We start from the raw sequence: 57,671 nt of genomic DNA, 5'->3' as shown, positions 1-57,671 counted from the left end.
AGATGTACAGCAACGCTCAGATGCTCTTCTAATTATCGGTGGAGGCTCAAATATCCTCGTCTCAGACGAAGGATTCAACGGAACAGTACTCCATATCGTCTCCGAAGGCATAGAAATCCTTGACGCTGATAGCAACGAAACAGCCGTCACCGTCCGTGTACAAGCTGGACACTCTTGGGACGGATTCGTAGAACACGCAGTGAACGAAGGCTGGTCTGGGGTAGAAGCGCTCTCTGGTATCCCCGGAACCGTTGGCGCAACCCCCGTACAAAACGTTGGCGCCTACGGCTCTGAAGTAGCGCACACCATCACACAGGTACGCGTATGGGATAGAAACACCAACGAAATCATCACTTTCAGCAACGAAGAACTTTGCTTCTCCTACCGAGACTCACTCCTGAAACAACACATGTCTAACGGGCTCTCCCGCTATGTTGTGCTCAGCGTCGTCTTCACCCTCGAAAAACGAGCAGAATCTGCCCCCATCCGATACGCAGAACTAGCCCGACAACTCGGAGTTAATGCAGGAGACCGAGCAGAACTACAAGACGTACGAGAAAAAGTGCTGATGCTACGCGCATCAAAAGGAATGGTGCTGAACCCACAAGACCGAGACACCTATTCCACCGGCTCCTTCTTTACCAACCCCATTATCGACAGCACCCAGCTTGAACATCTTCCACAAGACGCACCCCAATACCCCGTCTACGATGCACAAGGAAACCTCATCGACGGCAAAACCAAACTCAGCGCGGCATGGTTGATTGAACACGCCGGATTCTCCAAAGGTTTTGGGCTAGATGCCGAACAACACGATATCTGCGGTGCTAGAGCATCACTGTCAACAAAACACACTCTGGCCATCACTAACCGCGGAAACGCGCAATGCCAAGACATCCTAGCCATTGCTCGTACCGTACGTGAGGGCGTAACCCAAAAATTTGGTGTCCATTTAGTACCAGAACCCGTCATGGTCGGCGTAACGCTAGACTAACTCACCAGCATTTATCGGAAACTCACCAGCTTTTTAGGATATAAATAGTTTTTACACTCCTAACGATGAGCGTTTGATAAAAGTGGGAAGGCCTAAAAACAATGTCTTTAGACCAAGAAATTAATGAGAGTCAAGATAGCAAAATCCACCAAAAACTAGCGAAGCTACGAAACTTTATGAGCAAACACCCGCTACTTTTGGTCATACACCGTTTCATCGTTATCACGGTAGGGCTCCTCTGCATTCTCGCCGGAATCGTCATGCTCGTAACGCCCGGCCCAGGATGGCTCTTCATCTTCCTCGGCATGGGGTTATGGGGCACCGAATTTGCGTGGGCACACCGACTCAACCTCTGGGCTAAAGCAAAAGTTCTCGGCATCTGGCGCCGTTTTAAAGCGCGAGCTGAAGAACGTCGCCAACGAAAAAACCAAATATAAAACCTACACACCATAAAAATACGCGGTATGTGACGAACTCTCTCAGAACAGTCAAATACCGCGTATTTTTATCAAGAAGCAACACCCGCCACAACAACATGAGCAAGGCGAACAAAAAACCCTCTTATAGCTTTCCCGTCACAATATTGAGCATACGACGTACCGGCTCAGCAGCACCCCACAATAATTGGTCACCTACCGTAAAAGCACTCAAATACTCTGGCCCCATCGACATCTTCCGCAAACGTCCAACCGGAATCTCCAAAGAACCAGAAGCAGCAACCGGAGTCAACTCACGCATAGAATCCTCACGAGTATTCGGAACAACCTTAGACCACGGATTATCCTCATCAATCAAACGCTCAATCTCAGCCAACGGGATATCCTCCGTAAGTTTGAGCGTCAAAGCCTGAGAATGAGAACGCATCGTCGCAATACGCACACACAAACCATCCATCAAAACACGCTCATCATCGGAAAGCCCCAGAATCTTCTGCGTCTCAACTTCAGCTTTCCACTCTTCACGAGACTGCCCCTGACCCAAATCGCTATCAATCCACGGAATCAACGAACCTGCCAACGGCACACCAAATTGTTCAGTATCTAGCTGACCAGAACGCTGCTTTGCAAGAACCTGACGGTCAATATCCAAAATGGCTGCGGCAGGGTCGTCAAGATCCGCACTGACCTCAGCAGACACATCACGGAACTGTTTGAGAACCTCACGCATATGGCGGGCACCGCCACCAGAAGCTGCCTGATAAGTCATCGAACTAGCCCACTGAACAAGACCGTTCTTGAACAAACCGCCAAGACCCATCAACAAACAGGAAACAGTACAGTTACCGCCCACAAAATCTTTAACACCCGATTCAAGGGCACGGTCAATCACATGACGGTTCACCGGATCAAGAACAATCACTGAATCATCGTTCATACGTAAAGTGGACGCTGCATCAATCCAGATACCGTCCCACCCGCGTTCGCGCAACTGGGGATGTACTCGTGACGTATAGTCGCCACCTTGAGTGGTGAGAATGACACGATGACGCGCTAAATCCTCAATATCATACGCATCATGAAGAACATCGTTGGATTCTGCCCCTTTAAACGAAGGAGCTGGTTGACCTGCCTGAGAGGTGGAATAGAAGACGGGAGTAATACCTGAAAAATCGTCTTCTTCTTCCATACGTTTCATCAGCACAGACCCAACCATGCCACGATATCCAACAAAAGCTACTGAGTCACCGGTCGTAAAATTCATAGGGACAGTCTACCGCGCCTGAAGGAACAGAACCGAACCTACGGTTCATATATTGGTCAGAACACCCCGCATTATGAACGAATAAGACGCTCAATGACACAACGAACAGGGCTGTTCTTCTCACCGGCGCGCGGGCTAATCCACCCCTGCTCACTGACGAAAGAAGTGACCCTCTCAACCGAAGCAAAAGATTGTTCATCAATGATGGGAGCGAACACATCAGCGTCTTCTACCGCAACATCAAAGGTGGTGCGAAGAATCTGCTCAACAGCACCAGAACGTACTACCGGTAAATCGGTACGGTGAAGCGCCTGCTCAAATAATTGTGCACCGCCGATAAGCCAAATATTCTGCGCTGTATCATCGTCTTCTGAAATAGCCTGACAGGGGACACCGACGTCAAACTTTTCTGGAGTAGCAGCACCTTCAAGAGCCTGCTCTAAAGAACCCACCCACAACGCACCATCACGCTCAACCGGAGCACTAATAGAACGAGAAACAACAATATTAAAACGGTTCGGCAGCGGACGGAACGCCTCGGGGAAAGACTCCCACGTCTTACGACCCATCACCACAGCTGACCCTGTTGTACATTGCCGGAAGAAACGCAAATCTTCGGACACATGCCACGGCATAGTGCCCTCACGTCCCATCGCTCGGTTTGCTGCCTGAGCCCAAATAGCGTGAAGAACAAAACTACTCATAACGGGTATTCCTTAGCCAGAATAACCTGACGCCTAAACGGCGATAGGCGCTTTAATGGTTGGATGCGGGTCATAACCTACAAGCTCAAAATCTTCGTACTCGTAGGTTTCTAACGTAGCATCACGAATCTCTAAAGTGGGGTAGGGGCGAGCCTCTCGCGAAAGTTGCTCTCTCACCTGTTCAAAGTGGTTGGAATAAATATGGCAATCTCCACCACTCCAAATAAACTCACCAGGAACCATTCCCACTTCTTTAGCAATAATATGCGTCAAAAGTGCATAGGAGGCAATATTGAACGGCACACCAAGGAACATATCAGCAGAACGCTGATACAACTGGCAGCTTAACTCATCAACACCATCTGGACGGTGAGTAACATAAAACTGAAAGAGAGCGTGACAAGGAGGCAACGCCATCTGGTCTACTTCTGCAGGGTTCCACGCCGAAACAATATGACGGCGAGAATCCGGAAAATTCTTTAACGACTCAATAACTTGCGCAATCTGATCGACACTATGCCCGTCAGGAGTTGGCCAGCTACGCCATTGCACACCATACACGGGGCCTAAATCACCGTTCTCATCTGCCCATTCATCCCAGATGGTGACACCGCGCTCTTGTAACCAACGTACGTTAGAATCTCCGCGCAAAAACCATAGAAGCTCTAAAACAATCGACTTAAAATGAACACGTTTTGTGGTGATGAGGGGAAAAGACTCCCTCAAATCAAAACGCATCTGCCGACCAAAAACTGAGCGTGTACCCGTACCGGTACGGTCTGCTTTATCTTGTCCCTGCTCCATAATCTCGGCTAATAAATCTTCATAAGGGGTAGGAACAGGCTGTGCAGATGACATATCTTCACAGGATGTAGGAATGGATGAGTTAGACGCTGGAGCAGAAGAGAACATAGGAAAATCTGGTAGACAACAATAAAACTAGATACCAGTTATCTTAGCCTACGCAAAATAAGAATAACCTCTCTCCTAGAAAAAGAGAGAGGTTAACAACACACCTAATATGGTGAGCTGATTAGTCGTCAAAAGAACGAATACGCTCCCACGATACAATACGCGTAGGACGTAACTTACTGATATGAAGCACCAACAACTCACCTAACTCTAAACGTGGGTCACGAGAAGGAAAATTTTTGGCTATAGACTGAGGAACACTCTTCGCAAAAACCTCAACAACCGTCGGCAAAACAGGACGATGAGTACACAAAGCCACCGGATATTCTTTATCAAAAAGAGATTCCACAAAACGCACAACACGTTTAGGGTGACGATGATGAGAATCCTCCGTCAAAGAAGACTTCTCTTTAATAGTGATACCCGTATTTTTAGTGTATGCAGCCACTGTTTGCATACAGCGTTTCCACGGTGAAGAATAAATTTTTTGAGGAGCCCAAGCTTGTAAAAGTCGGCATACCGATAATGCTTGACGTTTACCAGTTGCCGCTAACGGGCGTTCCCCCTCGGCAGCAGTCCACGTTGAACGTGGCTTAGCTTTTGCATGACGAATCACCACAAGAGAACGAGTTGCAAGATCTTTTTGCTCCCAAAGACGAACTAACGCTTCAAGAGGTTCTTGATCTGTTTCGTTGGTTAGCATGGTAAACGCCTGTTCTGGCGTGACCCAGCGCAATTCATCTACCTCACCCATATCGGCGTGAGGTTTTGTGGCAGCAGATACTTCCGCCGCCCAATAGTAAACATGTTTTGTTTTACGTTTAACAGGATATTCGGTGCGGGCCAGAGGCACCCCAAGCGTAACGTCTAACCCCACCTCTTCACGGACTTCACGGATAGCAGTTTCAGCAATTGTTTCGCCACTATCTTGTTTGCCTTTAGGCCACGACCAATCATCATAGCGAGGGCGGTGGATGATGAGAGTCTCTAAACGCTCATGCTTATAACGCCAGACGATACATCCTGCTGCCGTAACAGGTACTTCGTTATCGCTAACACGTGTCACCGAATAATCGTCATCACAACGATGAGCAGAATACACCGACTCTTTTGCCATAGCGGAGGGGCCTTACCTGTGTGTGAACAAAGAATGTCTTGTGGAAGAAAACCTTCCACAAGACATTCTAAAGAACCGAAGCGCACAAATGATAATCCGCTTACGACTCAAACTCTAAAAAGTTATTATTTTCTCTGTCGACGCTCTCGAGATTCCAAATAATAGGATTGAACATCTGTTAGCGGATTGCCATCCTGATCCAGATAATGACGTTTCCACGTACCTTGGCTATCAAGGTGCCAGCTTGAGGTGCTATCTGAAACATAGAGGTCAAACATATCCAATAGATATTGTTGGTGGGCCTCATTCTTGATAGGGACTAACGCTTCTACACGACGGTCAAGGTTGCGGTGCATCATATCTGCAGAACCGATAAAAATTTTCGGTTCTGAACCATTAGCAAAGGTAAACACACGAGAATGTTCTAAGAAACGTCCCAAAATGGAACGCACCTGAATGTTCTCTGATAAGCCCAGAACTCCAGGACGTAAAGAACAAATGCCACGGACAACAACATTGACCTTAACACCGGCTTGAGAGGCGCGATAGAGAGAGTCAATAATTGCTTCATCCACCATGGAATTACATTTAATCTGAATCTTTGCTTCTCGACCAGCAAGCTGATGTTCAATCTCACGGTTAATATGCTCAATCAGCCCAGAACGAATAGAATGTGGCGCCACAAGCAACGACGTATAACTCGTTTTGGGAGCATATCCTGAGAGCTGATTGAATAGACGTGAGACATCTTCTGTAATTTGTTCATCACAGGTAAGCAGACCCAAATCCTCATAGAACCGTGCAGTAGAGGGATGATAATTACCCGTACCGATATGGCAGTAACGACGGAGCTTGTCGCCTTCTTTACGAACAACCAGCGAAAGTTTACAGTGCGTCTTAAGACCCACAATGCCATACACCACATGGACACCAGCACGTTCTAGCTTACGAGCCCATTTAATATTGGCTTCTTCATCAAAACGTGCCTTAATTTCGACAAGAGCAAGTACCTGTTTACCGGCTTCAGCAGCTTCAATCAGCGCATCCACAATCGGAGAATCTCCAGAAGTGCGGTACAACGTCTGCTTAATGGCCATAACATTCGGGTCTGCAGCTGCCTGTTCCAAAAATGCTTGAACACTCGTTGCAAAAGAATCATAAGGATGGTGGAGCAGCACATCATGTGAACGTGTTGCCGCAAAAACTTTTGCAGCTTTTGAGGTTTCGTTCTCATTGAGCCATCGTGAAGTGTGAGCAACATGCTTAGGGTAATGCAAGGCTGGACGATTAGCTTTAACAATGGGGCTCATACCACGCAAATCTAAAGGCGCTGGTAGCTTATACACTTCAGATTCTTCGATGCGTAGCTCAGAGATGAGCAAAGATAGCGTATAGGGGGTGATAGTGTCTTCAACCTCTAAACGTACCGGAGGGCCGAAACGACGACGGAGCAACTCTTTTTCGAGAGCTTTGAGCAGGTTTTCTGCATCATCTTCTTCAACCTCTAAATCTTCGTTACGGGTTACACGGAACGCATGCTGTTCAACAATTTCCATACCAGGGAAGAGATAATCCAAGTTATGAGAGATAACTTCTTCAAGGGAGATAAAACGTGCTTCACGTGAAGGAGAGTTCAGTGCACGAGACCCATCTAAAGAGATCATACGATCAATTTGATCGGGAACTTTCAGGCGCGCAAAGAGGGATTTACCGCTTTGCGGACTACGTATAACCACCGCAAGATTCAACGATAGCCCCGAAATATAGGGGAAGGGGTGTGCTGGGTCTACAGCCAACGGAGTAAGAATAGGAAATACCTCAGATAAGAAGTATTGGGTGAGGCGTTTTTGCTCTTCTTTGGTGATGTCTGACCAGCGAACAAGATAAATATTCTCTTGTGCCAGCGCAGGGAGAATTTCTTGATGGAAACAACGGTGCTGACGTTCCATCAGCTGATGGGCAGAGTCTGCAATCTGTTCCATTTGCGCGTCTGCCGATAGGCCAGCAGGGGTGGGAACAGCAATACCTGTTGCAATACGTCGACGTAAGCCTGCTACGCGCACCATAAAGAATTCATCGAGGTTTGACCCAACGATGGATAAGAAGTTGAGACGCTCAAGCAAATATAAATCGGGGTCTTCTGCCAGCTCTAAAACACGAGTATTAAAATCTAGCCAGCTTGTTTCTCGATCTAAGAAACGTTCTGGGCCGAAGTTTCCTTGAACATCTGGAAGCACAAGTTTCTCTACCGCCTCAATGCGGTCTCCTTGAGTTTTTGCACGTTCGATTTTGCTAATATCTGTGACGATATGCTGAGAATTCTCCTCAACATCTATCGGGCGCTGACGCTGAACTTTTTCGGCCATGATGTTCCTTTCAACGGTAGAACAACGGGTATATGTAAGTTTTATAAAAATGAGCTCAGGTGTTTAGTGTGCTGTTATGGCATACATAATGTCGGTAGAAAGAGACTCAAAACCTATCTGACGGTAAAGATTCCACGCGGCATGGTTTTCTTCATCGACATATAAAATAATTCGGTTCAAAGACGAGCCGTCTTTGAGTCGTACTTGTGCCAGATAGTTCATCCCCTCAAATAAGAGTGCCTTACCAAGATTTTTTCCTTGATGTTCAGGGGATATCGCAAGAACATAGACTTCGCCTTCTCGAAGCTTTTGATGTTCTTGTCCTGCCGGTATTTTGGTCCAATGAAAACCTGCAAGCTGTGGTGTCTGTTTTTGGCCATCTTCTAGGGGCTGTATGGTTTCAAGAAGTAAGAAACCCTCAGCGTTAAACCAATCAGCGTGGAGCCTTTGAGCTAAGTCTTCTGCGGTAAGTGATCCTTGCTCTGGGTGTTGTGCGAAGGCCTGAGCGTTAAGCTCTAGCCACTGCTGGTTATCAGTACCTGGAATAAACGGACGCACCGTGTATTCTGCTGAAATAGGGTTGTGTTGAACTAATTCTGATAGTTGCTGACGAGAGCTTGGTGTGAGCTCAAATTCAAGCTGGTGTAGACGTCGTACCGGCTCGAGGCCATGACGTTGCGCTAAATGCGTAGAACGTTCAATGAGCTGTTGGCCCTGTTCTGCACGAACCTGATGCGCCCACGCTACGAGAGTATAGTGCGGGTAATCTGCGTCGATACGTTCAAAGAGCTTTTGTGTGAGCGCCGAACCAAGACCTTGCCCCCGATATTGTGGGTGCACACCCCCCTCTATAAGAAGTTGTGTACCTTCAATGTTTAACGCAAGAAACACCCCTATGAGGGTCGTGCCCTCATACATGCTGACCCCCACCATGGGCGATGATTCTTGCCCTGAGCTATGGCAGATTCTATCGACCAGAAGAAGAGATTGCTCTGAGAACGGGCACGTCCCTTCTACGCTGAGTAAAGATTGGGCAAAATCGTGTATTGACCGTGAGAGAGCAACAGTGCAGGTATTAAACTCTTGCACTTCGCGATAAGACATGACAACGTCACCGGATTCGTTACGTATAGATATAGAGGACAAATAACTATCCTCTTAACTCTACCGCGAGTGATGGTTTATGAAGCGAACAAGACGCCATAATGAGATGAGAAGATCCCCTAAAATCTCGTTAAACAACCAGTGAACAGGGCATAACCTACGATTCTCAACGGTTTAGGAACGTGGAGCGTTAAAACTATATCCAACATTGCGCACAGTCGAAATGAGGTGCTCATGCTCAATCCCTAATTTTGAGCGTAAACGACGGATATGCACATCTACTGTACGAGTGCCACCAAAATAATCGTATCCCCACACTTCTGATAGCAACTGACTACGAGTAAAAACTCTTCCCGTATGTTGTGCCAAGAACTTGAGCAGCTCAAACTCTTTATAGGTAAGGTTCAAAGGAGTCCCGTGCAAACGGGCAGTATACGATGCCTCATCGATAGTGACAGAACCGCTTCGTATCACGGTTGAGTCTTCGACTTCTTGCTCTATATGAGCGGTGACAAGACGCAAACGTGCTTCTAACTCTGCAGGCCCTGCAGAATCAAGAATAATATCATCGACCATCCACGTGTTAGACACTGCCGCCATACCGCCTTCGGTTAGCACCATGACAACAGGAACACTTAAACCGGCAGCCTTGAGAAGCTGAGCCGTATTGCGAGCTGTTACAAGCGCCTCTCTGGCATCAATAAACACCACATCAGTATTTTCGGTATCAATCTGCGCTACAGAAAGATTTAACGGTGCCTGTTCACATCGGTGACTCAACAAATCTAAAGCTGGTAACACCTGAACAGGAGAAGGAGAGAGATCCGAAAGTAAAAGAATATGAAGCATCTTTCGTTATCTCTCCTTGATACATCGGACGGTGTTGAGTTCGTACTCTACAAAAACAATATGTAGACCATCATATAAAACTTATATTGAACTGAACACGACGTGAACCGAATATGGATACACCTCTTAAGAAAAACACTAGGTAGAGTAGTTCCTAAGAAGACATTGCAGAAAGCACTTGAGAAGATATCGACGGTCAGCGAGAATATAGGCATATATGGCTAAAACACCCCACCGTACAAACGGTTACATCTACCGAAACTTCATCCCACAACTTAGAAAACACCGTGATCAGGTGATGTATTCAGGGCGCATCGGCGCTATCGGAAGAACAACATCTTCACGGTATCGGCTTGTAGCTCTCTGCGCATTTTTCTCTCTTCTATGCTTTATTGTCACTTCTTTTTTTAGCCCCACCTTGACTGCTGGATTCGGTTTTTTGGTAGTGGCTCTTATTGCGGGAGGATGGCCTGCGGCAACCGGCGTGGCTGAACTACGTCGAGTCAGAAGAATCTACTCTCATTCCGTAATTATTCTGCTCAGCGGGTTATGCGCGGTCACTATGACTCTCACCATCCACACGCAACAACAGCGACTCTACCTCCTACCTGCCATTGCAGCGTTAGGCGTCGTTGCAAGCTTCCTAATTGAGCTTTCTCGAGGAGAAGGCGCTCGCGGCAGATTAGAGTCGGTGATAGCGTGCTCTACCGGCGTTCTCGCTTCTGTTTCCGTTGCCGGATGGGTAGGGCTGGCTAATGTGTATCAGAGCACTCATTCTCCGTTGCCGATGATGGTGGCGGGGACTATCGTCTGCGTATTAACAGCGTTAGTTGGTGCGCGTCTTGTCTCTGCTGGGCCTCAAGAAGGGCCTCGACGAGGGGCCGTAACATTGGGTGTTACACCGGTAGCCTTTGTGGGAGTCATCAGCTATGTTATCGCGATTATGCTCACATCTATGATAGGGTGAAGCCCATGAACGTTGCACTAGAAATTTTCTTTCTTTGCCTATTAGCTTTATCGGGGGCATGCATCTTCGGAAGCATGTTTGCTGTTGTTCGAGGGCTTTTTAAAGGGCAAAAATAATATTTTCCAATCGTCGACTCTATGAGAGGTGTTGACGCTCACTGTAGAGCGTTGACACCTCTTTTTTATTGCGTTCTTCTGAACACCAGAAAATATAAGTTTTTTGTTGATGTAGCTGTAGTATCGCGCAAAATTATGATGGCTTATAGACTAGAACCATGCCTATTGAAATTCCCAGTAATTTAACCCCCGAACTTGTTCCACTCTCATGGCTTCTTGGCACGTGGGAAGGTACCGGAACCTTATGGTACGACGAAGAAAACGGAACACCATTTGGGCAAATCATGACATTTACACAAGATGGTTTACCCTTCGTTGAATACCGTGCAGAGTCCTTCCTCCTTGACGATGACGGAAATAAACTGCGCCCGCTCACAGTAGAGACTGGTTTCTGGCAGATTGACAGAACCCAATGCGATGCAGATGTTGGCCCAGGACTTAAACCTGCTGACATCGTACCTGCCTACCCTGACGCCGAATCAGTTGAAAAACTACGTAACGGTGATGACGGGTTTAACATTCTTGCTGCTATCACTCACCCCGGCGGTATTAGTGAAAACTATGTAGGGCTCATTAAAGGCCCTGTTATTCGTATGCAAACCGGAAACCTCATGCGCGATGAAATCTCTAAAGAATACGCTGGTTCAGTGCGTCTTTGGGGTCTGGTGAATGGAAACCTCATGTGGGATTGGGAAATTGCTGATCAAGAGGGAAAACTCCATAAACATGCTTCAGCAGAACTACGCAAAACAGGTTCCATGAGCGGTCTGGACCTTGGCGGACATGTCTTTAACACCGAAGCTGAAACTTCCGAAGACTCTTCGAAAGATACCGAGAACTAGAAGATGTCAGAGTACCTTAGCCCTCTTCATCAGGCATACGGCGTATTTGCTGGTTCTGGCGTAGACGCACCCGTAGCGGCACATTATGGTGACCCCATTAGAGAGCAACGACGTATCAGCTTAGGCGCTGAACGCCATGTCATTGCTGATTATTCTCATCTTGGGGTAGTTACCGTTGGTGGGTCTGACCGGCATCGTTGGCTTAGTTCTCTCTCTTCACAAGAGCTTTCGGGGTTGTCTGCTCACCATAGTACCGAGTTGCTATTACTTAGCCCACAAGGGCGTATTGAGTATGCCCCGTATGTTCTTGAAGATGGGGAGAAACTCTGGCTAATATGCGAACCACAACAGAATCAGCCATTGAGCGAGTACCTCAACTCTATGAAATTTATGCTTGATGTGACGGTTTCTGATGTCAGCGAAGACTATGCGGTGCTGTGTTCTTGGGATGACCCTCGTACGAATATTCAGGTGCCGGAGGCTCTCTCGAAAGCTCCGTGTTGGGAAGACCCTTGGCATAGTGTTTGTGCGGGGGGAGTCAGTTACACCGAAATAGATGCACAAGAGCATCCTGCCTGTGACTACCAACGTTTCATGTCTATTATCCCTCGTGAAGAACTCCTAGATATTGCTAGTGCTTGCGAGCTTGTAGGCATGTGGGCTGCTGAAGCGTTGCGTATTGAAGCGTGGAGACCTCGATATGCAACGGAAGTCGATCATAAGAGTATTCCTCATGAGCTAGATTATCTGCGAAGTGCAGTGCATCTTTCTAAAGGCTGTTACAAAGGTCAAGAAACGGTTGCTCGTGTACATAACCTCGGGCACCCTCCTCGACGTTTGGTTTTTCTTGACTTAGATGGTTCTGAACATACTCTGCCAACTGTTGGCGCTGGCGTGTATTTCAACACTCGGAAAGTAGGGGTTATCACTTCTGTCGCTCAGCATTGGGAAGCGGGGCCTATTGCGCTAGCTGTTATTAAACGCTCTGTGGATCCTCAAGCTCCGTTGCGTGTTGTTGATGAGTTGGAGGGTGCTGGCGAAGTTCATTATGCAGCGGCTCAGACTGTCATCGTCTCTGCTGATGCAGGGCAGGCTGTTGGGCGCCAAGAACGCCGCCAGTTCTTACGTCGTGAAGAATAAACTTTGGTGATACGACTGAGGGCTTTGGGTGTGTTACTTGTGGTAATACACCCAAAGCCCTCAGCTTTTATGAGGTGGTTTTATTCTTTAGCGTCCAAAGAGAACTTTAGCTTCATCCCAGCGTTCTTGCGGAACAGTTTTTAGTCCGTCGAGTGCTACTGAGAGGTCTACACGGTTAATGTCGGTGCCTTGGAGAGCTACCATTTTGCCCCAGTCTTTGTCATGAACCATATCAATAACTGCCATACCAAGACGAGTTGCCAGAACGCGGTCAAAACCGGTGGGTGCTCCACCGCGCTGGATGTGACCAAGAATGGTGTTGCGGGTTTCAATTCCGGTGATACGTTCGAGTTCTTGGGTGACGTATTCTCCGATACCTCCGAGACGGGGACGGCCGTCTTTTTCGAGGCCTTTATTGTGCAGTACTTCATCGAACCCTTCAGGGATGAAGCCCTCTGCGACAACAACCAAGGGGGAGCGTCCGCGTTCGTGAACTTCGCTGACCCACTTTGCAACTTGTTCCATCGAAACTTTTTGTTCGGGGATCAGGACGGCGTGAGCGCCTGCAGACATACCAGAATGTAGCGCAATCCAGCCAACGTGACGCCCCATCACCTCTGCAACCATGCAACGGTGGTGAGATTCGCCGGTGGTGCGTAGACGGTCCATTGCATCGGTTGCGATAGATACTGCGGTGTCGAATCCGAAGGTGTAGTCCGTTGCTTGGAGGTCATTATCAATTGTTTTGGGAACACCAACAACAGGTAGTCCTGCATCTGCTAGGCGTTTAGCGCCGGCGAGGGTTCCTTCACCGCCGATGGCGACGATAGCGTCGATGTGGTTGCGTTCCATCATGATTTCGATGTTTTCGGGTCCGCCGTGTGGTCCGTCAAACGGGTTGGTGCGGGAGGTTCCGAGAATTGTTCCGCCTTGGCGTGCTAGACCGCGTACCTTGGTACGGGGGAGATCCATATAATCTCCTTCGACAACGCCACGCCAGCCGTCGCGGAATCCAACGAACTCGTGTCCGTATGTTTTGATTCCGTTAAGTACAGCGCCGCGAATGACGGCGTTGAGTCCTGGGCAGTCGCCACCGGAGGTGAGTAGACCAATTTTCATAACGTGCGTCTCCTAAAGTCCCACAACGTAAAGTTGGGTTTTTATGTTTTTTGCTTCTGCGTCACCTTGAATTCGTGTGTGTTTTACCTAAAGTAAAACCTGAAAAATCAAGAGTTTCTACGGAAACCTATCCTTCAATCTATTGTAATGAATTTGGTGTTATGTGGGTAGTTGTGGGAGTTGTTGGTGTGTCTGAATCAGGTGATATACCCCATCAACCACAAATACCTACACCGCAGTAGCTAAAAGCTTTTGAATACGGCCCAAACCTTCGGCTAAATCATCATCTCCTAGCGCGTACGATAAGCGTAGATAACCGGAAGGACCAAAGGCTTCACCCGGTACAACAGCTACTTCTGCCTGATCTAAAATTACTTCTGCAAGAGTTGCTGAGCTGTCAATACTGACCCCTCCGATGCTCTTGCCGAAGAGCCCGCGAACATCTGCATAAGCGTAAAAGGCACCTTGAGGAGTTGGGCAGAAAACACCATCAATAGCATTAAGACCTGCAACCATGACCTTTCGTCTACGGTCAAAGGCTTCGTGCATAGAATGCACTGCATCAAGAGGGCCCGAAACAGCGCAAAGTGCAGCCTGTTGTGCAATGTTATTGACGTTAGAGCTCAAGTGAGATTGTAGGTTCGTTGCCGCTTTAACAACGTCGGCAGGGCCGTAAAGCCAACCAACACGCCAACCCGTCATCGCATAGGTTTTTGCAACACCATTGAGAATAATGGCGTAGTCGGCCAGCTCTGGAACAGCTTTGAGGATAGAAGTTGCTTGAACGCCGTCATAGGTGAGGTGCTCATAAATTTCGTCAGAGATAACAAAAATCTTTTTCGACAATGCCCATTCTCCAATGGCTTTTGTCTCTTCAGGGGTGTATACCGAGCCGGTAGGGTTTGACGGAGAAACAAAGATAAGGGCTTTCGTGGCAGGAGTATAAGCTGCTTCGAGCATCTCTACATTGACTTTGTAGTCTTGATGCGAGTCAGCAAAAACTTCGATGGGATTTCCTCCAGCAAGACGAATAGCTTCTGGATACGTTGTCCAATAGGGGGCTGGTAAGAGGACGTCATCCCCGTCTCCGATAACGGTTGCAAAAGCCTCGTAGACTGCTTGCTTGCCGCCGTTGGTGACAACAACTTGAGAAGCCTCAATATCAACGCCTGAATCACGTCGTGTTTTTTTGACGATAGCTTCTTTGAGTGCTGGCAGGCCGGGCGTTGGGCTATACCGAAAATTCTGTGGATTTTTGAGTGCTTGCGCTGCTGCCTCAACGATGTAATCGGGGGTGGGAAAGTCTGGCTCTCCTGCAGCAAATCCAATGACTGGTCTACCCTGTGCGATAAGAGCTTTTGCTTTGGAATCAACAGCCAAAGTTGCAGAAGGGGCAATAGCTCCAATACGGGGGGAAATACGTTGGGTAGTCATGGTCGAGACCTGCTTTCTGTACCGCAATTCTTAACGGCACTTTGCTTGAAAAATATGCTCGTATCACCATGCTAAACAATCTTCGGGTGCCGTGACGAGAGCCTATCGAGATAAACTCTAAGAAAAACAGATGTTTTACAGTGCAATAATGGTTTTTTGGACGCTAAAAGCACTTATTTGAACGTGAAATATGCAATAAAAAGTGTTGCTGGAATTGCCAAAGACAAAATAATCCCTTACAGTAGTCTTTGTTGTTCGCAACCGAACGATACCGTGCTGTCTGAAATGTCTATGACTTTCAACGCAGTGCATGAACGAAAGTTCAAAGGGTGGTGGCTCAATTGGTAGAGCAGCGGTCTCCAAAACCGCAGGTTGCAGGTTCGAGTCCTGTCCGCCCTGCAATAGCTCCGTAAAGAATTCAATAAAAAGGCGTTAATCTAGACGTTTTTTGAGATGGACCTAAGCAGAAAGGGGCGGGCCTGCCATGGCTGAAACTGCCACTAACGGAACCGCCGCCACTCAAGAGGACGGCGTAACAAAACGTCGCGGAATCTTCGCGCGTATCTTCCAATTTATTCGTGAAGTAATTAGCGAACTTAAAAAAGTTACGACTCCCACTCGTAAAGAGCTCGTCAACTACGTCATTATTGTTTTGGGCTTCGTTACTTTCATGATTCTTCTCATCTTCGGTCTTGATTATCTATTTGGTCAGGCTGCGTTCTGGATTTTCGGAAACGGAACAATTAAGTAAACTTTTAAGAATCTGCAACTAATAGAGCCAGATAAGTTCAAGAGAAAGTAGGAGAACCGTGTCCGAGCAGGAACTTGCACACGAAGCGCAGGAAGCTGTTGAGGTTTCTGAGCAGGCTACCGCTGATGACGCGCAGGTCGAGGCAGAAGACGCTCTAGACGTTAACGCCTCAGAAGAAGAAACCCTCGAAGCCTCAGAAGAAACTTCTGAGGAAGAATCTGCTGTTGACTCTGAGCCAGCGGTTGACCCTCTAGAGGCTTTTAAATCTCAATTGCGTCGTCAAGAAGGCGACTGGTTTGTCGTTCATACTTATGCTGGTTTTGAGAACAAGGTTAAAGGCAACCTCGAATCTCGTGCGCAGACTTTGAACATGGAAGATTACATCTTTGAAGTACAAGTTCCTATGGAAGAAGTCAAAGAATATAAAAACACTGTCGAAAAAATTGTTCGCCGTGTTCGTATTCCCGGTTACGTTCTTGTGCGCATGGAACTAACCGATGAGTCATGGGGTCTTGTTCGCCACACTCCCGGTGTTACCGGATTTGTCGGCTCTGACGCCTACAACCCTGTTCCACTACGTTTGAACGAAGTCATCGATATGTTGGCTCCGGTATTTGTTGAAGAACAGGCGAAGGCTGGCAACATTGAACCTCCTCAGCCTCAAATTGAGGTTGATTACGAAGTCGGAGAAACCGTCAATGTTAAAGACGGCCCATTCGTGGGGTACCCAGCAACCATTTCTGAGATTAAGCCAGAATCTTCTTCATTGGTTCTTCTCATCTCTGTCTTCGAACGTGAGACTCCTGTAACGGTATCTTTCTCGCAGGTTGAGAAAGTCTAAAACCATCTTGAGTTTTTGATAAAGCTCTCACGATGGGGTGTTCTGTACGTGTGTATGGAACACCCCATCTTTTTATAAAAGCTTTGGGTGTAAGAAATAGGCTTTATTCTTTGTGTTGAATGAGACACTATATTTTGAGCCTTTTTCTTGGTAAATATCTCATAACCCGTTAGAATGGTGGTTTGTATGCGCGCGTTTACGCTTGCGCCTACGCATATCGACGGTCGCGCCACGACTGTCACCCGCCAGCGTCACGCTCCTGTGCGTTGGTTCAACAGCTAAGAAAAGGACCTAACATTGGCTCCCAAGAAGAAGGTCGCAGGCCTCATTAAGCTGCAAATTCAGGCTGGTGCCGCTAACCCGGCTCCTCCCGTTGGCCCTGCATTGGGTCAGCACGGTGTTAACATCATGGAATTCTGCAAGGCATACAATGCTGCAACCGAATCCATGCGTGGAAACATCGTTCCTGTAGAAATCACCGTATACGAAGACCGTTCATTCACCTTCGTGACCAAAACCCCTCCAGCTTCTGGTTTGATTAAGAAAGCTGCTGGCGTTGCTAAAGGCTCCGGTGTTCCTCACACCAACAAAGTTGGTTCCATTACCGAAGCTCAGGTTCGCGAAATTGCGGAAACCAAGATGGTTGACCTCAACGCAAATGATATCGATGCAGCAGCAAAGATTATCGCGGGCACTGCACGCTCCATGGGTATTGAAGTTAAGTAACTTCACCGCCTAAATAACCCAAAATAATTTTTGGTTTTTGAAAGTATTTATCACCCGTAAGGGTATGTGGCAGAGTCGAGCGCGACTCAAAAAGACCACAACTGCATAAGGAGAAAAGCAGATGGCAAAGCGCAGCAAAGCGTATCAGGCAGCTGTAGCCAAAATTGAAGAGGGCAAGCTCTACACCGCCGCTGAGGCAATTGAGCTTGTTAAAGACATCTCTTCTGAAAAAGCACATTCAACCGTTGAGGTTGCAATGCGTCTTTCCGTAGATCCCCGTAAGGCAGACCAGATGGTACGCGGTACCGTCAACTTGCCAAACGGCACCGGTAAGACCGCTCGCGTTGTTGTTATCGCCGCTGGCGATAAAGCAGCAGCTGCAGAAGCAGCAGGAGCAGACTTCGTTGGTTCTGACGAACTCATCGCAAAAATTGCTGGCGGATGGACTGACTTCGACGCAGCAGTTGCTACCCCTGACATGATGGGCAAAGTTGGTCGCTTGGGTAAGATTCTTGGCCCTCGCAACCTCATGCCTAACCCCAAGACCGGCACCGTAACCATGGATGTTGCAAAGGCTGTTAACGACATCAAGGGCGGAAAGATTGACTTCCGCGTTGATCGTAACGCAAACTTGCACTTCATTATCGGTAAAGCTTCTTTCACCGCTGAACAGCTCACCCAGAACTTTGAGGCAGCTCTTGAAGAAATTCACCGTTTGAAGCCTTCCTCTGCAAAGGGCCGTTACATCTCCAAGGTAACTGTTGCTCCTACATGGGGCCCTGGTGTACAGATTGACCCTTCCGTGGTTGCTATCTAAGGACTTCATAAATATTTTCTATAACAAGAAAGTATTCTTCGTTGGCTCGTACCAATATCGGTGCGGGCCAACGTCGTTTAAGAGAAATCCACTCATTTAAGTGACTCCTATCCCATGTGAGTAGTAGAGGTTGCGCAGAGTGTGGCAGATGTGGTTTGATAGAAGAACCAAAGACCGCCGGTCTGATTTTTGACACGCTTAAGGCTCGTCAAAATGATAAGAGTTCTCTAAGAACCGCCAGCGTAGGTGAACGAATATTATCTATAGTTCTCATATGCTCATAGAATATGAGTATGTCAAAACTTTAGGTATACCTCGTCGCTTACGCGTCGAGGTTATTTTTTTGCCTCAAGGCATCTTAGACGCTTTACCGGTGACCAAGAATCGGAAGGAATACCATGGCGACACAGGAAAAGGTTTCTGCTGTTTCCGAGCTGAAGGCACGCTTCGAACGCTCAAACGCAGTCATCCTCACTGAGTACCGCGGTCTCACCGTTGCACAGCTCAAGCAGCTTCGTCGTGCACTCGGTGCTGAGACTGAATATGCTGTGGTGAAGAATACCCTTGCTGCTATTGCAGCTAAGGAAGCTGGAATCGACGCATTCGAAGGCCAGCTTGCAGGTCCTAGCGCAATTGCTTTCATCGACGGTGAAATCATTGACGCTGCAAAGGCACTGCGTGACTTCGCCAAAGAAAACCCCCAGCTTGTGGTCAAGAGCGGCTACTACGAAGGTGAAGCTCTCGACGCTGCTGGTGTTGACAAATTCGCAAGCCTTGAATCTCGCGAGGTTCTCCTTGCAAAGGTTGCAGGTGGCGCAAAGGGTGCTCTCGCAAAGATTGCACGCACTGTAGACGCACTACGCATCAAGCTAGAAGAGCAAGAAGGAGCAGAAGCATAATCTTCAACGATTATGTTTTAGCATCCGTTCAACTAGTTCGCTCATCTAGCGATGAGCAACCCCAAAGATTTCATATGTAGACAAAAGCTCTACACCTGATCATAAGAAGGAGCCAAAATCATGGCTAAGCTTTCCATTGAAGAACTCATTGAAGCTTTCAAGGAACTCTCCCTCGTAGAGGTTTCCGAATTCGTTAAGGCATTCGAGGAAGAATTCGACGTTACCGCAGCAGCTCCTGTTGCAGTAGCTGGTGTAGCTGGCGGCGAAGCTGCAGCTGACGAAAAAGACGAATTCGACGTAGTTCTCGAATCCGCTGGCGACAAGAAGATCGCAGTTATTAAGGAAGTTCGTGCCCTTACCTCCCTCGGTTTGAAGGAAGCTAAGGACCTCGTTGATTCCGCTCCTAAGGCTGTTCTCGAAGGCGCTTCCAAGGAAGACGCTGAAAAGGCTAAGGAACAGCTCGAAGGCGCAGGCGCAACCGTTACCCTTAAGTAATCGGTTCTTGACAAGAGTCTTTGTAACACTGGGCAGTATCGCTTTGGCGGTACTGCCCAGTGGCGTTTTAAGATACCTGTCACAACACGAACTAAAGACGGCTATTCTACGAGCAACTCATCCCTTTTGGTATATAGAATGTCGGTAAAGATACATGAGGGGAAAACCGGATATGTCAGAAAAAAACCGCCATTTTACTGTCCGCGAAGCAACAGAAGCTGACTATGCAGGCGCTATCGAAGCACTGACAAACGCTTTTGAACATGACCCCGTCATGAGTCACGCCATGGGTGGAACTCATCAAGGAGCCAAAATACGTGAGCTCTTTGAATTCCAGATTCGTAACACCTACGCTTCTAAAGGCAAAATAGACATCGCCGTCGATGAAAATGACACAATCCTTGGGGCAGCACTCTGGCTCAGCCCTGAAGGGCAAAAAGGTAACCTGCTGGCAGACCTGCGTGCCCTACCTCAATATACGAAACTCTTAGGGCGTTCACTCTTTAGTGCCGTCATCACCGAAATCAAACTTTTACGTGCTCGACCAGCTTTTGACCACTGGTATCTTTACACTATCGGTGTTCACGAATCTGCTCGTTCTTGCGGAGTAGGTAGCGCACTTCTCGACTATCGGCTAGCGCGCACTGGCAGGTGCGGGTCTTATCTTGAAGCTTCAACCTACCGTAGCGCTTCTCTCTACCGTCGACATGGCTTCACCGAACTCGGCGCTTTTAAAGGTGGTAAACCGGCTGTTGGCATGTGGCACCCAGCGCCGGTGAGCCTCATCGACGAACATCTTCCCACTTCATCAACTAAATAGTCATTCTTGACAGATGAGAAGAAGCGTTCCCCTCGCCATGACATAAGGTGCCTAATACAAGAACACGGCCAGAAAAACATATATTTTTTGGATGTGATGTGGCAGACTTTTAACAAATATATATGCTGTTATGCGCAGCGGGAGAGACCACCAAAATACCCAATACGGTGGCGCCGAAGGAGCAAATCCTCCCCAGGAAACTCTCAGGCACAAAGTACCGCTGAGCCAGGCAACTCTGAAGAGGAGAAAACACGATTCTCCACCGAAGGGGCAAATCTATGCTGATGAACCCAACCGTCATCAGTACAGACTAAAACTCTCAGGTCAGAAACAGAGCGGGGAGGTCTTAGCGCACTCTCACCTTTGAGGTGCTATCAGACCAGGAGAATATCCCATGCTATTTATTGACCGTCACCTAGGGCCACGAGCTGAAGACCTCCGCGCCATGCTGAGCACCATCGGCTACGACTCACTCTCAGCACTTATTGCAGACGTCGTACCAGCAAATATTCGGATGGAGCAAGAACTCAACCTCCCCGAACCCCTCAGCGAAGAACAAGCCCACAAAAAACTTCGAGAATACGCATCTCACAACATTCTCAAAACTCAGATGATTGGTGCCGGTTATTACGATAGCGTCACCCCTGCCGTACTACGTCGAAATATCCTCGAAAACCCCGGCTGGTACACCAGCTACACCCCCTACCAACCTGAAATCTCTCAAGGCCGTTTAGAAGCACTACTTAACTTCCAAAATACGGTCATGGAACTGACCGGACTAGACATTGCCAACGCCTCACTCTTGGACGAAGCAACTGCTACAGCAGAAGCCGTCGTGATGATGCACCGCGCAAACCGCAAAGTTAAAAACGGTTTCTTCGCCATCGACTCCCGATGCCTACCCCAAACTCTTTCCGTCGTTCGTGGACGTGTCGAAGCTCTCGATATTCCCATGGTCGTAACCGACTTCTCCGACGGGCTTCCAGAAGGCGACCTTTACGGTATCGTTCTCGCATACCCCAGCCATGATGGACACATCCGAGACATTAAAGAGCTCATCGACCAAGCCCACCAACGACAAGCGCTCGTCACCGTAACCGCAGATTTACTAGCTCTAACACTCTTACGTTCACCCGGTGAACTTGGTGCAGATATCTGCGTCGGTAACAGCCAACGCTTTGGCTTACCATTCTTCTTTGGCGGACCCCATGCAGCTTTCATGGCAACCCGTAAAGGCATGGAACGAACTTTACCGGGGCGTCTGGTCGGAGTATCACAAGATACCGCCGGAAAACCCGCCTATCGTCTTGCGCTACAAACTCGTGAACAGCACATCCGCCGTGAAAAAGCCACCAGTAACATTTGTACTGCACAGGCTCTACTCGCCATTGTCGCTGGAGCTTACGCTCTCTATCACGGGCCAGAGGGACTCCGCGAGATTGCTCGTCGTCTGCACCGCAACGCTTCACGTGTTGCCCAGAGCCTGAGCGCAACTGGACTCAAACTCGTGCATCAAGACTTCTTCGATACTGTCGCCTTCGACGCACCATCACGTGCTGACGAACTCGTTGCTGCTGCACTTGAAGCCGGCATCAACATTCGTAAAATCAACAGTGACCGTATCAGCATCTCCATCGGCGAATCTCATGATGAAGACACTCTACGGAACCTTGTGGAAGCACTCGGCGGAACTCTCGTAGAAGAGAGCGCAGAAGAACAATACCCCATGCCTGCTGAACTGCTACGCGATGACGATTACATGCAGCATCCGGTGTTCCACAGTTACCGTTCAGAAACTGCCATGATGCGTTATCTTCGTAAGCTTTCTGACAAAGATCTTGCTCTGGACCGCACCATGATTCCTCTGGGCTCTTGCACCATGAAACTTAACTCTGCTGCTGAGATGGAGCCTATCTCTTGGCCAGAATTTGCTGGTATTCACCCACTTGTACCAGCTGAACAAGCTCAAGGCTGGTTAGAACTCATCGAGGAGCTCTCTGCATGGCTCATCGAAATTACCGGATACGATGCTCTGTCCATGCAACCAAACTCTGGTGCATCTGGAGAATACGCAGGGCTACGCGCCATTCGTTCTTACCACCAAGCGCGTGGAGAAGAACAACGCAACGTCGTCCTGATCCCGTTATCTGCCCATGGCACTAACGCTGCTTCTGCTGCTCTGGCTGGACTTTCTGTTGCTGGTGTAGCTACGGCAGAAGATGGCTCTATCGATGTGGCGGACCTCCGCGCCAAAATTGAAAAATATGGTGACACTATCGCCGCAATGATGATTACCTACCCGTCAACTCATGGTGTATTTGAAGAACAAGTTGTTGAAGTCTGCCAGCTTGTTCACGAAGCCGGCGGACAAGTGTACGTGGACGGTGCAAACCTTAACGCGCAGATGGGCCTATCCCAACCCGGACGATTCGGGGGAGACGTATCACATCTGAACCTTCACAAAACTTTCGCTATTCCTCACGGAGGAGGAGGTCCCGGTGTCGGCCCTATCGGTGTGAGAGAACACCTCGCACCCTACTTGCCCACAAACGCCTACCACAACGATAAAGAATCTTCGCCCTTACCGATTTCTCAAGCGATGTACGGTTCTGCGGGGGTACTTCCCATCTCGTGGATGTATATTGCCATGAGTGGTGCTCAAGGGCTTCGTTCCAGCTCCGAAACTGCCATCGTTAACGCAAACTATATTGCTAAAAAACTGGGGGATAAGTATCCGGTACTGTACACCGGAGACCATGGTTTGGTCGCACATGAATGCATTCTTGACGTGCGTGAGCTAACCGCGGCTAGTGGCGTCACTGCCGAAGATATCTGTAAACGCCTGATGGACTACGGATTCCATGCACCGACCTTGGCGTTCCCCGTACCTGGCACATTGATGGTTGAACCAACGGAATCTGAAGACCTTCAAGAACTTGATCGTTTTATCGACGCCATGAGCTGTATCTACGATGAGATTCAGCATGTCATCAGCGGAAAAGTGAGTGTCGAAGAATCACTTTTGCGCAATGCTCCACATACGGTTGATGTCGTTACTGCAGATACCTGGGATCGGGCGTACTCTCGTTCTGAAGCTGCTTATCCGGTGTCTTCTTTGCGCCATCAAAAATACTTCCCCTCGGTTGGGCGTATTGATGGTGCTGGCGGCGACCGTAATCTTATCTGCCAGTGCCCACCTATGGAAGCTTTTGAGATGGAATCATCTGCTTCTGAAACACACTAACTGAGTTAATCGGCTCAAAATATGTCTGAGGTGGGGTAAATAATGATGTTTGCCCCACCTCTGAACCCCATCTGTTAAGAAAGTATGTGTAAGACATGAGTAAGAAAACCCCACTACACGAAGAACACCTCGCATTAGGCGCCACCTTCACCGATTTTGGTGGTTGGGATATGCCCGTAAAATACACCAATGACGTTCAGGAGCACCATGCTGTACGTCAACGTGCTGGTCTCTTTGACCTCTCTCATATGGGTGAGTTTCGTGTGAGCGGTCCGGACGCTGCCGCATTTTTAGACTATGCCCTCGTCTCGAATATGAGTATTCTCAAAGTTGGTAAAGCCAAATATTCGATTCTGGTCAACGAAGATGGCGGGGTAATTGACGACCTGATTACCTATCGTCTAGCTGAGGACGAATTTCTTGTAGTACCTAACGCTTCTAACGTAGAGATTGATTATCAGACGTTGCAAGAGCGTACGGCAGAGTTTGACGTAAAACTAGTCAACGAATCTGAAGATACTGCTTTAATTGCTGTTCAAGGCCCACGGGCTGAAGATATTATTTTGGCCATGGAGCCGAGTGCCCCTCAAACGGTACGTGAGCTGAAATATTATGCTGCAACACCGCTGAATCTTTCTGGCCTCTCAGTACTCTTAGCTCGTACCGGATACACCGGAGAAGACGGCTTTGAAATCTACATACCGGCACATCAAGCCGGTGATCTATGGTCGGCTGCTATGAACGCTGGCAAGGACTTTGACATGATTCCTGCTGGTTTGGCAGCACGCGACTCTTTGCGCTTAGAAGCTGGTATGCCTTTGTATGGTCATGAGCTGGGTCTAGATATCACTCCGTACGAGTCTGGTCTAGGGCGTCTAGTTGATATTGCGCTAGAGAAAAAGAGCAGTGACTTTGTAGGGCGTCAGGCGTTGAGTGTGCTATCTCAAACCGTGCCTCAGCGTTCTCTCGTTGGGCTTAAAGCACAGCAAAAGCGCCCTGCCCGTGCTGATTCTCAACTGATGGATGGCGAGAAGAACATCGGATATGTTACCTCAGGTATTCCTTCACCTACGTTGGGATACCCGATTGCGATGGCTCTAGTGGAGAGCTCGTATGCCGCGGAAGGAAACACTATTGATGTTGATATTCGTGGTAAACGAGCACCATTTGATGTGGTTGCTGTTCCGTTTTATCGCCGATAATATGTGGGTTCACCTTCATAAGCGGATAAAAGTTTCTTGGTAGAGACTCTTATCTTGTAGAACTGTAGAGGCTTGATTTGCGTATTCCCACTCCATCCTGTGTGATGGAACGTTCATCAAGCTTTTACAGTTTCCTCTTATTATCCCCCGTAAGAGGTTGATATTTTAGCGCAGTTAAACGCTAAAAATGCATAGAAAAAGGAAAGCACACAGGATGAACATTAGTGATGAACAGATACAAGCTGAATCATTAAACTACGATATCTCTGTCTTTGAATTATTTTCGATTGGTATCGGGCCTTCCTCTTCCCACACGGTAGGTCCGATGAGAGCAGCAAACCGTTTTATTGCAGAGCTCATTGATACGGGAAAACTTCAGAACGTGTCACGCATACATGTGGATCTTTATGGTTCGTTAGCAGCAACTGGAGCCGGACACGGTACGATGAGCGCCATCATTAAAGGTTGTGCAGGTTTTGTTCCGGAGACCATTAACATTGCCCAAGCTGAACGAGTGATGGCAGATAACCAACGTGATGGTATTTTGCCGTTAGCAGGTTTTCCCTCTAGCTCTTATCAAGACGGTGCACCTGATGCCGGTGAGGCATTATGTGTTGGTCCGGTTGTGAACTATCGTGAATCTGATATGACGCTGCGTCCGTTGACTGTTTTAGCGAGGCATACAAACGGCGTTAAAATTGCAGCTTATGATACTTCCGGTCTTCTCCTTGAACGCACCTATTTTTCTATTGGTGGAGGATTCATTGTCGAGGAGAACGAAACTTTAGATGATTCTTCAGGACTTAACGAAGCACCCTATCCTTTTGGTTCAGGTGAAGAACTTGTGTCTTTGGCAAATAAGGCAGGGCTATCTATCGCTCAGCTGAAGATGCGTAATGAGCTTTCAGCTCGTTCTGAACAGGAGATTCGTCAGGGGATTCTCGCTATCCATCGGGTGATGAAAGAGTGTATTGGTTCTTCATTATCTCGTATGGGGTATTTGCCGGGGGAGCTTAAAGTACGTTGTCGTGCAGCAGCGTGGCACCGTGATTTGTTAGCAGAAGACCCTCAAAAGAGCCCTGAGTTTGCTATTGATTGGGTGAATTTGATGGCTTTGGCCGTGAACGAAGAGAACGCATTTGGTGGCAGGGTAGTGACTGCTCCGACGAATGGCGCTTCGGGTATTATTCCGGCTGTTTTGCACTATGCGTTGAACTATCTTCCGGGGGTTCGTACATGCGGTGTCGCTAAACGTGAACAGCTTATTGTTGACTTCTTCTTATGTGCTTCTGCTATTGGTGCTTTGTATAAAAAACGGGCTTCTATCTCTGGGGCTGAGGTGGGGTGCCAGGGAGAGGTTGGTACGGCTTCTTCTATGGCTGCTGCGGGGTTGGCTCAGGTGATGGGCGGTAGTAATGAACAGATTGAGAACGCTGCAGAGATTGCCATGGAACATAATCTTGGTCTGACATGTGACCCTGTAGGTGGGTTGGTGCAGATACCGTGTATTGAGCGTAATGCGATGGCGGCGGCGAAGGCTATTAATGCTGCACGTATGGCGCTTCGTGGAGACGGTGAACATCGGGTGTCTTTGGACCAAGTTATTGAAACAATGCGTCAGACTGGTGAAGATATGAGCCACCGGTATAAAGAGACATCGATGGGTGGTTTAGCTGTTAACGTTGTAGAGTGTTAGGTACACCATAAAAAAGAAAAGTTGCATATTTTCCGTGATGGTTGTATGGACTTTAGTTTTTTCTTGCTGTATTGTGAATACTTACGCTATCCATAACCTTTCTGCCTTCATATAGCGGTGGGCATGGGTGAAACAGAGCAAAAACAAGTATTTCGTTCCCAAAAGTTCCCAACACCCGAAGCCTTATGCACGTCGTGCGTTGCGGTTCTTTTCCACGGTTTTACTATGTTTTCTGGGACAGCGAATATGAAACAGACAGGTCTGTGGAAGGATCCAACTTGGTCGCCTCGAGCACCTCTAATAACGAAGCCGCTAACGGCACAGTGAACCGTTTAGGTACACCAAGCCGAATTTCATTCGCAAAGATTTCTGAGCCCCTGCAGGTTCCTGACTTGCTTGCTCTGCAAACTAACAGCTTTGATGCCCTCATCGGTAACGAACGCTGGGCGCAACGCGTAGCAGAAGCAGCAGAAACGGGCGATACCTCAGTACAACCCGTCTCTGGGCTTGCTGAAATCTTTGACGAAATTTCTCCGATTGAAGATTTCCAAGGAACGATGTCTCTATCGTTCTCCGAACCTGAATTTGCTGAACCAAAGTACAGCATGGAACAGTGCAAGGATCGCGACGCGACCTACTCTGCTCCGTTGTACGTTAAAGCAGAATTCATGAACAACAACACTGGCGAGATTAAACAGCAGACCGTGTTCATGGGTGATTTCCCGCTCATGACCGATTCTGGTACGTTCGTCATCAACGGTACTGAGCGTGTCGTTGTATCTCAGCTGGTTCGCTCTCCTGGCGCATACTTTGAGAAGTCCGTAGACCGTACTTCCGATAAAGATATCTACACAGCAAAAATCATCCCTTCCCGTGGTGCATGGTTTGAGCTTGAAATCGATAAGCGTGACCAAGTCGGCGTACGTCTTGACCGTAAGCGCAAGCAGTCTGTTACTGTGCTCCTCAAAGCTCTTGGCTGGAGCGAAGCAAAAATTCTTGAAGAATTTGGTGAATTTGACGCTATTCGCGCAACCCTAGAAAAAGACACCGTACAGACTCGTGACGAAGCTCTACTCGATATTTACCGTAAACTTCGCCCAGGTGAACCTCCAACGGTTGATGCTGCCCAGAACCTTCTGGACAACATGTACTTCACACCAAAACGCTACGACCTTGCAAAGGTTGGCCGTTACAAGGTAAACCGCAAACTCGGTGTTGAAACTCCTCTTACTGACCCATCAGCTATGGTGCTCAGCCAAGATGACATTGCAGCGATGATTCGCTATCTCGTCACCTTGCACGCTGGCGGTAAGACCATTTCTGGTGTACGTGACGGAAAGCCCGTAGAAATCCGTGTTGATACTGACGATATCGACCACTTTGGTAACCGTCGTATCCGCGCTGTTGGCGAATTGATTGAAAACCAGATTCGTACCGGTCTTTCCCGTATGGAACGAGTTGTTCGCGAACGCATGACAACTCAGGACGTTGAGGCGATTACTCCTCAGACCCTGATTAACATCCGTCCCGTGGTAGCTTCCATTAAAGAGTTCTTCGGAACCTCTCAGCTGTCACAGTTCATGGACCAGAACAACCCTCTAGCAGGTTTGACACACAAGCGTCGTCTTTCTGCGCTAGGCCCTGGCGGTCTTTCACGTGACCGTGCAGGTATGGAAGTTCGAGACGTCCACCCCTCACACTACGGACGTATGTGCCCCATCGAAACCCCTGAAGGCCCCAACATTGGTCTAATCGGTTCTTTGGCAACATACGGACGTATTAACCCCTTCGGTTTCATCGAAACTCCTTACCGCCGCGTTATCAACGGTCAGGTTACCAATGAGGTTGAATACCTCACTGCAGATGATGAAAAAGGCACCACCATCGCTCAGGCAAATGCGCCTTTGACCGAAGACTTGCGCTTCGCTGAACCTACCGTTCTATGCCGTGCTGGCGACGGTTCTGGTGAAGCTGTGCTCGTAGATGCAACAGACGTTGAATACATGGACGTTTCACCACGTCAGATGGTTTCTGTTGCAACCGCTTTGATTCCTTATCTCGAACACGACGACGCAAACCGTGCGTTGATGGGTGCAAACATGCAGCGTCAGGCTGTTCCGTTGCTCGTCTCCGAAGCGCCTGTCGTTGGTACCGGCATGGAACGCTACGCAGCAATCGACTCTGGAGATTCTGTCCTAGCACGTAAAGCCGGTGTCGTATCTGAGGTTTCTGCAGACCTTGTCATTGTTCGCAACGACGACGGTACAACATCCTCATACCCCATCTCTAAGTTCAAGCGTTCAAACCCCGGTAACTGCTATAACCACCGTGTTATTGTTCGTGCCGGAGACCGTGTTGAAGCTCAGGGACTTATCGCTGACGGTCCTTCTACCGATAACGGCGAATTGGCGTTGGGTAAGAACCTCCTCGTGGCATACATGTCTTGGGAAGGCTTCAACTTTGAGGACGGTATCATCCTGTCCCAGCGTATGATCTCTGATGACGTGCTGACCTCAATTCACATTGAAGAACACGAAATTGACGCACGTGACACCAAGCTCGGTGCAGAAGAAATTACTCGCGACATCCCCAACGTCTCTGAGGAAGTTCTTTCCGCACTTGACGAGCGCGGTATTATTCACATCGGTGCTGAGGTTGAATCTGGCGATATTCTCGTTGGTAAAGTGACCCCTAAGGGCGAAACTGAACTAACACCCGAAGAGCGACTTCTCCGTGCAATCTTCGGTGAGAAATCTCGTGAAGTTCGTGACACCTCTTTGAAGGTTCCTCACGGTGAATCAGGTACCGTTATCGCTGTTCGTACCTTTGACCGAGACAGCAGCACTGATGACGACGACGCACTACCTTCAGGTGTTAATCAGCTGGTACGTGTTTACGTCGCTCAAAAGCGCAAGATTACTGTGGGTGATAAGCTCGCAGGTCGTCACGGTAACAAGGGTGTTATTACAAAGATTCTTCCCGTTGAAGATATGCCCTTCATGGAAGACGGTACCCCTATCGACGTTATCTTGAATCCCTTGGGTGTTCCTGGTCGTATGAACATCGGTCAGGTTCTTGAGGTTCACACCGGTTGGTTGGCGAAACAAGGTTGGAAGATTGAAGGCAACCCATCATGGTTGAAGAACCTTCCAAACTTCCCGAAGGAAAGTGGCCCCACTAAGGTCTCCACCCCCGTGTTCGACGGTGCAGACGAAGTTGAGCTCTTTGACTTGTTGGATCACTCCAACCCGAACCGTGACGGTGAACGTCTGATCAACCGTAGTGGTAAAGCAAACCTCTATGACGGTCGTTCTGGTGAACGCTTCCCCGAACCCGTTTCGGTGGGCTACCAGTACATCTTGAAACTTCACCACTTGGTGGACGATAAGATTCACGCACGTTCAACTGGTCCGTACTCCATGATTACTCAGCAGCCGCTCGGTGGTAAAGCACAGTTCGGTGGTCAGCGTTTTGGTGAGATGGAAGTGTGGGCGCTTGAAGCATACGGCGCCGCATACACCCTTCAGGAAATCTTGACCATTAAGTCTGACGACGTTCACGGTCGTGTGAAGGTCTATGAGGCAATCGTCAAGGGCGAGAACATTCCAGAACCTGGTGTTCCTGAATCCTTCAAGGTGCTCATTAAAGAAATGCAGTCCCTCTGCCTGAACGTTGAAGTCCTTTCAACTGACGGTAAGACCATTGAAATGCGCGATGCTGAAGACGAAGGCTTCCGTGCAGCAGATGATCTAGGTATCGACCTATCTCATGCAGAGCCTAACTCTGTGGAAGAGGTCTAGCCCCTTCACGAGGTAGATATACCTGTTCATCATTTCTACGAAAATTAGTCTTCACAACTACTGAAAAGAGATAAGGACCAAATGTCCAACGAATCTTCACTCGGTTTGATGCGTATTGGCCTGGCCACCGCTGATGATATCCGCAGCTGGTCTTATGGTGAGGTCAAGAAGCCCGAAACCATTAACTACCGAACCCTAAAGCCCGAAAAAGAGGGTCTTTTCGACGAGCGTATTTTCGGTCCTACCAGGGACTGGGAATGCTACTGTGGCAAATACAAGCGCGTACGCTTTAAGGGCATTATCTGTGAACGCTGTGGCGTTGAGGTAACCCGCGCAAAGGTTCGCCGTGAACGTATGGGTCACATTCAGCTTGCTGCTCCGGTGACTCACATCTGGTACTTCAAGGGTGTTCCTTCACGCCTTGGTTACCTGCTTGATCTTGCTCCTAAAGATCTTGAAAAGATTATCTACTTTGCCGCGTACATGATTACCTCTGTGGATGAGGAAGGACGTCACGACGACCTTCCAAACCTTGAGGCAGCGTTCGAACGTGATAAGAAAGCTTTGGAAGCTCAACGTGATGCAGATATTAATCTCATCGCTCGTGAGACTGAAGAAGAACTTGCGCGCATTGAAGCTGAAGGTGGAAAAGCAGCAGAGAAGCGTAAACTTCGCGACCAAGCAGAACGTCAGATGGCATCTGTTCGTAAAAATGCTGATCGTGAAATCGAGTTTGAGCAAAAAGTTTGGGATCGTTTCAAGTCTTTGAAGGTTGCTGACCTTGAAGGTGATGAAGCGCTCTACCGTGCCATGGTTGATAAGTACGGTATGTACTTTGAAGGTTCCATGGGCGCTGAGGCTATTCGTTCCCGCCTAGAATCTTTCGACCTCGAAGCAGAAGCTGAAGCTCTCAAAGAGATTATTCAGACTGGTAAGGGTCAGCGTAAGACTCGTGCATTGAAGCGTCTAAAAGTTGTTAACTCCTTCTTGAGCACCACTAACTCACCTTTGGGTATGGTTCTTGAAGTTGTTCCTGTGATTCCTCCAGAATTGCGTCCTATGGTGCAGCTCGACGGTGGACGCTTTGCAACCTCCGACCTCAACGACCTCTACCGTCGTGTGATTAACCGTAACAACCGTCTCAAGCGTCTACTTGAGTTGGGTGCACCCGAAATCATCGTTAATAACGAAAAGCGTATGCTTCAAGAAGCAGTTGATTCGCTCTTCGATAACGGTCGTCGTGGTCGCCCTGTTACTGGTCCTGGTAACCGTCCGTTGAAGTCCCTTTCTGACATGCTCAAGGGTAAGCAGGGTCGTTTCCGTCAGAACCTCTTGGGTAAGCGTGTTGATTACTCTGGTCGTTCTGTTATCGTCGGTGGCCCTCAGCTTTCAATGCATCAGTGTGGTCTTCCAAAGCAGATGGCATTGGAGCTGTTCAAGCCCTTCGTGATGAAGCGTCTGGTAGACCTCAACCATGCGCAGAACATCAAGTCTGCTAAGCGCATGGTAGAGCGTTCTCGTTCTCAGGTCTGGGATGTTCTTGAAGAAGTGATTGCTGAGCATCCTGTGCTCTTGAACCGTGCACCTACTCTGCACCGTCTGGGTATTCAGGCGTTCGAACCTCAGCTTGTTGAAGGTAAAGCCATTCAGCTTCACCCTCTTGTATGCTCTGCGTTTAACGCTGACTTCGACGGCGACCAGATGGCAGTTCACTTGCCTCTATCTCCTGAAGCTCAGGCTGAAGCACGTATTTTGATGCTTTCATCCAACAACATTTTGAAGCCTTCAGACGGTCGTCCGGTAGCTGTTCCTGACCAGGATATGGTGATTGGTCTATTCCACTTGACCACACCTCAAGAAGACGCAACCGGCGAAGGTCGTATCTTCTCTTCCTTGGCAGAAGCTATTATGGCGATGGACTTAGGTCAGATTGCTATTAACGCTAAGGTCAAAATCCACTTTGACTCCTTCATCGCTCCAGAAGGTTTTGAAACTCCTGAAGGCTTTGAACAAGGTGGAAGCATTCTTCTTGAATGCACCGTCGGTCAAGTAATCTTCAACCAGACTCTTCCTGCTGACTACCCTTGGTATGGGGAAATTGCAGATAAGAAGCACCTTGGTTCTTTGATTAATGACCTCGCTGAGAAATACCCAATGAATGTCGTAGCTCAGACTCTTGATCAGCTCAAGAACACTGGTTTCTACTACGCTTCTCGCTCTGGTGTGACCGTTGCTATCTCAGATATTGCGGCACCTAAAGATAAGCCTGCCATTATGGAAGGCTATGAGAAGAAAGCTGAAAAGATTCAGCAGGACTTCGACCTGGGTCTTACCGGCGATAACGAGCGTCGTACCGAGCTGATTAAGATCTGGACTCAGGCAACAGATGAAGTTTCTGAAGCCATGAAACAGAACCTTGCAAACCTGAACACCACCATTAACCGTATGGTGACCTCTGGTGCTCGTGGTAACTGGATGCAGGTTCGCCAGATTGCGGGTATCCGTGGTCTCGTGTCGAACCCGAAGGGTGAGATTATGCCTCGCCCCATTAAGTCTTCATATCGTGAGGGCCTGTCCGTTCTCGAATACTTCATCGCGACTCACGGTGCTCGTAAGGGTCTTGCTGATACTGCGTTGCGTACGGCAAACTCCGGTTACCTGACTCGTCGTTTGGTGGACGTCTCTCAGGACGTTATTGTTCGTGAAGATGACTGTGGTACACGCCAAGGTCTAGACCTTCCATTGATCGATACTAAAGACGGTTCCTTGCACCAACAGGTCGAGACTGCTATCCATGGACGTTCTTTGGCAGTAGATGTCAAGGACGAATCTGGAGAGGTTCTTGCCGCTGCTGGTGCTGACGTATCTGATATCGTCATCAACAAGCTTTTCAAAGCTGGAATTGAACAGGTCAAGGTTCGTTCCGTATTGACCTGCCAATCTGCTGTTGGTGTCTGTGCCTTGTGCTACGGCCGTTCTATGGCTTCTGGTAACTTGGTAGACATCGGCGAAGCTGTTGGTATTATTGCGGCACAGTCTATTGGTGAACCTGGTACTCAGCTGACCATGCGTACCTTCCACACCGGTGGTGTCGCAACCGCAGGCGATATTACTCAGGGTCTACCTCGTATTCAGGAGCTCTTCGAAGCACGTACTCCTAAGGGCGTTGCACCTATTTCTGAGGTTAGCGGTCGTGTCTCTATGGAAGATACCGATAAGGCTTTGAAGGTTGTGATTACTCCTGATAACGGTGACGAACCTGTAGCTTATCCCGTTCTTCGTCGTTCTCGTCTGCTCGTGGCTGAGGGTGAACACGTTGAGATTGGTGATCAGCTGGTTGTAGGTGCCATCGATCCTAAGGAAGTACTACGTATTCGTGGTCCTCGTCATGCTCGTAAGCATCTTGTTGACGAGGTTCAGGACGTATACCGTTCTCAGGGTGTAGGTATTCACGATAAGCACGTTGAGGTGATTGTTCGCCAGATGCTTCGTCGTGTGACCGTTATTGACTCTGGTGAAACTGATCTTCTCCCCGGTGAGCTCGTAGAGAACCTTGCCTTCCAGGCGGCGAACCGTAAGGCCGTAGCTGAGGGTAAGCGTCCTGCTTCTGCTCGTCCTGAAATGATGGGTATTACGAAGGCGTCCTTGGCGACTGAATCGTGGCTTTCTGCTGCGTCCTTCCAGGAGACGACTCGAGTTCTTACTCAGGCTGCTATGGAACGTAAAGAAGATCCATTGGTCGGTCTTAAAGAGAACGTCATCATTGGTAAGCTCATCCCTGCTGGTACAGGTTTGGCTCGCTACAACGATATTGAAGTTGAGCCTACTGACGAAGCACGTGAACAGCTTTTCCAAGTCTCTGCAAGCGGTTTCAACGATTTCAGCTATGCAGCTGAGAACGAAGGTTCTATTTCTGCAGAGTTCCAGGCTATTCCTTTGGATGATTACGACTTCGGTAAATAATCTTCTCAAGGAGGCTTATTAGCCTAATGAAGCCAGAGGGGTTTCTTCTCGTATTGACGAGGAGAAACCCCTCCGGTGTTTTAAATAGATCTTCGAGAGATAAATCATAAGTAGGGTGTTTATGGGGCTGATATGCGTTGATATGTTGTGAAGGCTGAGGGCGTATTAATTTTTTGAAGATTGTGCAGAGTGTTTTCATAGGGGATGCTCTAAACTATTGCTTGCTGACCTTAGGTGTAGGCCAGTATTCACTCACATCGCTAACGTTAATTTTCTTTTAGGGGTTATTGTGTTATCTTCGCGCGCCGTTTCTCGGCTTCGTCGCACGTGTTCATTGGCTGTAGGTACGGCTTTGGCTTGTGCGTCCTTATCTGTAGTAGAACCAGCTCAGGCGCATCCTGGCTACTGGTATTCTCCGTACTATCAGTCTCAAAATTTTTCGGCTAGCCCGTATCTTATTGGTGCTGGTGTTGGCGACGTTACGGGTGAACCAGCTGAGGTTGGTTTCATGGGCTATGGTGATGGTCATCAGCTTGGTTCTGGTGTGATGAGCCGTTCGTATGCTCGTGCATTTGAGATTCAAGATCGTAATACTGGTGAGCGCAACCTGATGGTGGTGTTAGATCAGCTCTCAGCGTTCCAGAGCGTGCGTGATGAGGTGATTCGTCGTGTGCAACGCCAATATGGTGACGCTTATGGTGAGTCAAATATTATGATTACGGCAAATCATACTCACGCGACTCCTGGTGGTATTACCAAATATGGTTTGTACAACGTCACGACGAGCGGGTGGCACGAGGATACCTTCAACGCGACTGTTGAAGGCATTATGGACGCCATTGACGCGGCACACCGTGACTTAGCGCCAGGGAATCTTACCGTTTCTCATTCTCAGCTGACCGGTGTTGGTGTTAACCGTTCTATGGTTGCCTTACGTAACAACCCCCAGCAATTACAGGACAAACTTATTGATGGGGTAGATCCTACGACGGTTACGTTGCGTTTAGAACGTGATGGAAAAACTCGCGCACTGATTAACTGGTTTGCTATTCACCCTACGTCGTTGCCGACCACTAATACTCTTATCTCTTCTGACAATAAAGGGTATGCCCAGTGGCTTTTAGAGAATCAAGATCATGGTGTTGACCATTATTCTGGTGCAGGTGATGGCTTTATTGCAGCTTTTGCCAATAGCAATGCTGGAGATGTCTCGCCCAATACGTGGCTTCGCCCTGGTAAGGGACCAACTGATAATCCTTTCCAGAACATGAAGATTCAGGGTACTAAACAGGCTGATGCTGTTCGTGATCAGCTTCGGAGCCAAGGAGAACCTGTTGGGCAGGGACTTGGCTCTGCGGTGAAGTACTTTGACTTTAGTAATATGACGGTGGACGCTCAATATACTGGAACCGGTAAAGCCGAGCGTACCTGCCGTGCTTCTTTAGGGGAGTCCTTTGGGTCTGGTTCTGAGGAAGACGGCGGCGGTGGCCTCCCTATTTTTGGTGAGGGCGTTGGTACTAATAAATTCTTTTATGCAATGAGCCGTGCTGCTTATAACGTCTCTGCTGATTTGAAAGCATGCCAGTACCCTAAGGACCATTTGCTTGCAGTGGGTCTAGCTAACGCCGTTCAGGAGAAACTTCCTGTTCAGGTGATGCGTTTTGGTGACTACTATGTTCTGGGGTTGCCAGGAGAATACACGGGTGCTGTTGGCGTGCAGTATCGTCAGGATATGGCAAAGCTTTTTGGTGTTGATGAGTCTCATATTATTTTGCAAGGTTACACCAATGCTTATAACCATTATGTGACAACCCCTGAAGAATATGATTTACAGCAGTATGAGGGCGGTTCTACGATTTTTGGTCGTTATGAAGCGCCAGCTTTCCGTCAGAGTCTGCATGAGGTAGGTTCTGCCTTGCATCGTGGGGAGTCTTTAGATTTGGGGGATAAGCCTCAGACTCCTTATGCGGCAAAGAGCTCTAAGGGCAAGGTACTGTACGATACGCCTGGTGCTGGTAAGCGCTACGGACAGCAACTGCGTGCTCCTCAGAGCACGTGGCGTGGTGGTAGTGTCTCTGCTGAGTTCGTTGGTGCTCACCCGAATAACAGCGTACGTAAACAGGGCAGTTATCTTGAGATTCAGCGCTGGAATGGACGTGCTTGGGAATATGTTGCAAGCGATAACGATCCGAATACTCGTTTCCAGTGGAAACGTCATTGGGCATCTCAGTCTCGTGTGACGATTAGCTGGGATGTTCCTTCGACTGCTGTTTCTGGTACATACCGTATTTTGTACTATGGACATTCCAAGAACGGTTGGGGGCAGGTTTCTGCGTTTACGGGAACAAGCTCTGAGTTTAGGGTCTATTAAGACCTAAGGTATCCGAGGGGTATCGCATTATATGGTGGGGGCCTTGCTGGTTTATTTCTGGCAAGGCCCTTGAGTTTTAAGGATTAACTGGGTTAAGTGAGGTAAATCTCTGAGGTTTAGGGTAAACAATAGGGAATTACCGAGAATCTAGGTAGATTAAGGGCTCTAGAGCCGATATAGTTTGATACGAAGTACTTAGCCTCAGTGCCTCTAATGCTTGTTTGAAGCATTTATATCGGCGCATTCCAGCGTTGAACGGCAGAGCTAATGTGGGCTTCGAATTAATGGCAGTATGGATACAGTCCTTTGGTATTGATTTAAGTTTTTTTAATCTGATACCTAAATGCCATTTTTACGCATGCCCAGATAAAATTTTGTTGCACGCGCTGAACTAAGTTACCGTTATTGTGTATCGCAGGATACTCAGTACATTTGCTTCAATAACTCATGCATCATGCAGAACTCTGCACTGAGGTGAAAAGACGAAAGGGTTGTGAAAGACCAACCCGATAATCAGGAGATATTGTGCCTACAATTCAGCAGCTGGTCCGTAAGGGCCGGACTCCCAAGGTCGTAAAGACCAAGGCGCCCGCACTGAAGGGCAACCCTATGAAGCGTGGCGTGTGCACCCGTGTGTACACCACCACCCCGAAGAAGCCTAACTCTGCACTCCGTAAGGTAGCTCGTGTGAAGCTCAACGGTGGTATTGAAGTTACCGCTTACATTCCCGGTGAAGGTCACAACCTTCAGGAACACTCCATCGTGCTCGTGCGCGGTGGTCGTGTGAAGGACCTCCCCGGTGTTCGTTACAAGATCGTTCGTGGTGCTCTGGATACTCAGGGTGTTAAGGGTCGCGGCCAGGCTCGCTCCCGCTACGGCGCTAAGAAGGAGAAGAAGTAATGCCTCGTAAGGGTCCCGCTCCAAAGCGTCCCCTCGTAAACGATCCTGTTTACGGTTCCCCGCTGGTTACTCAGCTTATTAACAAAGTTCTTCAGGACGGCAAAAAGTCTGTTGCAGAGCGCATTGTTTACGGTGCACTCGAAGGCGTAGGTCAGAAGACCGGTGCAGACCCCGTAGCAACCTTGAAAAAGGCTATGGATAACGTCAAGCCCTCCTTGGAAGTTCGCTCCCGCCGTGTTGGTGGCGCAACCTACCAGGTTCCTGTTGAGGTTCGCTCCGGACGCGCAACTGCTCTTGCTCTTCGCTGGTTGGTTGGCTTCTCCAAGCTACGCCGCGAAAAGACTATGACTGAGCGTCTAATGAATGAGATCTTGGACGCATCCAACGGTCTCGGTGCCGCTGTGAAGCGTCGCGAAGACACTCACAAGATGGCCGAATCCAACAAGGCCTTCGCACACTACCGCTGGTAATTCTTTGAAATGCCTGTCGAGAATACTTCGTGTATTCCGGCAGGCTTTCGGAGTATCTCATAAGAGGAGACTCAAGTGGCACTAGACGTGCTTACAGACCTCAAGAAGGTCCGCAATATTGGTATTATGGCGCATATTGACGCCGGTAAGACCACCACAACCGAACGTATCTTGTTCTACACCGGTATTAACCACAAGATTGGTGAAACCCACGATGGCGCATCCACCATGGACTGGATGGCTCAGGAACAAGAACGTGGTATTACCATTACTTCCGCAGCTACTACCTGCTTCTGGAAGAACAACCAGGTAAACATCATCGATACCCCCGGCCACGTTGACTTCACCGTTGAGGTTGAGCGTTCATTGCGCGTCCTTGACGGCGCAGTTGCAGTGTTCGACGGTAAAGAGGGTGTTGAGCCTCAGTCTGAAACCGTTTGGCGTCAGGCTGACAAATACGAAGTTCCCCGTATTTGCTTCGTAAACAAGATGGATAAGCTCGGCGCTGACTTCTACTTCACCGTAGATACCATTATCAAGCGTTTGGGTGCTCGTCCTTTGGTTCTTCAGCTACCTATTGGTGCTGAGAACGACTTCCTCGGTGTTATCGACCTGCTCACCATGAAGGCATATGTCTGGCCTGGTGACGCTAAGGGCGATGTGACCATGGGCGCTTCTTACGAAACTCAGGAAATTCCTGCAGACTTGCAAGAAAAGGCTGAGCAGTACCGTGCAGAGCTCATCGAAGCTGTTGCCGAGTCCAGCGAAGAACTGATGGAAAAGTACCTTGAAGAAGGCGAACTTTCCCTTGAAGAACTCAAAGCTGGCATCCGTCAGCTCACCGTGAATAACGAAGCATACCCTGTTCTTTGTGGTTCTGCATTCAAGAACCGTGGCGTTCAGCCTATGCTTGACGCTGTAATCGACTACTTGCCTTCACCGCTTGACGTGCCTGCTGTTCGCGGTCACAAACTCAACGATGAAGAAGTTGAGATGACTCGTGAAGCATCTTCTTCTGAGCCTTTCTCTGCATTGGCGTTCAAGGTTGCAGCACACCCGTTCTACGGTCAGCTCACCTACATTCGTGTGTACTCCGGTACTGCATCTCAGGGTGAACAGGTTCTTAACTCCACTAAGGGCCGTAAAGAGCGTATCGGTAAGCTCTTCCAGATGCACTCCAACAAGGAAAACCCTGTTGAGCAGATTCAGGCAGGACACATTTACGCTGCTATCGGTTTGAAGGACACCACCACTGGTGACACCCTTTGCGATGCTGCTAACCCCATCGTTCTTGAATCAATGAGCTTCCCTGATCCTGTGATCTTTGTTGCTATTGAGCCAAAGACTAAGGGCGACCAGGAGAAACTCTCCACCGCTATTCAGAAGCTTTCAGCAGAAGACCCCACCTTCAGCGTTAATCTCAACGATGAAACCGGTCAGACTGAAATCGGCGGTATGGGCGAATTGCACCTCGACATCTTGGTTGACCGCATGAAGCGTGAATTCAAGGTTGAGGCAAACATCGGTAAGCCTCAGGTTGCTTACCGCGAAACCATCAAGAAAGCTGTGGAGAAGGTCGACTACACCCACAAGAAGCAGACTGGTGGTTCTGGTCAGTTCGCTAAGGTTCAGGTTTCCTTCGAACCTATTCCTCTTGATGCTGAAGAGCTTTACGAGTTTGATAACGTCGTCACCGGTGGTCGTGTTCCTCGCGAATACATTCCATCTGTTGACGCTGGTATCCAGGACGCTATGCAGCTTGGTATCCTTGCTGGTTACCCTGTTGTTGGTGTTAAAGCAACCCTCATCGACGGTGCATACCACGATGTTGACTCCTCTGAAATGGCCTTCAAGATTGCCGGTTCTATGGTGTTCAAGGAAGGCGCTAAGCGCGCTAACCCTGTTCTTCTTGAACCGCTTATGGCAGTTGAAGTTCGTACCCCAGAGGAATACATGGGCGATGTTATCGGCGACTTGAACTCTCGCCGTGGACAGATTCAGTCCATGGAAGATGCAGCTGGCGTTAAACTTGTCAATGCATTGGTTCCGCTATCCGAAATGTTTGGTTACATCGGCGACCTACGTTCCAAGACTCAGGGACGCGCTGTGTTCTCGATGGCATTCGATAGCTATTCTGAGGTTCCGAAGGCTGTTGCCGACGAAATCATTCAGAAGAGCCGCGGCGAATAATTTTTGCCTCAGTTCCGGCTCTTTAAACTATTGAGTCGAAAAATTCACTAAAAATACCCCTGAAAACAGCTTCTGGGTTTCATCTGACCGGTGTAATCCGCTAATGTAGACGCTAGACCGTTTCTTAACGGATTGCGCCGGTGAGATATCCGAGTGCATGTTTTCAAAATCGTTCTAGGAGGAACACCCTTGGCTAAGGCTAAGTTCGAGCGCTCCAAGCCTCACGTAAACGTTGGTACCATTGGTCACGTTGACCACGGTAAGACCACTCTTACCGCTGCTATCTCCAAGGTTCTTGCAGACAAGTACCCGGACATTAACGAGCAGCGCGACTTCGGTATGATCGACTCCGCTCCTGAAGAGCGTCAGCGCGGTATTACCATTAACATTGCTCACATCGAGTACCAGACCGAGAAGCGTCACTACGCACACGTTGACGCTCCCGGCCACGCTGACTATGTCAAGAACATGATCACCGGTGCTGCTCAGATGGACGGCGCAATCCTCGTGGTTGCTGCTACCGATGGTCCTATGGCTCAGACCCGCGAGCACGTTCTTCTTGCTCGCCAGGTTGGCGTACCTACCCTTCTTGTTGCATTGAACAAGTCCGACATGGTTGAAGACGAAGAGCTTCTTGACCTCGTCGAAATGGAAGTTCGCGATTTGCTTTCTTCCCAGGAATTCGACGGCGACGACGCTCCTGTTATCCGCGTTTCTGCTCTCAAGGCTCTTGAAGGCGACGCTGAATGGGTTGCGAAGATCGAAGAACTCATGGATGCAGTTGACAACTACATTCCGGACCCCGTTCGTGAAACCGACAAGCCCTTCCTCATGCCTATTGAGGACGTCTTCACCATTACCGGTCGCGGTACCGTTGTAACCGGTCGTGCAGAGCGTGGTACCCTCAACATCAACTCTGAGGTTGAGATCGTTGGTATCCGCCCCATCCAGAAGACCACCGTTACCGGTATCGAGATGTTCCACAAGCAGCTCGACGAAGCATGGGCAGGCGAGAACTGTGGTCTACTTCTTCGCGGTCTCAAGCGCGACGACGTAGAGCGTGGTCAGGTTGTTGTAGCTCCCGGCTCCATCACCCCTCACACTCAGTTCGAGGCAAACGTCTACATCCTTTCCAAGGATGAGGGTGGACGTCACAACCCGTTCTACTCCAACTACCGTCCTCAGTTCTACTTCCGTACCACTGACGTAACCGGCGTTATCACTCTTCCTGAGGGTACCGAAATGGTTATGCCTGGCGACAACACCGAGATGACCGTTGAGCTCATCCAGGAAATCGCGATGGAAGAAGGCCTCGGCTTCGCTATCCGTGAAGGTGGACGTACCGTTGGTTCCGGTCGTGTTACCAAGATTCTCAAGTAATAATCTTTGAGCGTCAATCAGAAGTTTTAGAACTTCAACTTTGAGCTGTCGATGATGGCTCGGCAGGGCCCCTCAGTAGTTTTATTGAGGGGCCCTGTTTTATGCCTCTTTATTCTACCCAGAGAACTTGCATGTGAAACTCGGCACTTTTAGGTATTGGGGTTGCTTATGCTTTTATTCTCTGCGAGAATAGTAAACGTTGTTCAAGCGCTTATCTGTCGTTTCTTTGCAAAATATGCCTTAATAGGGTGGTTATTTTGCGGAGGAGCAAACGAAGATAAGACCAAATATGACCCGGTTCCGAAGGCTTAGGCCGTTGTCTGTCCTCATTTAGGCGACACGCCCGAGTTCGGGGGTCGGTGCTTGGTCGAGTTGAGGAACCCTAACACCCTTTAGGATTCAGCTCGATTCAGGCGGCACGAAAGAAAAATATTTTTCTTTACCTCAAGTGCCAGAAAAAGGGGCGACCGCCCCGTTACAGGGAAGTACTTCAAGAAAGAGAGTCCGACAGATGGCGGGACAGAAAATCCGCATCCGTCTGAAGTCTTACGACCACGAGGTCATTGATTCTTCAGCACGGAAAATCGTTGAGACAGTTACGCGTGCAGGCGCGACGGTAGTAGGTCCAGTACCACTTCCGACCGAAAAGAACGTTTACTGCGTTATTCGTTCGCCTCACAAGTATAAGGACAGCCGCGAGCATTTCGAAATGCGCACGCACAAGCGTCTGATCGACGTTGTTGATCCGACCCCTAAGGCTGTTGATGCCCTCATGCGTCTTGACCTTCCGGCAGACGTGAACATCGAAATCAAGCTGTAGAGGATCGCATCTAATCATGACTAACACATTCGAGCGCCAGGTGAAAGGCTTGCTGGGTACCAAACTCGGCATGACTCAGATCTGGGACGAAAACGGCAAATTTGTGCCTGTTACCGTAGTTAAGGCTGACTCCAACGTTGTCACCCAGTTACGTAATCAAGAAACTGATGGCTACCAGGCTATTCAGATTGGTTTCGGTGCAATTGATTCTCGTAAAGTTACCAAGCCTCTAGCTGGTCACTTTGAGAAAGCAGGCGTAACCCCTCGCCGCCACCTAGTTGAAATCCGCACTTCTGATGCTGCAGAGTACTCCCTAGGTCAGGAATTGACCGTGGACCTCTTCGCAGAAGGTCAGAAAGTCGATGTCGTTGGCAAGACCAAGGGCAAGGGCTTCGCAGGTGTTATGAAGCGTCACGGCTTCAAGGGTGTTGGCGCGTCTCACGGTCAGCACAAGAACCACCGTAAGCCCGGTTCTATCGGTGGTGCATCATACCCCGCACGCGTGTTCAAAGGTATGCGCATGGCTGGCCGTATGGGCGCAGCACGCCACACCACTTTGAACCTGACTATCCAGGGTGTAGACGTCGAAAACAACGTACTTTTGATTAAGGGTGCAATCCCTGGTCCTAAGGGTGGCGTTGTTTTGGTTCGCACCGCTGTGAAGGGAGCCTAATTACAATGGCTGTCAAAACTGTCAAGGTAGACCTACCGGCAGACCTCTTCGACGCACAGGCATCTGTTCCTCTGCTTCACCAGGTCGTTGTAGCTCAGCTTGCTGCAGCACGCCAAGGTACTCACAAAACTAAGAACCGCGGCGAAGTTTCCGGCGCAGGTCGTAAACCTTTCAAACAAAAAGGTACCGGCCGAGCACGTCAGGGCTCCATCCGTGCACCGCATATGACCGGTGGTGGCGTCGTACACGGCCCAACCCCTCGCAACTATGCGCAGCGTACCCCCAAGAAAATGATTGCAGCTGCTTTGCGCGGTGCTCTCTCCGATCGCGCTCGTCACGACCGCGTACACGTTGTAGAGAACCTCGTTGAAGGCACCAAGCCTTCAACTCAGGCAATCAAGGCATCTCTTGCAAGCATCACCAGCCGTAAGAACGTTCTTTTGGTGATTGACCGCAAAGAAGATCTTGTAGCACTGTCAGCACGTAACCTTCAGAACACTCACGTCCTCTATGCAGACCAGCTGAACACCTACGATGTTCTCATCTCTGATGACGTAGTTTTCACCAAGGATGCGTTCGACATTTTCGTCGCAGTTGCTTCTAAGGCTAAGAAGGAGGCCGCTAAATAATGAGCGTCTCTACTTTCAAAGATCCTCGCGACGTGATTATCGCTCCCGTCGTGTCGGAAAAAAGCTACGGCCAGCTCGATGAAGGTAAATACACCTTCGTTGTTGCTCCTAGCTCCAACAAACTGGAAATCAAGCAGGCTATCGAAGAAATCTTCGGTGTCAAGGTTGCTTCCGTAAACACCGCTAACCGTCAAGGCAAGCGCAAGCGCACTCGCTTTGGCTGGGGTACTCGTAAGAACACCAAGCGTGCGATTGTAACCCTCAAAGAAGGCTCAATCGACCTCTTCGGCGGTCCGCAGGCATAGTCCTGCGGAGACCACTTTAGCGAAGGAAAGAAATACTAAATGGGTATTCGTAAACACAAGCCGACGACACCTGGTCGCCGTGGCTCGAGCGTTTCCGATTTCTCCGAAATCACCCGCTCAACCCCGGAAAAATCCCTGGTTCGTCCGCTTCCTAAAAAAGGCGGCCGTAACAACACCGGTCGTATCACCACTCGCCACAAGGGCGGTGGACACAAGCGTCAGTACCGTTTGATCGACTTCCGTCGTCACGACAAAGATGGTGTTAACGCACGCGTTGCACACATCGAGTACGATCCAAACCGTACCGCACGCATCGCATTGCTTCACTATGTTGATGGTACAAAGCGTTACATCGTTGCTCCTAACCGTTTGCAGCAGGGCGACATCGTTGAATCCGGTCCGTCTGCGGACATCAAGCCCGGTAACAACTTGCCACTACGCAACATTCCTGTGGGTACCGTTATTCACGCTGTTGAACTTCGCCCCGGCGGCGGAGCAAAGATGGGTCGCTCTGCTGGCGCTTCCATCCAGCTCGTTGCTAAAGAAGGTCGCTACGCTCAGTTGCGTCTTCCTTCCGGCGAAATTCGCAACGTAGACGTTCGCTGCCGTGCAACTGTTGGTTCTGTCGGCAACGCTGAACAGTCCAACATCAACTGGGGTAAAGCAGGCCGCAACCGTTGGAAGGGCATCCGCCCAACCGTTCGTGGTGTTGTTATGAACCCTGTTGATCACCCACATGGTGGTGGTGAAGGTAAAACCTCAGGTGGTCGTCACCCGGTTAACCCGAACGGTAAACCCGAAGGTCGTACCCGTCGACCTAACAAGGAAAGCGACAAGCTCATTGTTCGTCGCCGTCGTACTGGCAAGAAGCGCTAAGGAGCCTGACACATGCCTCGTAGTTTGAAGAAGGGCCCTTTCGTTGATCAGCACCTTTATGTAAAGGTTGCAGCTCAGAACGAGAAGGGCACCAAGAATATTATTAAGACTTGGTCCCGCCGCTCGATGATTATTCCCGACATGCTCGGACATACCATCGCAGTGCACGACGGACGCAAGCACGTACCCGTGTTCATCACTGAGTCAATGGTCGGACACAAACTCGGCGAGTTTGCACCGACCCGCACTTTCCGTGGCCACGTGAAGGACGACCGTAAGGGTAAGCGTCGCTAATATCGGATATCCGATATTAGATACGTTTTCCTTTCGGCAATAGACGAAAGAAAGATAGGCAATGGAATCTAAGGCATCAGCGCGCTATGTACGCGTCACGCCTATGAAGGCACGCCGAGTCGTCAACCTGATCCGTGGTAAGCAAGCGGAAGAGGCTCTGGCAATTCTGAAGTTCGCTCCTCAGGGCGCTTCAGAACCGGTTTACAAGATTGTTGCATCTGCTATGGCAAATGCTCGTTCCAAAGCAACTGCTGCGGGACTTCCTTTCAAGGAAGAAGAGCTTTTCATCAGCGAAGCATTTGTTGACGAAGGTCCTACGATGAAGCGGTTCCAGCCGCGAGCACAGGGCCGTGCATTCCGCATCAACAAGCGCACCAGCCACATCACCGTGGTTGTAGCAACCCCGGAGAAGGAGGAGGACCGATAAATGGGTCAGAAAATTAACCCCAACGGTTTCCGACTTGGCATCACCACCGGACACGTCTCCAAGTGGTTCGCAGACTCCAACAAGGAAGGCGAACGCTACAAGGACTTCGTCCGTGAAGACGTCAAAATTCGCGAGCTCCTCGCTAAAGATTTGGAGCGCGCAGGTATCGCAAAGGTAGAAATCGAGCGCACCCGTGATCGTGTTCGTGTGGACATCCACACTGCACGTCCAGGTATCTTGATTGGTCGCCGTGGTGCAGAAGCTGACCGTATTCGCGGTGAGCTTGAGAAACTAACGAACAAGCAGATTCAGCTCAACATCCTTGAGGTTGCTCAGCCTGAACTTTCTGCTCAGCTTGTTTCTCAGAGCATCGCAGAACAGCTCACCTCTCGCGTGGCATTCCGCCGTGCAATGAAGAAAGCAATTCAGTCCGCACAGCGTGCAGGCGCAAAGGGTATCCGTATCCAGTGCTCCGGCCGTCTTGGCGGTGCTGAAATGTCCCGTTCCGAGTTCTACCGTGAAGGTCGCGTGCCATTGCACACCCTTCGTGCGAACATCGACTACGGTTTCTTCGAAGCAAAGACCACTTTCGGCCGTATCGGCGTGAAGGTTTGGATCTACAAGGGCGATCTGACCGACAAGGAACTTGCTGCTCAGCAGGCTTCCGCACAGCGTGGCCGTGGCGACCGTCGTGGTAACGACCGTCGTCGTGGTGGCAACCGCGGACCTCGTCGCGAACGTCGCAACGACAACGCTTCGGTGAACACCGAAGCCAAGACTGCAGAAAACGGTGAGGCATAAATGCTTATTCCCCGTCGAGTAAAATATCGTAAGCAGCACCATCCCAAGCGTACTGGTATGGCCAAAGGCGGTACCGAAGTTACTTTTGGTGAGTGGGGTATTCAGGCACTAACTCCTGCATACGTAACCAACCGTCAGATTGAAGCTGCACGTATCGCAATGACTCGTCACATCAAGCGTGGCGGTAAAGTATGGATTAACATCTATCCTGACCGTCCCTTGACCAAGAAACCTGCTGAAACCCGTATGGGTTCCGGTAAAGGTTCACCCGAGTGGTGGGTCGCAAACGTAAAACCCGGTCGAGTCATGTTTGAACTCTCCGGTGTGTCCGAAGAAGTGGCTCGCGAAGCTATGCGCCTCGCAATCCACAAGCTCCCGATGAAGGCACGTGTCGTGCGTCGTGAAGGTGGTGAGTAAGCGAAATGGCAGTTGGATCAAAAGATCTCAGCATCGACAAGCTCGTTGAGCTCTCAGATGAGGCTCTCGTAGAAGAGCTGCGCAAGTCGAAGGAGGAACTGTTCAACCTCCGTTTCCAGGCAGCCACCGGTCAGCTTGAAAATCCCGGTCGTATCCGTTCCGTAAAGCGCGATATTGCACGTATTTACACCGTGTTGCGTGAGCGTGAACTCGGTATTCGTCCCGCAACCGAAGGTGAAGCCAAGTGAGTGAAGTAATGAACGAAGAGCGCGGCTACCGCAAGACCCGCCGCGGCTACGTAGTGTCCGACAAAATGGACAAGACCGTAGTTGTAGAGGTCCAAGATCGCGTAAAGCACGCGCTATATGGCAAAGTTATGAGCCGTAACTCAAAGATCAAGGCACACGACGAGCAGAACTCTGCTGGTATTGGTGACCTCGTTCTTTTGGCAGAGACTCGTCCGCTCTCCGCTACCAAGCGTTGGCGCGTTGTCGAGATTATCGAAAAAGCTAAATAGTTTTTTCAGATAGTTCTCTGCGAACATACGAAGAGTCCTCTCTTCCAGGAAACTGGAAGAGAGGACTCTTTCGTTTAACCACCTGTAAAAAGCTCTAAACCACGTTGAGCTGAGATATATCTGAACGTATATATAAGGAACGCTGAGAATAATAGCCCGTACCCGCAGAGTTACCCAATAAGGTCAGAAAAATATTACGAAATAGGCTAAAAACCTTTGTGTCTTAGCCTTATTTAAAGATAAGGTTAGGCTTTGTTTATATATTGGTTATGGCCAACTATGGGGCGGAACAATGACTTCAATCAACCGGCGTTTTTTCTTAGGAACAGCAGGAGTCTCAGCACTATTGTTGAGTGCCTGTGGATCTTCTTCTAAAGAAGACCCCAGCACAACCCAAAACTCCTCAGAAACACGCACTGTCACCGACGTTGAAGGGCTCGAAGTTGAGGTCCCTCTCAATCCACAACGCATTATCACCCTCTCTGAACCTACACTAGATGCCATCTTAGCGCTTGGACTAAAACCTATCGGAACCGTCGCAGGCCGCGGACAATCCACCGTCCCCCATTACCTCTACGAAAAAGCCTCCGACATTGAGCTACTAGGTTCAGTCTCCGAGCTCAACTACGAGGCTATCGGCAACGCATCACCCGACCTCATCCTTGCCGACGGAACCAGCATTAACAACAGGCCAGACATTCTCGAGATTTTGCGACAAATCGCGCCGGTAGTCTTCTGCGGCTATGCCGGAGGCCCCTGGAAAACTAACTTTGAAAATGTCTGCAACGCTGTCAACAAAGTTCCCGAAGGAAAGAAATATATCGAAGACTACGATACTTACGTAGCGCAGACTGCCGCAGAACTTAAAGACCGTTACGCTGATAAAACTTTCTCTATCGTCCGATGGCAGGGGAGTGGACCCTCCCTCATCCTCAAAGAACTTCCGGCAGGACAAGCCCTAGAATCTTTAGGACTCAAACGCCCTCACGACCAAGACATGCTAGGACGCGGGCACTCAGAACCAGTCTCCCTAGAGAACATGGCACGCATCGATGCTGACTATATGTTCCTTGGAACTCTCGGTGGGGCTAGTCAAGAGAACCCACACTCAGACTCCACCGCAGATCTTGAAGGAGCGAAGGACGCTCTCAAACGGGCAGAACAGACCTCAGGGTTTACCGACCTTCGCGCGTACCGCGAGAACAACATTATCCTCGTGGACGGCTCCCAATGGACATCTACTGGAGGCCCGCTACTGATGCGAGGCATCGTCGAAGACGTCAAAAAATCTCTCTTATAAAACCCCATAACACTATCCTCTATCAACAATTTTCAAACCCACTACCTTTGATGGACGTACCTCATGCAAGCTAACTCTTCATTGACTAAGGTCACTCGTTATACAGCAGTAGCCGCCTTGGCCGCTGCGTTAGTTGGCGCTCCGGCGATTGCCCCAACCTACTCCCTCTCCGGAAATACCGCTATCGCCCAAGAAACACCAGCAACAAAGACACTCTCTGTGAGCTCTACCGCAGACGCTGAGGGCAAAATTACCGTTATTGGTAGTGGGTTCATCTCAGCAGCAGAAGGCCGCGGTGCTGTTGTTGCCCTAAAATTCGATGCTGGAGGTGTCAATAATTTAGAACCTGTTGTACACCCTCTCACCGGCCAAAAAATCCCTAACAAAACAGTTAACTTTGTCGTAGTAGCTGAAGAAGACGGCAGCTTTGAAGCAAAAGTTCCCCTACCTTCACCGGCAAATAGCACGGTAAATGAAGCCGATTGGGCAGAAGGAACGACACATAACCTCACCGCACTCGTAGGCTCTCTCGGAGCACAAGACGTCCCCGGCAACGCGATGGTAGATTTCACTGTTGCTTATGCGCCTCAAGACACCGAAGACCAGTCCTCATGGACACACCTTCAGGTCGGGGACGCTCAACTTAATATTCGTCCCTATACAACTGGCGAAAAAATGCGCATCACAGGAACAGGCTGGCTTAAAGAAAATGGAGCTGAAGGATCTGTCGTAGTTCTAAAATTGGAGTCCAGCAGCGATGGAACCTTCTACGAACGCCCCGATAACTCTGCACAAGCACAATACTTAGGATCCTTAGGACTATTTGACCTCGGTAATGACCACACCGCATGGATGCTAGTAATGCCAGATGCACAACAGGTCAACGAAGAAAAAGGTATCTCTCTTGTCAAACCAGACGGCTCTTTCGACATTACCTTTGACGTACCTGAAGCCTTAAAAAATGGTTCTACCGGTCAATACCTCGCCGTTCAAGCGCTCTCAGGTCGTTTTGCCCCTGGCGATACTCGTCGTTCAGCAAAATCTCAACCAATTCCTGTCAACGGTGTAGCTGCACAACCACCCCAAAAAGAAGAACCCACCGAAAAATGTGTTTCTTCCGAAACTAAACCAAGCGCACATTTTGAAAAGGACACTGTCGCACCAGGAGGAACATTACACCTCCTAGGAAAAGGATGGTGTAACGAAAACGGTGCAGGAGCAGCACGACTAGCTATCAAAATTGACGATGCCGCTATCTCACGTCTAGATACCTCCGTACATTCCAACAAAACTATTTGGACGATCGTGGACGCAAACCCCACAACCGGAGAAATTGACGCACATATTCAACTTCCAAAAGCAGACGGTTCAGATAGCTCACCGGCACTTACTGAAGGTGCACACTCATTGCGTCTACTGTCAGGTTCTCTTAAAGCAGGAGACATCAATGTTTCCTACGGTGGTCCTGGTGTCCTTGACTTCATTGTCGGTGCATATTCACCAACGACCATGCCAGATGTCCTCTCTGATAGTGAGCTAACCGCTCAAACGCAGAACGAGGTTACCGTCAAAGAATCTCAAAGAAAAGTGACCGTTCATGTTCCTCATGCACAACCACGACAGTGGGTTCATGTTACTCCCTATATTGACGGTTCTTCTCGCGCAACATGGTCTAGTGGATGGGTTCAATTAGACGACAACCGAACCATGGAATACACCTTAGAAGAAGGCCTACCTGCCGGACACTACAAAATGGTGGTTCAAGACGGTGAACAAGCTACCTTCGGCCAGCTTCTTGGCTGGGCAGGACTGGAGTACACCACAAACGAGCAAAAGAATTCTGCTCAAACACCTGCCACAGAACACCCACACATGCCGATGAACCCAGAACATCATGATTCTGCTACTGGCGGCGAGAACACTAAAAACGGTACTGTACCAGCTACCGAAGGTTCTTCCACCCAGCATCATACTGGTGCCGCAACGTCCTCTTTATCTCGAGCTACGTACAATAACGCATCAGCGCCTGTTTATTCTCCCGTACCAAATTCCTACGAAACAATTGCTGTGGCACCACCGAAGAAAGTGACGCGTATTGTTCGCGCCGCTTCACTGGCACAAGCTGCACAAACGGAAAAAACTGCACAAGCGCAAAAAAATCAGCGGGAAGATGCTCGCAAGAAGACCGTGGCAGCTCCCTCACCCACGAAAAAAGCATCTGCTCCGGCCTCGCCAGCTCCTCACTCGTCACCTGCTATCGCCTCAACTGAAGCCACTGGGGTAGAAAAATCCTTCTGGGATAACACTGCTTCTGTCAATAACTTGCTCCTAATTGGTGCTGGCATTGTGCTTCTTGGCGCAGTCGCTATTCCTCGTAAAAAGCCCTTACGCTAACTCCGCATAATACTGTGAAAGTAGATGGCATCTAATGATGAAACTTTTCTCCCCACTAAAAACATTCTTCCTAGCACTGCTAAGCGTTCTCGCCCTCATCACAGGGATGAGCACCGCCTATGCGCTCCCTCCAGGGGGAGCGTCACCAAACACACCGGGAACAAGCTCCACCGTATCTCCGACAACGGTACGAGCCGGCGATACCGTATCTTTTACCGTGAGCGGATTCCCCGCCAATGAACAAGTACGTGTAAAAGTTGATGACGGTGCTGCGTGCCCTCGTGACGCCGCTCAAGGTGCGTGTGTTGTTCATCAGCAAAAGAGCGACGGAAACGGAAATGTTCGTGGTTCCTTCTTACTTCCTCGTGACCTGGAAGAAGGAGAACACACCTTACGTTTCTTGGCAACCGAAGTAATTCGTAATGCCTCAGGAGAACAGCAAGGAACCAAAGGATACTCTAATCAGTCTCCCATCTTCACCGTTGTTGGAGTGAATGAAAACTCTGCAGGAGGCACCGTCATCAGCTTGACTCCTGACCAAGTAAACCAGCGTGATGACCAGAACAACAGCTCTGCAGATCACTCCACACAGAACCAGACTGACCAGAATACTCAACAGAAAAACTCTGGTAACAATACTTCTGGCTCATCCAATAACGGAAGTTCCGAGCACCATTCTGACGAGAAGAATTCTTCTGGAGAACATTCTGGACATCAGCACAATAATGCTTCCTCTGATAGCAACGAAAATGTTGAAGAAGAAATTGTCTACACTGATGCAGACGGAAACGTTATTTCTCGCGAAGAATATGACAAACTCATGGCTGCTTCTGAAAACAAGGACAAAAAACCTGCCTCATCTAGTCCTTCTGCCAGTTCATCTGCTTCTTCTTCAGCAAAGCCCTCAGCATCTTCAGCAACACCTTCTGCAACTACTGATGCAGTAGCACAAGAGAACTCTTCTAAAGTAACTGAAGAATCTGGAAATAGTGTCCCTTGGATTGGTATTGGAGCATTCCTTGCAGCTTTGATTGCTGCTGGAGTTATTGTCTTCAAACGTCGTAACGAAGCATAAAATATCTCTTGCTGAAAGGGTGGCCGGTGAGTTCTCCTGCCCAGACCGTACGGTATACGCAACGTATCCGTTGGATTATACTATTCGTAGTATTAAGCTGTATTGGAATAGTGCTCTCTATTCTCTTCGGCTCGCATTCACTCACCTTGCACGATATCTGGTCAGCCTTGACCGGCCACTCTTCTGGCATTGAAGAAAAAATTATTTGGGAACAGCGTATCCCTCGCACTCTTCTAGCAATTCTTTGTGGCGCAGCTTTAGCGGTCTCTGGGTCACTCATGCAATCTCTCACCCGTAACCCCCTTGCCGAGCCTGGCCTATTGGGAATCAACGCTGGTGCGTCGGTAACCGTTGTATTATCGGTGATTTTTTGGGGAGTGCTCAGCATCGGTCACTACCTCATCGCCTCTTTCATCGGTGCTAGCATCGCAGCTGTAGCAGTGTATTTTCTAGGCCAAGGAACAAACCATTCTATTGTGCGTTTAGCTTTAGCCGGTGTTGCTATCTCTGCTGCATTAAGCGCCTTAAACCAAGCACTTATTCTTAGCAATCAAGACGCATTTAACGAGTTTCGTTTCTGGGTAGCCGGATCTTTAGAAGCTAGAGATATGTCTATTGTGTATGCTGTTGCTCCCGTTATTGGGGTAGGCCTCATACTTGCCTTCGTCGTTACTCCTGCCATACATGCTCTATCACTTGGAGAAGAAGCTGCTATAGCATTGGGCGTTCATGTGAGAAGAACACAGTTTTTATCGCTTCTGGCGGTAACCTTACTAGCCGGATCTGCAACAGCCGCTATCGGGCCGATTTCTTTTGTCGGACTAGCAGTACCTTTTATTGTTCGTTATGTGTTAGGTAATGACGTCCGATGGGTGACTAGCGGTTCAGCTCTTGTTGGTCCACTCTGGCTCTTACTAGCAGATGTTATTGCACGCATTATCATTGCTCCTCAAGAAACCCAAGTAGGAATTATCGCCACACTTGTGGGCGCACCACTATTTATTGTGTTGATGTCACGCAGGAAGGTCGATGCACTATGAAAAATGTGTCAAAACCCTTGCGAATTCACGACAACCTTGCTGGTCAAAAAGTTCTCAGTCTTTCTGCTGGCTTAGTTTCTTGGCAAATAACCTGTCGCGTATTGGTCTACTGTCTAACACTGTCATTACTGATCATTGCCATGAGCTTTTGGGCCATGCTTCAAGGAGATTATCATCTGAGCCCGTTACAAGTTCTTCAAGCTTTTTACGGTGAAGGTAACAGACTCGGCATATATTTTGTGACTGAAGTACGTGCTCCACGTATTATCGCTGCCCTCATCGTCGGCGCTGCACTAGGAATTTCTGGAGCAATTTTTCAAGGCATATCAGGAAATTCTCTCGGCTCTCCAGACATCATCGGTTTCACCAACGGGGCAGCTACGGGTGCCCTTATCACCATTATCCTAGGTAACGCCACACCACTAGAAATTGCGGTGGGCGCTGTTTTAGGAGGTTTCGGAACATCACTGGCTGTCTGGTTCTTAACACGCCATACGGGTTTAAGAGGGTTCCGCCTTGTACTTATCGGCTTGGGGCTTGGGGCAACTCTTTCGGCGGTGAATTCTTTGCTGGTAGTACGAGCCTCTCTCACTCAAGCTCAAACTGCAGCATCATGGCTTGCCGGATCATTGAACACTATGAACTGGAATAAAATCATTTTTCTTGCAGTGTTCTTTACCGTACTCGTACCATTCTTGCTCCTACTTGCTCGCCCTTTAGACATTTTGAACTACGGCGATAACGTGGCATCCGGATTAGGGGTGAATGTTTCTACCATTCGAGTTCTTGCCCTTTTTGTCGGAGTGATTCTCGTATCCTTAGCTACGTCTGTGACCGGTCCACTAGCTTTTGTGGCTCTAAGTGCACCGCATATTGCACAAAAAATTGCTAAGAAGCGAACACTTTTCGCGGCAGGGCTGACCGGTTCTACTCTAGTTCTTGGCTCTGACCTTATCGGACAATACGCCTTCAATATGACGCTACAAGTGGGCGTTGTGACAGGAGCTCTTGGCGGACTCTACCTTATCTACCTCATTGCAACGGAACGGAAGAAATAAGAATCTATGGAACAGCACGTAGCATCACGTCTTGAAGCCCATGATGTATCCGTCGGTTACGGTGAACATCGCGTCATTGAGGGGGTAGACTTCAAGGTTTTAGAAGGTGAACTCACCGTTATTCTTGGCCCTAACGCCTGTGGAAAGTCCACGCTCCTCAAAACTCTTGCGCGGGTTATTCCTCACCAGAAAGGTGAAGTATATCTTGACGGACAAAAGATGTCGGGTCTGAAATCAAAGAACATTGCACAGATTCTTGCCATGCTTCCTCAAACACCTCAAGCACCTTCTGGGGTGAATGTTTTTGACGTCGTTTCTCGAGGACGATACCCCCACCAGAGTCTGCTCAGCTCATGGAGCGAAGAAGACGAACAAATCGTCATTGATGCGATGAAAGCTGCAAATGTTTTTGAACTTGCTGATCGCCCTATCGAAGCACTTTCAGGAGGACAACGACAACGCGTCTGGATTGCGATGACTTTAGCTCAGCAAACACCGCTCATCCTACTCGACGAACCAACCACATACTTAGATATTACTCATCAAATCGAGGTTCTTAACCTTACCCAACGCCTGCACCGGAGCGGACGAACTATCGCTGTTGTCCTCCATGATTTGAACCTCGCCTTCCGCTATGCAACGCATGTTGTGCTCATGAAAGACGGAGCAATTATTGCTCAAGGGCAACCACAAAAGATTGTTACTTCAGAGCTCATCCGCAAAGTCTTTGACCTAGATTGCATGATTATGCAAGACCCCTACACCGGTACACCCATGGTTGTTCCTGCCGCAGAACAAGAAGACCACGTATAGAAGCAAAAATACTCGTGAAGAATATCTCGAAGACTACCCAAAACAGTGCTGTAGATACATCAGAGCAAGCCTTAGCAAGCGCTCGCCGAATGCCCCCTAAAATTGCGCGCCCAACACCTCTAGTGCAAGTTTCTTCTGCTGTTATCGATACGATACATAAGAATCTTCACCACGCAAAAATAACAACTGATGAAGCAGCAGAGAGACTTTTAGCTATTGCTCAGCAGGGGAGTCCTCTCATAGAATCAGCTTCGTCTGACGATGAGCGTATCGTGACCTTCCTCTACCATGATCGGCAAGCTGAACAGGTGCTGATTTTTGTGAATCGTCTAACGGATGAGAAAAATATTGACGATTCTTTAATGAAACCTATTGGAAAGACCGGTTGGTTTAGTAAAAGCTTCTTGATGAAGACCAACTGGCGGGCTTCCTATTGTTATATTCCCGCTTATACAGGTCAGACTCCGGCTTGGGTTACACAAGGCCAGCAGGTTCGTTTACGTGCAGCCTTAGACTCTGGTTATGCTGATGTATACAATCAGCACCGGTGTCTCAACCGCGCAGGTAAAGAACTAAGCGTCGTATCTTTATCTGAAGCCCCCGAACAACGGTATTTACCGGAGATGGAACAGCTTCGTTCTTTAGATAAACCCAAGTGGGTGCAGGCTCCCGAAGACCGCCAGATACTCGTACACTCTTTACCTCACGCGACAAAAGATTCGCCGATAGCTCTTGTCTTTGACGGTGAGGTATGGCTGTCGATGGGTCTTCAATTGATGCTTGAAAGTGCTTTTGCTGAAGGCGTATTAGACCCTATGCACGTAGTGTTTGTGCATTCGGGAGGTAGAGAACGACGTTGGGCTGAGTTAGACGGTACAGCACCTATGGGGCAGTATCTAATATCGTCTTTGATTCCGTGGCTTGAAGAACAATATGGTATCGGCATATCTCGTGGTTCTTTGATGGTGATGGGACAGTCTTTGGGAGGGCTTTCTTCCTTGTTACTTGCCCTAGATTATCCTCAAGAAGTTGGTGCTGTGATTTCCCAGTCTGCTTCTTTATGGCAACCAGTTGTTGCTGAATCATTACAACGTATTGTCTCTGAGAATGAGCAGGAATGTCTATCTCACCTATATTTTGATATTCAGGTGGGTGCTCAAGAATGGGTGTTAGAGCCTCCTCATCAAATTTTTGTTCGTCAACTTCGGCAAACTCCTGCCACCGTAAATTTCACTGTTTTCAATGGTGGACATGACTACGCGTGTTGGCGTGGAGACCTCATTCCGGCAATAAATCGAGCTCAAAAATATATGGCACGAAGGAAAGACCATCATGACTCATAATATTTTTCGTTCTGCTTTAATTCCTCCTCCAGCTATACCAGAGCAGTACGCTCAGCGTTATCGAGAAGAAGGCCTGTGGATTGATCAGACACTCCCCGAATTTTTTGTGGAGCAATGCCAGCGTCATGCTGAATCTCTTGCTGTAGTTGGGCACTCACATACTTTATGGGAAGAGAAAACTCCTCCGACTATTCGATGGACGTATGCCGAACTTTCTGAGCACGGGTGGGATATTGCCTCTCGTTTGCGTGCTGGAGGTGTTCGTCCCGGAGATAGGGTGCTTTTGCAATTACCGAATATCGCTGAGTATATGAGTGCGTTGCTCGGTATCTTTTACGCGGGGGCTTTACCTGTCTTTTGTATGCCTTCACATCGGGAGCGAGAGCTATCTCATTTTGCTCGTAAGACTGATGCCGCAGCGCATATCTTTTCTTCTCGTGTACCTGGAATGGACCTATCAGCAGTCTATTCTTCTTACTCTCAGATGCTTCGTGATGAGGGGAAAATTCCCCCACTTGGATATGATGTTTGTCATCCGTGGGAGCTTAAAGAGCAAGAACATCTGCAAGAGTTAACAACTGTGGTGAACACTTCTGCGCAGAAGAAGAGCGAACAAGTAGCGTTCTTACAACTGTCTGGAGGAACCACTGGTGTTTCTAAACTGATTCCGCGCACTCATGCTGATTATTTATATTCGGTACGAGAATCTGCAAAGATTTGTCAGCTACGAAGTGATAGTACTTTTTTGGTGGTGCTTCCTGCTTCACATAATTTTACGATGAGTTCTGCGGGAATCCTTGGGGCAATGTATGTTGGCGCAACCATCGTCTTTGCTGCAGATCCGAGCCCGCAGACTGCGTTTACTCTTATTGCTCGAGAGAATGTTAAAGTTGCGGCTTTAGTCCCTCCGTTAGTGCAAGCGTGGATTGCTTCTGCACAACGACGTACCCCCGATTTGA

50 protein-coding genes, 1 tRNA gene and 2 riboswitches (2 of these 53 running past the window's edge) are annotated in these 57,671 nt (G+C 48.9%); of the genes, 42 read left to right on the top strand and 9 right to left on the bottom strand.

Annotated features, from left to right (window positions below):
• Both ACN081_RS04585 and ACN081_RS04580 read left to right on the top strand, forming a co-directional pair.
• Positions 1-994, top strand: the 3' portion of a protein-coding gene (locus ACN081_RS04585; protein ID WP_419107072.1) for a UDP-N-acetylmuramate dehydrogenase. The gene continues 104 nt to the left of window position 1, outside the view; 994 of the gene's 1,098 nt are visible here — the last part of the coding sequence; its start codon lies beyond the left edge, outside the window; the stop codon is at positions 992-994.
• Positions 995-1,095: 101 nt separating this feature from the next.
• A complete protein-coding gene (locus ACN081_RS04580) occupies positions 1,096-1,431 on the top strand; it encodes a TIGR02611 family protein (protein WP_419102955.1) in 336 nt (111 codons plus the stop codon).
• 124 nt (positions 1,432-1,555) lie between these two features.
• Here the strand turns inward: ACN081_RS04580 and asd are convergent, their stop codons facing one another.
• The 7 genes from asd to ACN081_RS04545 form a co-directional block, all read right to left on the bottom strand.
• The gene (gene asd, locus ACN081_RS04575; protein WP_419102954.1) at positions 1,556-2,695 is read right to left on the bottom strand and encodes an aspartate-semialdehyde dehydrogenase; all 1,140 of its coding nucleotides are present in this window, start codon (positions 2,693-2,695) and stop codon (positions 1,556-1,558) included.
• A 71-nt stretch (positions 2,696-2,766) separates the two neighbouring features.
• Positions 2,767-3,399 (bottom strand): dihydrofolate reductase, encoded by a 633-nt coding sequence (locus ACN081_RS04570; RefSeq protein ID WP_419102953.1) that lies wholly within the window; start codon positions 3,397-3,399, stop codon positions 2,767-2,769.
• 33 nt (positions 3,400-3,432) lie between these two features.
• Positions 3,433-4,257 (bottom strand): thymidylate synthase, encoded by an 825-nt coding sequence (locus ACN081_RS04565; RefSeq protein ID WP_419102952.1) that lies wholly within the window; start codon positions 4,255-4,257, stop codon positions 3,433-3,435.
• A gap of 175 nt (positions 4,258-4,432) precedes the next feature.
• Complete coding sequence (locus tag ACN081_RS04560; protein ID WP_419102951.1) at positions 4,433-5,428, bottom strand: NUDIX hydrolase; 996 nt, start codon at positions 5,426-5,428, stop codon at positions 4,433-4,435.
• Between the two features lie 125 nt (positions 5,429-5,553).
• Positions 5,554-7,794: an RNA degradosome polyphosphate kinase gene (locus ACN081_RS04555; RefSeq protein WP_419102950.1), complete on the bottom strand. Its 2,241-nt coding sequence runs from the start codon at positions 7,792-7,794 to the stop codon at positions 5,554-5,556.
• A 63-nt stretch (positions 7,795-7,857) separates the two neighbouring features.
• Positions 7,858-8,940, bottom strand: coding sequence for a mycothiol synthase (gene mshD, locus ACN081_RS04550; protein ID WP_419107071.1), 1,083 nt, complete (start codon positions 8,938-8,940; stop codon positions 7,858-7,860).
• A gap of 132 nt (positions 8,941-9,072) precedes the next feature.
• Complete coding sequence (locus tag ACN081_RS04545) at positions 9,073-9,747, bottom strand: winged helix-turn-helix transcriptional regulator (RefSeq protein WP_419100904.1); 675 nt, start codon at positions 9,745-9,747, stop codon at positions 9,073-9,075.
• A 217-nt stretch (positions 9,748-9,964) separates the two neighbouring features.
• On the opposite strand from ACN081_RS04545, the gene ACN081_RS04540 reads away from it, so the two are divergent.
• From ACN081_RS04540 to ACN081_RS04530, 3 genes are all read left to right on the top strand, one after another.
• Positions 9,965-10,714, top strand: coding sequence for a hypothetical protein (locus tag ACN081_RS04540; protein ID WP_419102948.1), 750 nt, complete (start codon positions 9,965-9,967; stop codon positions 10,712-10,714).
• A 274-nt stretch (positions 10,715-10,988) separates the two neighbouring features.
• Complete coding sequence (locus ACN081_RS04535; RefSeq protein ID WP_419102947.1) at positions 10,989-11,672, top strand: FABP family protein; 684 nt, start codon at positions 10,989-10,991, stop codon at positions 11,670-11,672.
• 3 nt (positions 11,673-11,675) lie between these two features.
• The gene (locus tag ACN081_RS04530; protein WP_419107070.1) at positions 11,676-12,812 is read left to right on the top strand and encodes a YgfZ/GcvT domain-containing protein; all 1,137 of its coding nucleotides are present in this window, start codon (positions 11,676-11,678) and stop codon (positions 12,810-12,812) included.
• 87 nt (positions 12,813-12,899) lie between these two features.
• Here ACN081_RS04530 and ACN081_RS04525 read toward each other — a convergent pair whose 3' ends face one another.
• Positions 12,900-13,931 (bottom strand): 6-phosphofructokinase, encoded by a 1,032-nt coding sequence (locus ACN081_RS04525; protein ID WP_419102945.1) that lies wholly within the window; start codon positions 13,929-13,931, stop codon positions 12,900-12,902.
• A 228-nt stretch (positions 13,932-14,159) separates the two neighbouring features.
• Complete coding sequence (locus ACN081_RS04520) at positions 14,160-15,365, bottom strand: pyridoxal phosphate-dependent aminotransferase (RefSeq protein WP_419107069.1); 1,206 nt, start codon at positions 15,363-15,365, stop codon at positions 14,160-14,162.
• 326 nt (positions 15,366-15,691) lie between these two features.
• Between ACN081_RS04520 and ACN081_RS04515 the strand changes: the two genes are divergently transcribed.
• The 37 genes from ACN081_RS04515 to ACN081_RS04335 form a co-directional block, all read left to right on the top strand.
• A tRNA-Trp gene (locus ACN081_RS04515) sits at positions 15,692-15,764 on the top strand.
• Between the two features lie 85 nt (positions 15,765-15,849).
• On the top strand, positions 15,850-16,116 hold the full coding sequence (gene secE, locus ACN081_RS04510) for a preprotein translocase subunit SecE (protein ID WP_419100898.1): 267 nt from the start codon (positions 15,850-15,852) through the stop codon (positions 16,114-16,116).
• A 58-nt stretch (positions 16,117-16,174) separates the two neighbouring features.
• Positions 16,175-16,957 carry a transcription termination/antitermination protein NusG gene (nusG, locus tag ACN081_RS04505; protein WP_419102943.1) on the top strand — a complete coding sequence of 261 codons (783 nt, stop codon included), beginning with the start codon at positions 16,175-16,177 and terminating at the stop codon, positions 16,955-16,957.
• Between the two features lie 297 nt (positions 16,958-17,254).
• Complete coding sequence (rplK, locus tag ACN081_RS04500; RefSeq protein ID WP_419100896.1) at positions 17,255-17,683, top strand: 50S ribosomal protein L11; 429 nt, start codon at positions 17,255-17,257, stop codon at positions 17,681-17,683.
• Between the two features lie 121 nt (positions 17,684-17,804).
• Complete coding sequence (gene rplA / locus ACN081_RS04495) at positions 17,805-18,500, top strand: 50S ribosomal protein L1 (protein ID WP_419100895.1); 696 nt, start codon at positions 17,805-17,807, stop codon at positions 18,498-18,500.
• Positions 18,501-18,898: 398 nt separating this feature from the next.
• Entirely contained in the window at positions 18,899-19,399 is a 501-nt protein-coding gene (rplJ, locus tag ACN081_RS04490; protein ID WP_419100894.1) for a 50S ribosomal protein L10, read from the top strand.
• Between the two features lie 120 nt (positions 19,400-19,519).
• Entirely contained in the window at positions 19,520-19,894 is a 375-nt protein-coding gene (rplL, locus tag ACN081_RS04485) for a 50S ribosomal protein L7/L12 (protein WP_419100893.1), read from the top strand.
• A gap of 172 nt (positions 19,895-20,066) precedes the next feature.
• Positions 20,067-20,714 (top strand): N-acetyltransferase family protein, encoded by a 648-nt coding sequence (locus ACN081_RS04480; protein WP_419107068.1) that lies wholly within the window; start codon positions 20,067-20,069, stop codon positions 20,712-20,714.
• A gap of 128 nt (positions 20,715-20,842) precedes the next feature.
• Positions 20,843-20,944, top strand: a riboswitch (glycine riboswitch).
• A riboswitch (glycine riboswitch) is annotated at positions 20,945-21,058 on the top strand.
• A 50-nt stretch (positions 21,059-21,108) separates the two neighbouring features.
• Positions 21,109-23,958: an aminomethyl-transferring glycine dehydrogenase gene (gene gcvP / locus ACN081_RS04475; RefSeq protein WP_419107067.1), complete on the top strand. Its 2,850-nt coding sequence runs from the start codon at positions 21,109-21,111 to the stop codon at positions 23,956-23,958.
• A gap of 95 nt (positions 23,959-24,053) precedes the next feature.
• On the top strand, positions 24,054-25,160 hold the full coding sequence (gene gcvT / locus ACN081_RS04470) for a glycine cleavage system aminomethyltransferase GcvT (protein ID WP_419102940.1): 1,107 nt from the start codon (positions 24,054-24,056) through the stop codon (positions 25,158-25,160).
• A 214-nt stretch (positions 25,161-25,374) separates the two neighbouring features.
• Positions 25,375-26,856 (top strand): L-serine ammonia-lyase, encoded by a 1,482-nt coding sequence (locus tag ACN081_RS04465; protein ID WP_419107066.1) that lies wholly within the window; start codon positions 25,375-25,377, stop codon positions 26,854-26,856.
• A 278-nt stretch (positions 26,857-27,134) separates the two neighbouring features.
• A complete protein-coding gene (gene rpoB / locus ACN081_RS04460; RefSeq protein ID WP_419102961.1) occupies positions 27,135-30,656 on the top strand; it encodes a DNA-directed RNA polymerase subunit beta in 3,522 nt (1,173 codons plus the stop codon).
• An 81-nt stretch (positions 30,657-30,737) separates the two neighbouring features.
• Entirely contained in the window at positions 30,738-34,619 is a 3,882-nt protein-coding gene (locus tag ACN081_RS04455) for a DNA-directed RNA polymerase subunit beta' (protein ID WP_419102938.1), read from the top strand.
• Between the two features lie 289 nt (positions 34,620-34,908).
• Positions 34,909-36,990 carry a neutral/alkaline non-lysosomal ceramidase N-terminal domain-containing protein gene (locus ACN081_RS04450; protein WP_419102937.1) on the top strand — a complete coding sequence of 694 codons (2,082 nt, stop codon included), beginning with the start codon at positions 34,909-34,911 and terminating at the stop codon, positions 36,988-36,990.
• A gap of 525 nt (positions 36,991-37,515) precedes the next feature.
• Positions 37,516-37,890, top strand: a complete 375-nt coding sequence (gene rpsL / locus ACN081_RS04445) for a 30S ribosomal protein S12 (RefSeq protein WP_004005292.1) — start codon at positions 37,516-37,518, stop codon at positions 37,888-37,890.
• Positions 37,890-38,360: a 30S ribosomal protein S7 gene (gene rpsG / locus ACN081_RS04440; protein WP_419100885.1), complete on the top strand. Its 471-nt coding sequence runs from the start codon at positions 37,890-37,892 to the stop codon at positions 38,358-38,360. The genes rpsL and rpsG overlap by 1 nt, the downstream gene beginning before the upstream one ends.
• Positions 38,361-38,435: 75 nt before the next feature.
• Positions 38,436-40,550, top strand: coding sequence for an elongation factor G (fusA, locus tag ACN081_RS04435; RefSeq protein WP_419100884.1), 2,115 nt, complete (start codon positions 38,436-38,438; stop codon positions 40,548-40,550).
• Positions 40,551-40,739: 189 nt separating this feature from the next.
• Positions 40,740-41,930 (top strand): elongation factor Tu, encoded by a 1,191-nt coding sequence (tuf, locus tag ACN081_RS04430; RefSeq protein ID WP_419100883.1) that lies wholly within the window; start codon positions 40,740-40,742, stop codon positions 41,928-41,930.
• A 511-nt stretch (positions 41,931-42,441) separates the two neighbouring features.
• Positions 42,442-42,750, top strand: coding sequence for a 30S ribosomal protein S10 (rpsJ, locus tag ACN081_RS04425; RefSeq protein WP_068169589.1), 309 nt, complete (start codon positions 42,442-42,444; stop codon positions 42,748-42,750).
• Between the two features lie 16 nt (positions 42,751-42,766).
• Positions 42,767-43,423 (top strand): 50S ribosomal protein L3, encoded by a 657-nt coding sequence (rplC, locus tag ACN081_RS04420; RefSeq protein ID WP_419100882.1) that lies wholly within the window; start codon positions 42,767-42,769, stop codon positions 43,421-43,423.
• 5 nt (positions 43,424-43,428) lie between these two features.
• Positions 43,429-44,052, top strand: a complete 624-nt coding sequence (gene rplD, locus ACN081_RS04415) for a 50S ribosomal protein L4 (RefSeq protein ID WP_419100881.1) — start codon at positions 43,429-43,431, stop codon at positions 44,050-44,052.
• A complete protein-coding gene (rplW, locus tag ACN081_RS04410) occupies positions 44,052-44,357 on the top strand; it encodes a 50S ribosomal protein L23 (RefSeq protein ID WP_419100880.1) in 306 nt (101 codons plus the stop codon). Before rplD ends, rplW begins: the two co-directional genes overlap by 1 nt.
• 39 nt (positions 44,358-44,396) lie before the next feature.
• Complete coding sequence (rplB, locus tag ACN081_RS04405; RefSeq protein WP_419100879.1) at positions 44,397-45,233, top strand: 50S ribosomal protein L2; 837 nt, start codon at positions 44,397-44,399, stop codon at positions 45,231-45,233.
• A gap of 12 nt (positions 45,234-45,245) precedes the next feature.
• Positions 45,246-45,527: a 30S ribosomal protein S19 gene (rpsS, locus tag ACN081_RS04400; RefSeq protein ID WP_419100878.1), complete on the top strand. Its 282-nt coding sequence runs from the start codon at positions 45,246-45,248 to the stop codon at positions 45,525-45,527.
• Positions 45,528-45,588: 61 nt separating this feature from the next.
• Positions 45,589-45,954, top strand: a complete 366-nt coding sequence (gene rplV, locus ACN081_RS04395) for a 50S ribosomal protein L22 (RefSeq protein ID WP_419100877.1) — start codon at positions 45,589-45,591, stop codon at positions 45,952-45,954.
• Positions 45,955-46,755 (top strand): 30S ribosomal protein S3, encoded by an 801-nt coding sequence (gene rpsC, locus ACN081_RS04390; RefSeq protein WP_419102936.1) that lies wholly within the window; start codon positions 45,955-45,957, stop codon positions 46,753-46,755.
• Positions 46,756-47,172 carry a 50S ribosomal protein L16 gene (gene rplP, locus ACN081_RS04385; RefSeq protein WP_204877182.1) on the top strand — a complete coding sequence of 139 codons (417 nt, stop codon included), beginning with the start codon at positions 46,756-46,758 and terminating at the stop codon, positions 47,170-47,172.
• A 5-nt stretch (positions 47,173-47,177) separates the two neighbouring features.
• Entirely contained in the window at positions 47,178-47,420 is a 243-nt protein-coding gene (rpmC, locus tag ACN081_RS04380; RefSeq protein ID WP_419100875.1) for a 50S ribosomal protein L29, read from the top strand.
• Positions 47,417-47,689: a 30S ribosomal protein S17 gene (gene rpsQ, locus ACN081_RS04375; protein ID WP_419100874.1), complete on the top strand. Its 273-nt coding sequence runs from the start codon at positions 47,417-47,419 to the stop codon at positions 47,687-47,689. Before rpmC ends, rpsQ begins: the two co-directional genes overlap by 4 nt.
• Positions 47,690-47,981: 292 nt before the next feature.
• Positions 47,982-48,989 (top strand): ABC transporter substrate-binding protein, encoded by a 1,008-nt coding sequence (locus ACN081_RS04370; RefSeq protein ID WP_419107065.1) that lies wholly within the window; start codon positions 47,982-47,984, stop codon positions 48,987-48,989.
• 63 nt (positions 48,990-49,052) lie between these two features.
• A complete protein-coding gene (locus tag ACN081_RS04365) occupies positions 49,053-51,383 on the top strand; it encodes a hypothetical protein (protein ID WP_419107064.1) in 2,331 nt (776 codons plus the stop codon).
• A 34-nt stretch (positions 51,384-51,417) separates the two neighbouring features.
• Positions 51,418-52,458 carry a plasmid partitioning protein gene (locus tag ACN081_RS04360; RefSeq protein WP_419102933.1) on the top strand — a complete coding sequence of 347 codons (1,041 nt, stop codon included), beginning with the start codon at positions 51,418-51,420 and terminating at the stop codon, positions 52,456-52,458.
• Positions 52,459-52,484: 26 nt separating this feature from the next.
• The gene (locus tag ACN081_RS04355; protein ID WP_419107063.1) at positions 52,485-53,498 is read left to right on the top strand and encodes a FecCD family ABC transporter permease; all 1,014 of its coding nucleotides are present in this window, start codon (positions 52,485-52,487) and stop codon (positions 53,496-53,498) included.
• Positions 53,495-54,556: a FecCD family ABC transporter permease gene (locus ACN081_RS04350; RefSeq protein ID WP_419107062.1), complete on the top strand. Its 1,062-nt coding sequence runs from the start codon at positions 53,495-53,497 to the stop codon at positions 54,554-54,556. Before ACN081_RS04355 ends, ACN081_RS04350 begins: the two co-directional genes overlap by 4 nt.
• Positions 54,557-54,562: 6 nt before the next feature.
• Positions 54,563-55,369, top strand: a complete 807-nt coding sequence (locus ACN081_RS04345) for an ABC transporter ATP-binding protein (RefSeq protein WP_419107061.1) — start codon at positions 54,563-54,565, stop codon at positions 55,367-55,369.
• A gap of 14 nt (positions 55,370-55,383) precedes the next feature.
• A complete protein-coding gene (locus ACN081_RS04340; protein ID WP_419107060.1) occupies positions 55,384-56,712 on the top strand; it encodes an alpha/beta hydrolase-fold protein in 1,329 nt (442 codons plus the stop codon).
• Positions 56,702-57,671, top strand: the 5' portion of a protein-coding gene (locus ACN081_RS04335; RefSeq protein WP_419107059.1) for a (2,3-dihydroxybenzoyl)adenylate synthase. Its footprint extends 731 nt past the window's final position; only the first 970 of its 1,701 coding nucleotides appear in the window; it begins with the start codon at positions 56,702-56,704; the stop codon falls past the right edge of the window. The genes ACN081_RS04340 and ACN081_RS04335 overlap by 11 nt, the downstream gene beginning before the upstream one ends.

The organism is Rothia sp. P13129 (assembly GCF_048512865.1).
Classification (GTDB): Bacteria; Actinomycetota; Actinomycetes; order Actinomycetales; family Micrococcaceae; genus Rothia.
Note: the sequence above shows the minus strand (reverse complement) of the source record. Positions and strands in the feature narration are given on the sequence as shown.

Excerpts from the sequence above, each read along its gene's own strand:
- ACN081_RS04580 (WP_419102955.1), top strand. The coding sequence starts at position 1,096 with ATGTCTTTAGACCAAGAAATTAATGAGAGTCAAGATAGCAAAATCCAC.
- asd (WP_419102954.1), bottom strand. The coding sequence starts at position 2,695 with ATGAATTTTACGACCGGTGACTCAGTAGCTTTTGTTGGATATCGTGGC.
- ACN081_RS04570 (WP_419102953.1), bottom strand. The coding sequence starts at position 3,399 with ATGAGTAGTTTTGTTCTTCACGCTATTTGGGCTCAGGCAGCAAACCGA.
- ACN081_RS04565 (WP_419102952.1), bottom strand. The coding sequence starts at position 4,257 with ATGTCATCTGCACAGCCTGTTCCTACCCCTTATGAAGATTTATTAGCC.
- ACN081_RS04560 (WP_419102951.1), bottom strand. The coding sequence starts at position 5,428 with ATGGCAAAAGAGTCGGTGTATTCTGCTCATCGTTGTGATGACGATTAT.
- ACN081_RS04555 (WP_419102950.1), bottom strand. The coding sequence starts at position 7,794 with ATGGCCGAAAAAGTTCAGCGTCAGCGCCCGATAGATGTTGAGGAGAAT.
- ACN081_RS04545 (WP_419100904.1), bottom strand. The coding sequence starts at position 9,747 with ATGCTTCATATTCTTTTACTTTCGGATCTCTCTCCTTCTCCTGTTCAG.
- ACN081_RS04540 (WP_419102948.1), top strand. The coding sequence starts at position 9,965 with ATGGCTAAAACACCCCACCGTACAAACGGTTACATCTACCGAAACTTC.
- ACN081_RS04535 (WP_419102947.1), top strand. The coding sequence starts at position 10,989 with ATGCCTATTGAAATTCCCAGTAATTTAACCCCCGAACTTGTTCCACTC.
- ACN081_RS04530 (WP_419107070.1), top strand. The coding sequence starts at position 11,676 with ATGTCAGAGTACCTTAGCCCTCTTCATCAGGCATACGGCGTATTTGCT.
- ACN081_RS04525 (WP_419102945.1), bottom strand. The coding sequence starts at position 13,931 with ATGAAAATTGGTCTACTCACCTCCGGTGGCGACTGCCCAGGACTCAAC.
- ACN081_RS04520 (WP_419107069.1), bottom strand. The coding sequence starts at position 15,365 with ATGACTACCCAACGTATTTCCCCCCGTATTGGAGCTATTGCCCCTTCT.
- secE (WP_419100898.1), top strand. The coding sequence starts at position 15,850 with ATGGCTGAAACTGCCACTAACGGAACCGCCGCCACTCAAGAGGACGGC.
- rplA (WP_419100895.1), top strand. The coding sequence starts at position 17,805 with ATGGCAAAGCGCAGCAAAGCGTATCAGGCAGCTGTAGCCAAAATTGAA.
- rplJ (WP_419100894.1), top strand. The coding sequence starts at position 18,899 with ATGGCGACACAGGAAAAGGTTTCTGCTGTTTCCGAGCTGAAGGCACGC.
- rplL (WP_419100893.1), top strand. The coding sequence starts at position 19,520 with ATGGCTAAGCTTTCCATTGAAGAACTCATTGAAGCTTTCAAGGAACTC.
- ACN081_RS04480 (WP_419107068.1), top strand. The coding sequence starts at position 20,067 with ATGTCAGAAAAAAACCGCCATTTTACTGTCCGCGAAGCAACAGAAGCT.
- gcvP (WP_419107067.1), top strand. The coding sequence starts at position 21,109 with ATGCTATTTATTGACCGTCACCTAGGGCCACGAGCTGAAGACCTCCGC.
- gcvT (WP_419102940.1), top strand. The coding sequence starts at position 24,054 with ATGAGTAAGAAAACCCCACTACACGAAGAACACCTCGCATTAGGCGCC.
- ACN081_RS04465 (WP_419107066.1), top strand. The coding sequence starts at position 25,375 with ATGAACATTAGTGATGAACAGATACAAGCTGAATCATTAAACTACGAT.
- ACN081_RS04455 (WP_419102938.1), top strand. The coding sequence starts at position 30,738 with ATGTCCAACGAATCTTCACTCGGTTTGATGCGTATTGGCCTGGCCACC.
- rpsG (WP_419100885.1), top strand. The coding sequence starts at position 37,890 with ATGCCTCGTAAGGGTCCCGCTCCAAAGCGTCCCCTCGTAAACGATCCT.
- rpsJ (WP_068169589.1), top strand. The coding sequence starts at position 42,442 with ATGGCGGGACAGAAAATCCGCATCCGTCTGAAGTCTTACGACCACGAG.
- rplC (WP_419100882.1), top strand. The coding sequence starts at position 42,767 with ATGACTAACACATTCGAGCGCCAGGTGAAAGGCTTGCTGGGTACCAAA.
- rplD (WP_419100881.1), top strand. The coding sequence starts at position 43,429 with ATGGCTGTCAAAACTGTCAAGGTAGACCTACCGGCAGACCTCTTCGAC.
- rplW (WP_419100880.1), top strand. The coding sequence starts at position 44,052 with ATGAGCGTCTCTACTTTCAAAGATCCTCGCGACGTGATTATCGCTCCC.
- rplB (WP_419100879.1), top strand. The coding sequence starts at position 44,397 with ATGGGTATTCGTAAACACAAGCCGACGACACCTGGTCGCCGTGGCTCG.
- rpsS (WP_419100878.1), top strand. The coding sequence starts at position 45,246 with ATGCCTCGTAGTTTGAAGAAGGGCCCTTTCGTTGATCAGCACCTTTAT.
- rplV (WP_419100877.1), top strand. The coding sequence starts at position 45,589 with ATGGAATCTAAGGCATCAGCGCGCTATGTACGCGTCACGCCTATGAAG.
- rpsC (WP_419102936.1), top strand. The coding sequence starts at position 45,955 with ATGGGTCAGAAAATTAACCCCAACGGTTTCCGACTTGGCATCACCACC.
- rplP (WP_204877182.1), top strand. The coding sequence starts at position 46,756 with ATGCTTATTCCCCGTCGAGTAAAATATCGTAAGCAGCACCATCCCAAG.
- rpmC (WP_419100875.1), top strand. The coding sequence starts at position 47,178 with ATGGCAGTTGGATCAAAAGATCTCAGCATCGACAAGCTCGTTGAGCTC.
- ACN081_RS04370 (WP_419107065.1), top strand. The coding sequence starts at position 47,982 with ATGACTTCAATCAACCGGCGTTTTTTCTTAGGAACAGCAGGAGTCTCA.
- ACN081_RS04365 (WP_419107064.1), top strand. The coding sequence starts at position 49,053 with ATGCAAGCTAACTCTTCATTGACTAAGGTCACTCGTTATACAGCAGTA.
- ACN081_RS04360 (WP_419102933.1), top strand. The coding sequence starts at position 51,418 with ATGATGAAACTTTTCTCCCCACTAAAAACATTCTTCCTAGCACTGCTA.
- ACN081_RS04350 (WP_419107062.1), top strand. The coding sequence starts at position 53,495 with ATGAAAAATGTGTCAAAACCCTTGCGAATTCACGACAACCTTGCTGGT.
- ACN081_RS04345 (WP_419107061.1), top strand. The coding sequence starts at position 54,563 with ATGGAACAGCACGTAGCATCACGTCTTGAAGCCCATGATGTATCCGTC.